The 57,671-nt window shown below is 39.8% G+C and carries 49 protein-coding genes, 1 tRNA gene, 1 rRNA gene and 1 pseudogene (1 of these 52 running past the window's edge); 21 read left to right on the plus strand and 31 right to left on the minus strand.

Annotated features, from left to right (window positions below):
- Positions 1 to 303: ribosomal RNA gene (locus tag ACRRSQ_RS19925) — 16S ribosomal RNA — on the minus strand; the annotation flags it as partial.
- Positions 304 to 1,056: 753 nt separating this feature from the next.
- Here ACRRSQ_RS19925 and ACRRSQ_RS19930 point away from each other — a divergent pair.
- Positions 1,057 to 1,800, plus strand: coding sequence for a hypothetical protein (locus ACRRSQ_RS19930; protein WP_440877533.1), 744 nt, complete (start codon positions 1,057 to 1,059; stop codon positions 1,798 to 1,800).
- A 106-nt stretch (positions 1,801 to 1,906) separates the two neighbouring features.
- On the opposite strand, the gene purD is transcribed toward ACRRSQ_RS19930, so the two are convergent.
- The 6 genes from purD to prmA all read right to left on the minus strand — a co-directional run bounded on the left by purD (position 1,907) and on the right by prmA (position 8,615).
- Positions 1,907 to 3,196 carry a phosphoribosylamine--glycine ligase gene (purD, locus tag ACRRSQ_RS19935; protein ID WP_440877534.1) on the minus strand — a complete coding sequence of 430 codons (1,290 nt, stop codon included), beginning with the start codon at positions 3,194 to 3,196 and terminating at the stop codon, positions 1,907 to 1,909.
- Between the two features lie 67 nt (positions 3,197 to 3,263).
- Entirely contained in the window at positions 3,264 to 4,070 is an 807-nt protein-coding gene (locus ACRRSQ_RS19940) for a class I SAM-dependent methyltransferase (protein WP_440877582.1), read from the minus strand.
- Between the two features lie 178 nt (positions 4,071 to 4,248).
- Positions 4,249 to 5,850 (minus strand): bifunctional phosphoribosylaminoimidazolecarboxamide formyltransferase/IMP cyclohydrolase, encoded by a 1,602-nt coding sequence (purH, locus tag ACRRSQ_RS19945; protein ID WP_440877535.1) that lies wholly within the window; start codon positions 5,848 to 5,850, stop codon positions 4,249 to 4,251.
- A gap of 429 nt (positions 5,851 to 6,279) precedes the next feature.
- On the minus strand, positions 6,280 to 6,567 hold the full coding sequence (fis, locus tag ACRRSQ_RS19950; RefSeq protein WP_044832893.1) for a DNA-binding transcriptional regulator Fis: 288 nt from the start codon (positions 6,565 to 6,567) through the stop codon (positions 6,280 to 6,282).
- A gap of 17 nt (positions 6,568 to 6,584) precedes the next feature.
- Positions 6,585 to 7,550, minus strand: coding sequence for a tRNA dihydrouridine synthase DusB (dusB, locus tag ACRRSQ_RS19955; RefSeq protein WP_440877536.1), 966 nt, complete (start codon positions 7,548 to 7,550; stop codon positions 6,585 to 6,587).
- A 183-nt stretch (positions 7,551 to 7,733) separates the two neighbouring features.
- Positions 7,734 to 8,615, minus strand: coding sequence for a 50S ribosomal protein L11 methyltransferase (gene prmA / locus ACRRSQ_RS19960; RefSeq protein ID WP_440877537.1), 882 nt, complete (start codon positions 8,613 to 8,615; stop codon positions 7,734 to 7,736).
- A 207-nt stretch (positions 8,616 to 8,822) separates the two neighbouring features.
- Here prmA and ACRRSQ_RS19965 point away from each other — a divergent pair, with 207 nt between their 5' ends.
- From ACRRSQ_RS19965 to ACRRSQ_RS19975, 3 genes and pseudogenes are all read left to right on the plus strand, one after another.
- Entirely contained in the window at positions 8,823 to 9,314 is a 492-nt protein-coding gene (locus ACRRSQ_RS19965; RefSeq protein ID WP_440877538.1) for a putative 4-hydroxy-4-methyl-2-oxoglutarate aldolase, read from the plus strand.
- 88 nt (positions 9,315 to 9,402) lie between these two features.
- Positions 9,403 to 10,368, plus strand: a complete 966-nt coding sequence (locus ACRRSQ_RS19970) for an NAD(P)-dependent oxidoreductase (protein ID WP_440877539.1) — start codon at positions 9,403 to 9,405, stop codon at positions 10,366 to 10,368.
- 117 nt (positions 10,369 to 10,485) lie between these two features.
- Positions 10,486 to 10,764 (plus strand): annotated as a pseudogene (locus tag ACRRSQ_RS19975) (HU family DNA-binding protein); the annotation flags it as partial.
- A gap of 542 nt (positions 10,765 to 11,306) precedes the next feature.
- Here the strand turns inward: ACRRSQ_RS19975 and ACRRSQ_RS19980 are convergent.
- The 3 genes from ACRRSQ_RS19980 to ccoG all read right to left on the minus strand — a co-directional run bounded on the left by ACRRSQ_RS19980 (position 11,307) and on the right by ccoG (position 14,537).
- Positions 11,307 to 11,939: a thiol:disulfide interchange protein DsbA/DsbL gene (locus ACRRSQ_RS19980; RefSeq protein WP_440877540.1), complete on the minus strand. Its 633-nt coding sequence runs from the start codon at positions 11,937 to 11,939 to the stop codon at positions 11,307 to 11,309.
- A gap of 41 nt (positions 11,940 to 11,980) precedes the next feature.
- A complete protein-coding gene (locus ACRRSQ_RS19985) occupies positions 11,981 to 12,958 on the minus strand; it encodes a serine/threonine protein kinase (RefSeq protein ID WP_440877541.1) in 978 nt (325 codons plus the stop codon).
- A gap of 139 nt (positions 12,959 to 13,097) precedes the next feature.
- Complete coding sequence (gene ccoG / locus ACRRSQ_RS19990; protein WP_440877542.1) at positions 13,098 to 14,537, minus strand: cytochrome c oxidase accessory protein CcoG; 1,440 nt, start codon at positions 14,535 to 14,537, stop codon at positions 13,098 to 13,100.
- 138 nt (positions 14,538 to 14,675) lie between these two features.
- Between ccoG and ACRRSQ_RS19995 the strand changes: the two genes are divergently transcribed.
- Positions 14,676 to 15,032, plus strand: a complete 357-nt coding sequence (locus ACRRSQ_RS19995) for a hypothetical protein (RefSeq protein ID WP_440877543.1) — start codon at positions 14,676 to 14,678, stop codon at positions 15,030 to 15,032.
- A gap of 38 nt (positions 15,033 to 15,070) precedes the next feature.
- Here the strand turns inward: ACRRSQ_RS19995 and ACRRSQ_RS20000 are convergent, their stop codons facing one another.
- Complete coding sequence (locus tag ACRRSQ_RS20000) at positions 15,071 to 16,432, minus strand: formimidoylglutamate deiminase (RefSeq protein WP_440877544.1); 1,362 nt, start codon at positions 16,430 to 16,432, stop codon at positions 15,071 to 15,073.
- Entirely contained in the window at positions 16,432 to 17,232 is an 801-nt protein-coding gene (hutG, locus tag ACRRSQ_RS20005; RefSeq protein WP_440877545.1) for an N-formylglutamate deformylase, read from the minus strand. The genes ACRRSQ_RS20000 and hutG overlap by 1 nt, the downstream gene beginning before the upstream one ends.
- 173 nt (positions 17,233 to 17,405) lie before the next feature.
- On the opposite strand from hutG, the gene ACRRSQ_RS20010 reads away from it, so the two are divergent.
- The 5 genes from ACRRSQ_RS20010 to ACRRSQ_RS20030 all read left to right on the plus strand — a co-directional run bounded on the left by ACRRSQ_RS20010 (position 17,406) and on the right by ACRRSQ_RS20030 (position 23,407).
- Positions 17,406 to 20,333, plus strand: coding sequence for an ATP-binding protein (locus tag ACRRSQ_RS20010; protein WP_440877546.1), 2,928 nt, complete (start codon positions 17,406 to 17,408; stop codon positions 20,331 to 20,333).
- A 192-nt stretch (positions 20,334 to 20,525) separates the two neighbouring features.
- Positions 20,526 to 21,254 (plus strand): glutathione peroxidase, encoded by a 729-nt coding sequence (locus ACRRSQ_RS20015; protein ID WP_440877547.1) that lies wholly within the window; start codon positions 20,526 to 20,528, stop codon positions 21,252 to 21,254.
- 168 nt (positions 21,255 to 21,422) lie between these two features.
- Positions 21,423 to 21,653, plus strand: coding sequence for a VF530 family DNA-binding protein (locus ACRRSQ_RS20020; protein WP_440877548.1), 231 nt, complete (start codon positions 21,423 to 21,425; stop codon positions 21,651 to 21,653).
- A gap of 130 nt (positions 21,654 to 21,783) precedes the next feature.
- Positions 21,784 to 22,644: a formyltetrahydrofolate deformylase gene (gene purU / locus ACRRSQ_RS20025; RefSeq protein ID WP_440877549.1), complete on the plus strand. Its 861-nt coding sequence runs from the start codon at positions 21,784 to 21,786 to the stop codon at positions 22,642 to 22,644.
- A gap of 232 nt (positions 22,645 to 22,876) precedes the next feature.
- Positions 22,877 to 23,407 (plus strand): VOC family protein, encoded by a 531-nt coding sequence (locus ACRRSQ_RS20030; protein WP_440877550.1) that lies wholly within the window; start codon positions 22,877 to 22,879, stop codon positions 23,405 to 23,407.
- 88 nt (positions 23,408 to 23,495) lie between these two features.
- On the opposite strand, the gene ACRRSQ_RS20035 is transcribed toward ACRRSQ_RS20030, so the two are convergent.
- Complete coding sequence (locus ACRRSQ_RS20035) at positions 23,496 to 23,975, minus strand: acyl-CoA thioesterase (protein WP_440877551.1); 480 nt, start codon at positions 23,973 to 23,975, stop codon at positions 23,496 to 23,498.
- A 162-nt stretch (positions 23,976 to 24,137) separates the two neighbouring features.
- Positions 24,138 to 25,022: a 1,4-dihydroxy-2-naphthoate polyprenyltransferase gene (locus ACRRSQ_RS20040; protein ID WP_440877552.1), complete on the minus strand. Its 885-nt coding sequence runs from the start codon at positions 25,020 to 25,022 to the stop codon at positions 24,138 to 24,140.
- A gap of 111 nt (positions 25,023 to 25,133) precedes the next feature.
- Between ACRRSQ_RS20040 and ACRRSQ_RS20045 the strand changes: the two genes are divergently transcribed.
- Positions 25,134 to 26,015 carry a bile acid:sodium symporter family protein gene (locus ACRRSQ_RS20045; RefSeq protein WP_440877553.1) on the plus strand — a complete coding sequence of 294 codons (882 nt, stop codon included), beginning with the start codon at positions 25,134 to 25,136 and terminating at the stop codon, positions 26,013 to 26,015.
- A gap of 324 nt (positions 26,016 to 26,339) precedes the next feature.
- Here the strand turns inward: ACRRSQ_RS20045 and ACRRSQ_RS20050 are convergent, their stop codons facing one another.
- Complete coding sequence (locus ACRRSQ_RS20050; RefSeq protein ID WP_440877554.1) at positions 26,340 to 26,897, minus strand: YfaZ family outer membrane protein; 558 nt, start codon at positions 26,895 to 26,897, stop codon at positions 26,340 to 26,342.
- Between the two features lie 292 nt (positions 26,898 to 27,189).
- Between ACRRSQ_RS20050 and ACRRSQ_RS20055 the strand changes: the two genes are divergently transcribed.
- The 3 genes from ACRRSQ_RS20055 to ACRRSQ_RS20065 all read left to right on the plus strand — a co-directional run bounded on the left by ACRRSQ_RS20055 (position 27,190) and on the right by ACRRSQ_RS20065 (position 31,402).
- A complete protein-coding gene (locus ACRRSQ_RS20055; RefSeq protein ID WP_440877555.1) occupies positions 27,190 to 28,968 on the plus strand; it encodes an ATP-binding protein in 1,779 nt (592 codons plus the stop codon).
- Between the two features lie 267 nt (positions 28,969 to 29,235).
- Positions 29,236 to 30,792 (plus strand): ammonia-forming cytochrome c nitrite reductase subunit c552, encoded by a 1,557-nt coding sequence (locus ACRRSQ_RS20060; RefSeq protein ID WP_440877556.1) that lies wholly within the window; start codon positions 29,236 to 29,238, stop codon positions 30,790 to 30,792.
- 79 nt (positions 30,793 to 30,871) lie between these two features.
- Entirely contained in the window at positions 30,872 to 31,402 is a 531-nt protein-coding gene (locus tag ACRRSQ_RS20065) for a cytochrome b (RefSeq protein ID WP_440877557.1), read from the plus strand.
- Between the two features lie 284 nt (positions 31,403 to 31,686).
- Here the strand turns inward: ACRRSQ_RS20065 and ACRRSQ_RS20070 are convergent, their stop codons facing one another.
- The 5 genes from ACRRSQ_RS20070 to ACRRSQ_RS20090 form a co-directional block, all read right to left on the minus strand.
- Positions 31,687 to 32,691 (minus strand): transposase, encoded by a 1,005-nt coding sequence (locus ACRRSQ_RS20070; RefSeq protein WP_440877558.1) that lies wholly within the window; start codon positions 32,689 to 32,691, stop codon positions 31,687 to 31,689.
- Positions 32,692 to 32,775: 84 nt separating this feature from the next.
- Positions 32,776 to 33,093, minus strand: a complete 318-nt coding sequence (locus ACRRSQ_RS20075; protein ID WP_440877559.1) for a hypothetical protein — start codon at positions 33,091 to 33,093, stop codon at positions 32,776 to 32,778.
- Between the two features lie 78 nt (positions 33,094 to 33,171).
- Entirely contained in the window at positions 33,172 to 33,447 is a 276-nt protein-coding gene (locus ACRRSQ_RS20080) for a hypothetical protein (RefSeq protein ID WP_440877560.1), read from the minus strand.
- Entirely contained in the window at positions 33,434 to 37,534 is a 4,101-nt protein-coding gene (locus ACRRSQ_RS20085; protein WP_440877561.1) for an RHS repeat-associated core domain-containing protein, read from the minus strand. The genes ACRRSQ_RS20080 and ACRRSQ_RS20085 overlap by 14 nt, the downstream gene beginning before the upstream one ends.
- Positions 37,534 to 41,628: a hypothetical protein gene (locus ACRRSQ_RS20090; protein WP_440877562.1), complete on the minus strand. Its 4,095-nt coding sequence runs from the start codon at positions 41,626 to 41,628 to the stop codon at positions 37,534 to 37,536. The genes ACRRSQ_RS20085 and ACRRSQ_RS20090 overlap by 1 nt, the downstream gene beginning before the upstream one ends.
- A 249-nt stretch (positions 41,629 to 41,877) precedes the next feature.
- Here ACRRSQ_RS20090 and yihI point away from each other — a divergent pair, with 249 nt between their 5' ends.
- From yihI to hemN, 4 genes are all read left to right on the plus strand, one after another.
- Complete coding sequence (gene yihI / locus ACRRSQ_RS20095; protein WP_440877563.1) at positions 41,878 to 42,453, plus strand: Der GTPase-activating protein YihI; 576 nt, start codon at positions 41,878 to 41,880, stop codon at positions 42,451 to 42,453.
- Positions 42,454 to 42,491: 38 nt separating this feature from the next.
- Complete coding sequence (locus ACRRSQ_RS20100; protein WP_440877564.1) at positions 42,492 to 42,980, plus strand: DUF2489 domain-containing protein; 489 nt, start codon at positions 42,492 to 42,494, stop codon at positions 42,978 to 42,980.
- A 64-nt stretch (positions 42,981 to 43,044) separates the two neighbouring features.
- Positions 43,045 to 43,356 carry a TraR/DksA family transcriptional regulator gene (locus tag ACRRSQ_RS20105; protein WP_440877565.1) on the plus strand — a complete coding sequence of 104 codons (312 nt, stop codon included), beginning with the start codon at positions 43,045 to 43,047 and terminating at the stop codon, positions 43,354 to 43,356.
- 143 nt (positions 43,357 to 43,499) lie between these two features.
- A complete protein-coding gene (gene hemN / locus ACRRSQ_RS20110) occupies positions 43,500 to 44,870 on the plus strand; it encodes an oxygen-independent coproporphyrinogen III oxidase (protein ID WP_440877566.1) in 1,371 nt (456 codons plus the stop codon).
- Between the two features lie 353 nt (positions 44,871 to 45,223).
- Here the strand turns inward: hemN and ACRRSQ_RS20115 are convergent, their stop codons facing one another.
- The 4 genes from ACRRSQ_RS20115 to ACRRSQ_RS20130 form a co-directional block, all read right to left on the minus strand.
- A complete protein-coding gene (locus ACRRSQ_RS20115; RefSeq protein ID WP_440877567.1) occupies positions 45,224 to 46,324 on the minus strand; it encodes an ABC transporter ATP-binding protein in 1,101 nt (366 codons plus the stop codon).
- Positions 46,321 to 47,949, minus strand: coding sequence for an ABC transporter permease (locus tag ACRRSQ_RS20120; RefSeq protein ID WP_440877568.1), 1,629 nt, complete (start codon positions 47,947 to 47,949; stop codon positions 46,321 to 46,323). Before ACRRSQ_RS20120 ends, ACRRSQ_RS20115 begins: the two co-directional genes overlap by 4 nt.
- Before the next feature lie 5 nt (positions 47,950 to 47,954).
- Positions 47,955 to 48,971: an extracellular solute-binding protein gene (locus tag ACRRSQ_RS20125; protein WP_440877569.1), complete on the minus strand. Its 1,017-nt coding sequence runs from the start codon at positions 48,969 to 48,971 to the stop codon at positions 47,955 to 47,957.
- Positions 48,972 to 49,118: 147 nt separating this feature from the next.
- A complete protein-coding gene (locus ACRRSQ_RS20130) occupies positions 49,119 to 49,664 on the minus strand; it encodes a DUF1285 domain-containing protein (protein WP_440877570.1) in 546 nt (181 codons plus the stop codon).
- A gap of 215 nt (positions 49,665 to 49,879) precedes the next feature.
- On the opposite strand from ACRRSQ_RS20130, the gene ACRRSQ_RS20135 reads away from it, so the two are divergent.
- The 3 genes from ACRRSQ_RS20135 (at position 49,880) to ACRRSQ_RS20145 (ending at position 52,561) form a co-directional block, all read left to right on the plus strand.
- On the plus strand, positions 49,880 to 51,865 hold the full coding sequence (locus tag ACRRSQ_RS20135) for a methyl-accepting chemotaxis protein (RefSeq protein WP_440877571.1): 1,986 nt from the start codon (positions 49,880 to 49,882) through the stop codon (positions 51,863 to 51,865).
- A 23-nt stretch (positions 51,866 to 51,888) separates the two neighbouring features.
- Entirely contained in the window at positions 51,889 to 52,311 is a 423-nt protein-coding gene (locus tag ACRRSQ_RS20140) for a bacteriohemerythrin (RefSeq protein ID WP_440877572.1), read from the plus strand.
- Positions 52,312 to 52,485: 174 nt separating this feature from the next.
- A tRNA-His gene (locus tag ACRRSQ_RS20145) sits at positions 52,486 to 52,561 on the plus strand.
- Positions 52,562 to 53,127: 566 nt separating this feature from the next.
- On the opposite strand, the gene ACRRSQ_RS20150 is transcribed toward ACRRSQ_RS20145, so the two are convergent.
- The 7 genes from ACRRSQ_RS20150 to ACRRSQ_RS20180 all read right to left on the minus strand — a co-directional run.
- Positions 53,128 to 53,775 (minus strand): TetR/AcrR family transcriptional regulator, encoded by a 648-nt coding sequence (locus ACRRSQ_RS20150; RefSeq protein ID WP_440877573.1) that lies wholly within the window; start codon positions 53,773 to 53,775, stop codon positions 53,128 to 53,130.
- A 56-nt stretch (positions 53,776 to 53,831) separates the two neighbouring features.
- Entirely contained in the window at positions 53,832 to 54,380 is a 549-nt protein-coding gene (locus tag ACRRSQ_RS20155; RefSeq protein ID WP_440877574.1) for a hypothetical protein, read from the minus strand.
- Positions 54,381 to 54,383: 3 nt separating this feature from the next.
- Complete coding sequence (locus tag ACRRSQ_RS20160; protein WP_440877575.1) at positions 54,384 to 55,400, minus strand: YHYH protein; 1,017 nt, start codon at positions 55,398 to 55,400, stop codon at positions 54,384 to 54,386.
- A 226-nt stretch (positions 55,401 to 55,626) separates the two neighbouring features.
- Positions 55,627 to 56,103: a hypothetical protein gene (locus tag ACRRSQ_RS20165; RefSeq protein ID WP_440877576.1), complete on the minus strand. Its 477-nt coding sequence runs from the start codon at positions 56,101 to 56,103 to the stop codon at positions 55,627 to 55,629.
- Positions 56,096 to 56,401 (minus strand): EF-hand domain-containing protein, encoded by a 306-nt coding sequence (locus tag ACRRSQ_RS20170; protein ID WP_440877577.1) that lies wholly within the window; start codon positions 56,399 to 56,401, stop codon positions 56,096 to 56,098. Before ACRRSQ_RS20170 ends, ACRRSQ_RS20165 begins: the two co-directional genes overlap by 8 nt.
- Before the next feature lie 98 nt (positions 56,402 to 56,499).
- The gene (locus ACRRSQ_RS20175; protein ID WP_440877578.1) at positions 56,500 to 57,165 is read right to left on the minus strand and encodes a response regulator; all 666 of its coding nucleotides are present in this window, start codon (positions 57,163 to 57,165) and stop codon (positions 56,500 to 56,502) included.
- Positions 57,166 to 57,259: 94 nt separating this feature from the next.
- On the minus strand, positions 57,260 to 57,671 hold the final stretch of the coding sequence (locus ACRRSQ_RS20180) for an ATP-binding protein (protein ID WP_440877579.1). It continues 1,094 nt past the right edge of the window; only the last 412 of its 1,506 coding nucleotides appear in the window; the start codon falls outside the window, past its right edge; the stop codon is at positions 57,260 to 57,262.

The following is a 57,671-nucleotide window of genomic DNA, read 5'->3' on the forward strand; positions in this document are numbered from 1 at the left end:
TCCTCTCAAACCAGCTAGAGATCGTCGCCTTGGTAAGCCATTACCTTACCAACTAGCTAATCTCACTTGGGCTAATCCATAGGCGAGAGGTCCGAAGATCCCCCCCTTTGGTCCGTAGACATTATGCGGTATTAGCAGTCGTTTCCAACTGTTGTCCCCCACCTAAAGGCATATTCCCAAGCATTACTCACCCGTCCGCCGCTCGACGCCGAAATAGCAAGCTATTCCTCGTTTCCGCTCGACTTGCATGTGTTAAGCCTGCCGCCAGCGTTCAATCTGAGCCATGATCAAACTCTTCAATTAAAAATCGTTTGTGTATCTTTCGATACTGCTCAATGAATTCTGTCGTGTTCCTAACCGAAGTTAGAAACTACATAAAACGTACTAATCATTCCTAAGAATGGTTAATACTTGTTTTGTGTGACATTCAACAATTAAGCTGTTTTACGTCTTCCTGATAAACAGGCCGACTATGTAAAATCAATCTTAATGTGAGTGCCCACACAAATTGCATGATAACTAATTGTTAAAGAACATATCTTCAAAGAAGATATCGGTAAGAATCTCATTCGTTCTATACCGTAAAGTAATTCGTTGCTGCAGGCCTTGCCTGAAGCGAGATGCGCATTCTACGCGTCTCAGTTTTGATGTCAACATTTTATTTTGATTTTTTTAATTCTTTTTGCAAAAAACTAAATCGTCGTTTTAAAATGTTTGGTTAGCCACTTTAGCCTTAAAGCGTAAGGGTTAACTTATCAAAACATACCTTTCGTCATCCTGACTCGGCTTAGTTCGTATTTCCTATACTTCCGTCTCTTGGGTTGCCCCTGGAAACTGGATGCGCATTTTAGACATTTTCATCTTGGCGTCAACTCTTTTTTAAGAAAAAACGTAATTTGACGTTTGTTTGCTTTTATATTGAACTAATCGTCGTTTAAACGCACTAATAAGACGATCTGAGTTGATCCGTGCTTAAGAAAAATAGCTGTGCAGTCGATATATGTTATCAATATAGTAAAAGATGATTCGGCTGAAAATATAATAAAAGGCGACAATATGAAGAAGAGTTTAGCTTTGTTGTTGCTGGGATGGTCAACATTTAGTGTTTTTGCAATGGACTTTGCAACGAGTAAACAGGAAAAGTTTATTGCTAAGTTACTCAACCAGCAAGTTAATCAACAAATATCTGTTAAAAAAAGTGTCAGTGGTTTATTAAAACGATCACCCGAGCAGGTGGAAACGATACTTTCAGCGGCATTAAATATGTACCCAGACGAATACGTTCAAATTATTCAAGGAGCAATTGAAGCAGAGCCCGCATTAACCTGTGATGTGATCCGAGCAGCCATGCATGCTGATATCGTAAGTTATGATGAAATTATACGCATTGCCATTGAAACTGAGCCTGCTTATGCCGCAGAAATCGTCCATACCGTCGCGCAAAGTAGACCTGAAGATATGGAAAACATCATTCGCGTTGCTATTACTACTGAACCTTTTGTGTCTGAGGATATTTTCGATCAAATCATGCACTACTCACCTGAACATATGATTGATGTATTAACCGGCGCAATTAAAGCAGTCCCCGAACAGGTAGAACATCTAGTGAAAGACGCATTAGCGTGGTTTCCAAACAGCGGAGAGGAAGTTGTTTCAACTGCAGTTAGCTCAAGCAAAGCCAATCAAGCACAAAACATAGTTGATGCTGCAATAGCGTCTGGATTAGATCAAGACAGCGCAATTGCTGCGGCAATATCTGCTGGGGCGAATAAAGCAACGTTTGCTGTTCAAGCCAATTAATACTAAGTGTATTAATTAATATAAGCGAGCGTCCGCAAAACGTAACCCAACAAAAAAGCCGCAAGCTAGTAAACTAGCTTGCGGCTTTTTTTAGTCAACGACTTAATTAGCTTTGTTCACGAGCAACTGCACGATATGCAATATCGGTACGGAAAGAAACGTCTTTCCAGCTAATTTCGTTTAATAGGGTATAAGCTGATTTTTGAGCTTCAGTAACACTGTTACCCAATGCGGTTGCACATAGCACGCGGCCACCGGCAGTAACAACGTCACCAGCTTCATTATTAGTAGTGCCTGCATGGAATGTTTTTGCATTCGGGTTAGTATTGGTCTCTAACCCTGAGATAACATCGCCTTTGTTGTAATCAGCCGGGTAGCCACCTGCTGCTAAAACAACGCCGACTGCTGCACGCGGATCAAATTCGGCAGTAGCTTTATCTAATTCGCCACGACAAGCCGTTAGACAAAGTTCAACCAGATCAGATTGCAAACGCATCATTATAGGTTGTGTTTCTGGATCACCAAAACGACAGTTATATTCAATCACTTTTGGTGTACCATCAGCATCAATCATTAAACCTGCATATAAGAAGCCAGTATAAGGTGCATCTTCTTTGGCCATGCCTTCAACCGTTGGCATGATCACTTCGTTCATAATGCGATTATGAATGTCAGGTGTTACTACAGGTGCAGGAGAATAAGCGCCCATACCACCTGTGTTAGGACCTTGATCACCATTTAAGGCACGTTTGTGATCTTGGCTGGTCGCCATCGCTAAGACATTCTTACCGTCAACCATAACAATGAAGCTTGCTTCTTCACCATCAAGAAATTCTTCAATCACGACGCGGTGGCCAGCATCGCCAAACGCATTACCCGCTAACATGTCTTTGACTGCAGCTTCAGCTTCTTCAACCGTCATCGCAACAATAACACCTTTACCTGCAGCTAAGCCGTCAGCTTTAACAACAATAGGAGCACCTTGCTCACGAACATAAGCTAACGCTGGTTCGATTTCAGTGAAGTTTTGGTAATAGCCGGTTGGAATATTATTACGTGCTAAGAAGTCTTTGGTAAAAGCTTTAGAACCTTCAAGTTGTGCTGCTTTTGCTGATGGACCAAAAATAGTTAAACCTTCAGCTTGAAAAGCATCAACAACACCATCAACAAGTGGTTGCTCTGGACCAACAATAGTCAAAGCGATGTTGTTTTCTTTGGCAAATGCTACAAGTGCTGGAATATCGCCAACAGAAATCGCAACATTTTCTAATTTATCTTCGGTAACTGTACCTGCATTACCTGGAGCAACAAAAACTTTTTCTACTTGTGTCGATTGCGCTGCTTTCCATGCCAATGCATGTTCACGACCACCGCCGCCAATAACCAAAACATTCATTTACTGAGTTTCCTAATATTAATAAAAACTATATAAGCGCAACGAGTGAACTCGTTGCGCTTTAGTTTTATTTTACAAATTTTAATGTCATGCGATCGCTTTCGCCGATCGCTAAATATTTTTCTTTATCTTTTTCGCCAAGTGCTAATACTGGTGGTAATGTCCACACACCTTTAGGATGATCAGCACTATCTTTTGCGTTTGCGTTAATATCGCTACTTGCGGCTAGTTTAAAACCTGCCGCTTGCGCATATTGAACAACTAAATCTTGCGGTACATAACCACTACGTTTGTTTTTGCCCCAATCTTGCGACGCTGGCATTCTATGTTCAACAATACCTAATACGCCACCTGATTTTAATGCACGATAAGCATCTTTAAAGACTTGCTGCATGCCTTCATCTTTCCAGTTATGTAAATTACGGAAAGTGAGCACTAAGTCAGCTGTGCCTGCAGGAGTATAGTCGTTTGATTTTTTTGGATCAAAATCGACTAATTCAACTTCGTTAAAGACTAAATTACTAGCTAGCTTTTTCTCTAACTTTTGACGTGAACGACTGTAATAGTCATCGCCACCTTTATCAGGATAATGTGCGCCAACAAGTTTACCTGAACCTCTTAACGCAGGAGCTAATATTTCAGTATACCAGCCGCCGCCAGGCGTTAACTCAACTACAGTCATTTTTGAATGAAAACCAAAAAACTCTAACGTTTCTTTTGGATGACGATATTGATCACGTGCTTTATTTTTATCAGCACGATGCTCGCTAGCTATCGCATTATCTAATTTGCTGTGATGGTTAGCATGAGCATTAGCAAGATTTGCCGTTAACATCGTTGTCGCAAGTACTGATGTTGTTAGTAAGGTTTTAATGAGCTTCATTGTTGTTATCCATTGCAATTGATTATTGTGTACAACAAGTTATAGCAAATTCACAAAAAGATACAGTGCCACTTGCCTTCATTCATCGAAGAAAAGTGACACTTAGACGTTATTTTATTATTTCACTAATGACACATTTTTAAATATTAATTTAAAAATGAAGCCGTTATTAGTGATAGAAGTGACGCATGCCAGTGAAGACCATAGCAATACCATGCTCATCTGCAGCAGCAATAACTTCATCATCACGCATTGAACCACCTGGCTGAATTACAGCAGTAATACCTGCAGCAGCCGCGGCGTCTAAACCGTCACGGAATGGGAAGAAAGCATCAGAAGCCATTACTGAACCTTTAACTTCTAAGTTTTCATCGGCAGCTTTAATACCGGCAATTTTAGCTGAGTAAACACGACTCATTTGACCTGCACCAACACCAATGGTGACGTTATTTTTTGCATATACGATGGCGTTTGATTTAACAAACTTAGCCACTTTCCATACAAACTTAAGGTCGCGCATTTCGTCTTCAGTTGGTTGACGTTTAGTCACGACTTTCAGATCTTCGTCAGCAACTTTACCTTGGTCACGATCTTGTACTAATAAACCGCCGTTAACACGCTTGAAGTTACAACCGGTTGTTTGAGTCGACCATTGACCACACGCTAATAAACGCACATTCGGCTTAGCAGCAACAATTTGTGCAGCTGCATCAGAAATGCTTGGCGCGATAATAACTTCAACAAACTGACGAGATACAATGGCTTCTGCCGTATCAGCATCTAATTCACGGTTAAAAGCAATAATGCCACCAAATGCCGATGTTGGATCAGTTGCATAAGCGCCTTCGTATGCAGCTAAGATATTGTCACCAATAGCAACACCACATGGGTTTGCATGCTTAACAATCACACACGCTGGCTCATCAAATTCTTTGACACACTCTAATGCAGCATCGGTATCAGCGATGTTGTTGTATGATAATGCTTTACCTTGAATTTGTTCAGCAGTTGATACTGATGCTTCTTCTGGTTCAGCTTCAACATAGAAAGCTGCGTCTTGATGAGAGTTTTCGCCGTAACGTAAGTCTTGTTTTTTAACAAACTGACTGTTGAACGTGCGTGGAAACTTCACTTTCTCGTCTAAATTAATTTCAGCTTCACTATCACCATAAGCTGGTAACATACGGCCAAAGTAGTTGGCGATCATGCCATCATATGCTGCAGTGTGCTCGTATGCTGCAATCGCTAAATCAAAACGAGTTTGATAAGTTAACGAATCGTTGTTGGCGTTCATTTCAGCAATAACGCGGTCATAATCGTGTGCGTTTACTACGATAGTGACATCTTTATGGTTTTTCGCCGCAGCGCGCACCATAGTTGGTCCGCCAATATCGATATTTTCGATAGCATCTTCTAGCGGACAATTTTCGTCAGCAACCGTTTTAGCAAATGGGTATAGGTTAACTACCACAAGGTCAATTGCGCTAATGTTGTTTTCAGCCATCACTGCTTCGTCCATGTCACGACGAGCTAAAATGCCACCGTGTACTTTTGGGTGAAGAGTTTTTACGCGGCCGTCCATAATCTCAGGATGACCAGTGTAATCAGAAACTTCTGTCACTTGGATGCCTTGCTCAGCAAGTAATTTTGCTGTGCCACCAGTTGATAAAATATCAACGCCTTTTTCAGCTAAGTGACGAGCAAAGTCAACAATACCGGTTTTATCTGAAACACTTAAAAGTGCGCGTTTGATTGGGCGTGGGGTATTCATTATGGTTTTGATACCTTTAAAAAGTTAAGCGAGTTAAATAGTAAATTTAGTTCACTGCACTGCCAGGCAATGCTTTGTGTTGTTATGTCGTCCATGGCTTTTGATAAATGAATTATCCCCTTAGATAACTCAACGACCAGTGTCGAATTTTTATCATTAAATTTTATACAACATCCATGTGCCGTCACTCTTTCGCATCCTGCGATGTGTGACATTGCCTACACGGATGTAGGCACTTAGGTTTTATCAGGAACAAAAAACCTGACTTACATCCATGTGCCGTCACTCTTTCGCATCCTGCGATCGTGACATACTTACATCCATGTAAGCCGCCACTCTTTTGCATCCTGCAACCGTGGCATACTTACGTCCATGTAAGCAAAAAGCACCCGAAGGTGCTTTTTAATTGCAGGTTCAACCTGCGAGTGATTAGTTCATGCCGTATTTTTTTAATTTCTTACGTAATGTACCGCGGTTAATACCTAGTAAGTTTGCAGCGCGGGTTTGGTTACCACGAGTATACTGCATAACTTCTTCAAGCATTGGCGCTTCAATTTCTGAAAGTACAAGGTCGTACATATCATCAACATCGTTACCATTTAATTGTGACAAGTAGTTTTTAATAGCTACTTTAGCTTGGGTACGTAAAGGCGATGCCTTTGTCTGAGTTTGTAGATCACCAGTGATGAATGGAGAGGAAATATTTTGTTCAAACATAAAGTTCAGACTCTTTCTTAAGTTAAATTATCAAATTGCATAGTTAATGCTTCAAGCTGTTCATTTACAGACTCTAAACCATTAAACACAGACCGAAACGTTTTATCTTGATCCCATGCTTGCATGTACCAAGAAACGTGTTTACGGGCAAATCTTACGCCCATAAAGTCGCCATAAAAGCGATGTAATTCCTTTACATGTTCAATAATAATTGAACCAACTTCATCCATAGTAGGAGCAGGTAAATGCTGCCCCGTGTTCAAGAAATGATTGATTTCTCGAAAAATCCAAGGTCGCCCTTGGGCACCGCGACCAACCATAACTGCGTCAGCTCCGGTAAAATCAAGTACTTGCTTTGCTTTTTCAGCACTGGTGATATCACCATTTGCAACTACAGGAATAGCAACACTGCTTTTAATTGCCTTAATGGTATTGTATTCCGCATCACCTTTGTAAAAGTCGTTGCGCGTACGACCATGAACAGCAAGTGACTGAATACCATTAGCTTCAGCAATTTTAGCGATTTCAACACCATTACGTGTGTCTTCACACCATCCGGTGCGTATCTTCAATGTTACTGGTACATCAACTGCATCAACTACTGACTTAACAATAGCTTCAACTAATGACGGATCTTTAAGTAACGCCGAACCCGCCAACTTTTTATTTACCTTTTTCGCCGGGCAGCCCATATTAATATCAATAATCTGCGCGCCTTTTTCAGCATTCATTTTTGCGGCAAAAGCCAACTCTGTTGGATCACAACCGGCAATTTGCACTGAACGAATACCAGCGTCGTCGCTATGCACCAATCTACGTTTAGATTTATTGGTATTCCATAACTTAGGGTTGGCCGATATCATTTCAGATACGGCAAGCCCTGCCCCCATTTGACAACACAATTGTCGAAAGGGTTGGTCAGTAATGCCTGCCATTGGTGCAAGCAAAACATTGCTAGTTAATGAATAAGAACCTATCTTCACACTGATGCTTTTTTGAGCTACTGGTCAAAAGGGCGCTAAGTTTACGTGTTTTTTTCGAGATTGAAAAGGATATAAATTGAACAAATATTGGTTTTTTTCGACTTTTATATATTGACTTTTTGCAAACTGTTGTTGTGAGCAGAAAATGTACAAAATTGTACAGTTTCTGCGGTAAAAATTACGCTATTTTCTACATCCAGATAAGCGTACCCATTCTTCTTGAACTTGCACTGCATCCATATCACACCATTGTCCATAGATAGATTGTAACGTTTGCGCTTGCTCTTCTAATACACCAGAAAGTGCAACGACACCATTTGGTGCAACAAATTCAATGATGGTCGGTGCTAATTCTCGAAGTGGTCCTGCTAATATATTAGCGACAACGACATCCGCTTTTAGACTCGGCTGATCTTTCGGCAAGAACAGTGATAAGCGATCTTGCACGCCATTTCGCTCGGCATTGGCTTTACTTGCTTGTAGTGCTTGTGGGTCGATATCTATGCCGATGACTTCTTTTGCACCTAGTTTTAAAGCTGCAAGCGATAAAATACCCGAGCCACAACCAAAGTCGACCACGGTTTTATCTTTAAGATCTAAGCCATCAAGCCAAGTTAAACATAACGCAGTAGTTGGGTGAGTTCCGGTACCAAAGGCAAGCCCGGGGTCAAGCATCACATTCACCGCATCAGGCTCAGGTACATCGCGCCAACTTGGGCAAATCCATAAACGTTGACCAAACTTCATTGGGTGGAAGTTATCCATCCACTCACGTTCCCAGTCTTTATCTTCTAATTGCTCTAACTTGTACTGCATGTCTTTTTTATCAGGATGAATGCTTTGCAGATAATTTAGTACTTTATCCATATCATGCGCCGCATCATATAAGCCCATAACAACTGTATTGTGCCAATAGGTAACTTCATCACCCGGCAAAGGCTCATAGATAGGGGTATCTTTTGCATCTATAAAAGTCACCGCTTGAGCGCCACAAGCACTTAACCAGTCACTGTATTTTTCTGCCGTTTCTTCGTCAGCACTTAATCTAAGCTGTATCCAAGGCATAAGTTTTCTCATCGATAAAAATATCGCGCTAGTTTAACACTGCTATTATAGCCAAGCTACTTGAAACTCGTGTCTGTATTGCGATTAGTCACTCACAAACAACCTACTATATATTAAAACTATAGTCATTATATGCGCTAGCAAAGCAATTGATGGATTGGATATACTCGAAGTACCTTAATAACACCCATTTGCAACGAGGCACTTATGTTAGATCTACTACCCGACTTATTTGACCTTTACCCAGAAAGGCTGCAACTTGCGGCACCTGTTTTTAACAATTACGGCGGTAAAACCATCTTTCAAGGAAAAATCGTAACGGTTGACTGCTTTAACGATAACTCGCGCGTTAAAGAGCTAGTTGCCACCGATGGGCATGGCAAAGTGATGGTTGTTAACGGCAAAGGGAGTATGACCAATGCTTTACTTGGCGACATGCTCGCCGAAAAAGCAGTAGCCAATGGCTGGCAAGGTATCGTAATTAATGGCTGTATTCGTGATGCTGGCACGATTGCCACATTACCTATAGGGGTAAAAGCCTTAGCTTGTTGCCCAATTAAAACTGAAAAGCTCGGTGTTGGGGACGTAAACACAGTCGTGAGCTTTGCAAACCTCACTTTTACTCCAAACGGGTATATTTATGGCGACGCAAACGGGCTTGCGATCAGTGAACAATTACTCGAATTACCAAAAAGCTAAGCTAAAACAAATTTTATTTGCTAATAACGTGTTATAAATAGAGCCATAATAACAATGTTATAACGCACTTATTGTCAGAGCTAAGCAAATGAAATATTTTCCTGTTTTCCTAGATGCGACCAAAATTGCTGCCATGGTTGTCGGCGGCGGCGACGTTGCTGCCCGTAAAATTGAATTATTATTAAAAACCACCACAAATATCACGGTGATGGCCAAAGCATTATCACCAAGTGTTGAACGTTTGGTGAATGTTCACCAATTGACATGGCTAAAACACAACTATCAAACCGGTCATTTAAGCAATATTAACCTTGTAATCGCGGCCACCGACGACAGTGAAGTTAATAAATCGGTATACGAAGAAGCAACGCCGTTGAACATTTTGACCAATGTCGTCGACCAACCAGAGTTATGTACTTATATAACACCCGCTATTATTGATCGCTCCCCGATGATCATTGCCATGTCTAGCTCAGGCAGTGCGCCAATATTACTGCGCATGTTACGTGAACAAATTGAGCGTATGCTACCTAGCGGTTATGGCAAACTAGCGGATTTTTCATTAAAGTTTAGAGACCATGTCAAAGCGCGCGTAAAAAGCATACGTAATCGCAGAACCTTTTGGGAAAACACATTACGAGGACCAATTGGTGAAGCTATTTTACAAGGCAAATCAACCCAAGCAGAGCAGCAACTAATTGCCAGCATTAAAGATAAAATTTCGCCACCTGAAGGTGAGATTGTTTTTATTCATACCTTAACGGGCGAGCCTGATCATTTAACCTTACAAGCCCATCGTGAAATGCAATTTGCTGATGCCGTGTTTTACGACCAAGACGTTAATGTTGACCTTATTGAATACGCAAGGCGTGATGCAGATAAATATCCGCAAGATATTCCTGCGAGCACCTTGGTGAACTTTCAACATGCTATCGAACTCGCAGAAAAGGGACAAAAAGTGATTTATTTATTGGCTGGTCATCAAGAGTTACCACACAACTCTGCACTATTAATGAGCAAAGTTAACAGCAAAGAGCTGGTAAATGGGGCTTAAGTGGATTGAATTGTCGCTATCTGGCGTACTTTTAAACAGAAATAAATATTTTTATTGATCCGACGGACATTCTCTTTTAGGATGATTTGAAATAACAATAATGCAACAAGGAACAAAAAAATGAATAAAAGTGAATTAATCGCAAAAATTTCTGAAGGCGCTGAAATTTCAAAGGCTTCTGCTGGTCGTGTTCTTGATAGCTTAATTGCTTCAGTAACCGAAGAATTAGCAAACGGTGGTGATGTTGCTTTAGTAGGTTTTGGTACTTACAAAGTTAGCGAACGTGCAGCACGCACAGGTCGTAACCCACAAACCGGTGCTGAGATCCAAATCGCAGCAGCTAAAGTACCTACTTTCAAAGCAGGTAAAGCATTAAAAGATGCTTGTAACGCTTAATTATATCAACATAATTAACGATAAAAGCCGCTTGTTAGCGGCTTTTTTATTGTCTTGATTTCTTGTCTTAATTTATGACTTTAGTTTCCACAAAGCATCGCCTACCGATAAACGCCCTGCAATTAGCTTAATAAAAATAAGCTAACTTTAAGCGGCTAGTTTTTAAAACGATTAGCCTTTAAAACCGTTTGCCCTTAAAACAAAAAAGGCCTTAGCACTACGCTAAAGCCTGTCGATAAAACAATAGAAGACACTAGAGCGTGTCGACCTTTACTGTATGTTTTTGCAGCGAATTTTTTACCCTTTATACAAGGCAGAGCGATTGTCGTGTAGTTATTCTACATAAATGAGTGATAAAGACTTTATGCTCCTGCAAAGTCACCTTACCCCACATCCATGTGGGGCAACGCAGTAGAAATGGTAAACAAACGCTGTCCGAAGGATCCATTTAAACGCTTCCTGCTCTTTATGCCTTCAAGTTAGTGCCGCGATCAGAAAGCGTTTAAATTGGACTAAATTCATACCACAAAGATCAACACGGTCTAATCTAATGTTAATAAGTGCTGTACTAAGTTATTTAAATCTTGCTCAACATTTTTTCTATCAAGTGCGCCATTGTTAATACGGTACTTACCATTAACAACAATGGTAGGAACACCGGTAATCGCACGTGTTTTGGTTAATTTTTCTTGGTGCCTTTTCATTGATTTTGCTTTGTTGTTAACACTAAAGCTCTTCATTAATTTATCAACTTCTTCACCGTCAGCGCCGTTTAAAACAAAAACGTTACGCAGGTCTTTTTCTGAAGTAATGCTGGCACGTTGTACTTGAATATAGTTAAACATTGCCGTCATTAACTTTTTCTCCATGCCTAGCTGTTGTGCTACAACTAAACCTTTTGATAAAAGCTGCTGAATTTGCGGCGAAGCGCCACGTAAAAAATCAACATGGTTATATTCAAATGTAACGCCTTCAGGCAACTGCTTTTTAACTTGAGCAACTAAAGGTTCAAAACTACGACAGTGTGGGCAATAAAATGAAAAGTATTCACGCACTTCTGGTTTTTTCGACTGAACTTCACTTACTTTTGTATATTGTTTGCCTTCGGTATACGGAGCGGCTTGGACAAACAAAGGCATCATCATGATAACCATTAAACTGATAAATTTTTTCATTTAACTTTTGTTCCTTTAATAAACGTCACTTAAGCCAATAATTAATTAGGCATTAAGCTCAGGGGAGGTTGCTGTAAAGCTGACATCTGTTCTTTTAACATAAGTATCTGCTGTTCCCAATATTTTTCGCTATCAAACCACGGAAAATTACGAGGAAATGCAGGATCTCGCCAACGCTTGCATAACCAAGCCATATAATTCACAAGACGCATCGTTCTTAATGATTCTATCAAAACTAACTGCTTGGGTTCAAATGTAAAAAATTCATCGTATCCCATCACTAAGGTATCAAGCTGTAAAAGTTGTTGCTCCCTGTCACCCGATAACATCATCCATAAATCTTGAACAGCAGGGCCTGTGCGACAATCATCCAGGTCAACAAAATGAGGCCCGTCGTCGGTCCACAAAATATTACCTGCATGGCAATCGCCATGTAAGCGAATTTCATTGCTTGGCTGATATTGCTCAATGGCAACTTGATTTACTTGGTCAAGAATGGTGAAAAAAGCGGTGTTTAAGCTTTGTGGCACAAAACCTGATTCGGCGATTGATTCTCTGGCTTGTAACAGCATTTCATCGGTATTAAAGCGTAAACGTGATTGAAACGGTTTTTTCGCTGCAACGGCATGAATGCGTCCGATAAATCGTCCCATCCATTCCAGCTGATCTAAATTGTCCACTTCAAAGATACGCCCGCCTCGACAAGGGTATACACAAAAATGATAACCTTGATACTCAAATAGCGACTTACCATCAATAACAATTGGCGCAACTAGCGGTAATTCCTGCTCAGCTAATTCTAAGGCAAAGTCATGTTCTTCTTGTAATTGTGCTAGCTGCCAACGCTGTGGTCGATAGAACTTAGTCACGTATTTAACCAGATTTTCATCATGAAACTGATAGACACGGTTCTCGTAGCTGTTCAGTGCAAGTAAGCCGCTGTCTACGGTAAAACCGACACTTTCTAATCCGTCTAAGATTAAATCGGGTGACAGTGAGGTAAAATCAAATACCGACATGTGCGTGTTTTATCCTTATTAACAATCTAGGCAAATAATTTTTATAAATACATAAAACGCCATATCTATAAAAAAGAAAAGTGCCACTAAGGGCACTTTTCACAATAAAACAAATGATAAACGAAAAGGCTTAATTGCCCTAACGTTTATTAAAGAAACGGCTCTTATGCTCTAACACAACTTCACCGTTACTACCCACTTCTTCAATAACAAAATAGATATCAGTCATGTAGCCTGATAAATCATAAGGGTCAACTGTTAAGCTCATTGGCAAGGTATAAACTGAAGCAGCTTCTACCGTAACTTCTTGCTCGCCGTTCCACTTCGTGTTTTCAATACCACGTACGGACAGTCGATAGACATTTTCTTTTTGTGACTTGTTAAGAATTTTTAAGGTGTAAACATTTTCAATTTCACCGTTTAAATTCTCTTGGGCAAGCTCGGTGCGGTCACGAATGATTTCAAGCGACATTGGCACACGATTAACAATATCTAGTACTAATAAGGTCACCATCACCACTAACACCACCGCATAACCGACCAGTTTAGAGCGAATAAAGTGCACTTTTTTACCTGACAATTCATGCTCGGTGGTATAACGAATGAGTCCTTTCGGGTAATTCATCCGCTCCATAACGCCATTACAGGCATCAATACATGAGGCGCAGTTAATGCACTCGTATTGCAAACCATTGCGAATATCAATGCCTGTTGGGCAAACTTGCACACATAAATCACAATCGATACAGTCGCCTAATCCCAATTCTTTCGGGTCTTGTTTACGTCCTCGAGGGCCACGTCCCTCACCTCGTCCTGCATCGTAAGCCACAGTAATGGTATCTTTATCGAACATCGCCGACTGAAAACGCGCATACGGACACATGTGCAAACACATGATTTCACGCATCCAACCCGCATTACCATAGGTACATAAGGTAAAAAACAATACGCTAGAAACCGCGGCAAAAGACGCATTAAAGGTGAAAAAATCGATAAATAGATCTTGGATCGGTGTGAAAAAGCCGGCAAAGGTTAATGCCGTCAGTAAAGACACCATTAACCAAGAGAAGTGCTTTAATGACTTACGCCAGAATTTATTAAAGCTCATTGGCAAGCTATCAAGCTTTTTACGTTGGTTGGCGGTACCTTCAATTTTTTCTTCGAACCAAATAAAAATAAAGGTCCAAACGGTTTGCGGACAAAGGTAACCACACCATACTCGACCAAGAAAGGTGGTCACAAAGAAGAGTAAAAATGCACCAACGATGAAGATCCACGCTAATAAGGTTAAGTCTTGCGGCCACAAGGTTAACGACCAAATGGTAAAACGTTGCTCGGTAATATCAAAAAGCAGTGCTTGGTGACCGTCGTATCTCAGCCAAGGTAAAGCGGCAAAAGCGACCATAAAAAATAAATTCATGTAACGGCGGACGCGGGTAAAGAAGCCTGTGATCTTTCGCACATAAATTGCGTCGCTAGGACTAAAGTTACGTGTTACTGGTTCAGCAGGTTGATGTACTTTAATATTTTTTACGGGAATTTTTGCAGAGGGTTTTCTCTGCTTTTCATCAGAGTTCACAGCTAATCCTTGATATATCAATAAAGCGATTAAATTATAATGAAATTACGAACGAATAGTTATTATTTTCTCAATGATAATGTATTGTTTAATAAAATTGATTATCCTAGTGCTATACGTCACATTATAAGACAAATTATGAAGAATTTATTGATCTTAATCGTCGCCATTGCTGTATTTTTGCACTTTAACCCACAGCCAGAGTTAGAAGGCAAATTTGAAGAGTATAAAGAAAAGATTTTAGCGACATTTTCAGATGCCACAGATACCAAAATAAAATTGAAAACCGATAAAATTTATCAAGATTTATCGGCCGATTTTAATCGTTTTTCAGATAAAGAAATCGAACAAATAAAACAGTTATCTGCTAACCGAACAGCTGTGAAAGATTTTTATAGTGAATATTGTTTTGCTGAAAAAGGGCATGCAGTTTTTCACTCAGCTAATTTGAAAAAAGTGTGTGAAACCATTAACAAATACCAAGCACTTTTATAACCACGCCCTTTAACCTTCACCAATCAACAAATAACAACTTATGCCGATAAGCGCGCAATTAATTGACTAAATTTTTGTGCGCTTTGTTTGGCAAGCGGGTGTTGCTGATTAATCACTTGCCATTGCCCGTTCACCATCACATCTTGCACATGGTTGCTTTGGCTCGCAAACACTAAACTATCAATTACGAATTTATCTTCTTTAGCAAACAAAGCCGTTTTTGTATTATCTAACACTAATAAATCAGCTTGTTTACCAACCGCCAACTCACCCACATTAGCACTGGTGCTTTGCGCGCCTCCTAAAGCAGCCTTGGTCCACAAATTCAAACCTACTGAGGCTTGTTCATTATTTGCCAATACTGCACGTTGCTGGCGAATAAGTCGCTGGCTGTATTCAAGCCAACGTAACTCTTCAATTGGATTGACTGAAATATGGCTGTCTGAACCTATGGCGATAACGCCTTGGTCTTGTAAAAATTCCGTGGTTGGAAAAATACCATCACCTAGATTCGCCTCAGTTGTTGGGCAAATACCGGCGACAGCTTGTGTTTTTGCAATCGCTTGGCGCTCTTGTTCATTAATATGAGTGGCGTGAATTAAACACCAATGTTTATCAAGTTCAACATGGTTATGTAACCACTGAACTGGGCGCTGACCATAATGCGCTAAACAATCATTAACTTCTTGTTGCTGTTCAGCAATATGAATATGAATAGGTGCTTTTCTGTCTAGTTGGCGAACAAAATTGACCACAGCGTGCAAACCTTGTTCATCTACTGCACGCAAAGAATGAGGGGCAATGCCGACATTCGTATTAGGGTATGTTTTACTTAAAGTAAAACATTGCTCAACCAGTTGGTTAAAGTCTTCGGTGGCATGGATAAAACGTTTTTGCCCATCTGTTGGCGGCTTAGCGCCAAAGCCACTGAATTGATAAAATACCGGTAATAAAGTTAGGCCTATGCCTGAATTTTGTGCCGCTGAAAAAATCGCTTTCGCCATTGCCGCATCATTTTTGCATTCGCCTTGCACGTTATGATGAAGATAATGAAATTCTGCCACGCGAGTATAACCTGCAGTTAGCATTTCAATATAAAGCTGTTCGGCGATCACTTGCACATCTTGTTCACTTAACTGATCAAGAAATTTATACATGATGTTACGCCAGGTCCAAAAACTGTCTTGCCCTTCACTGCCCTGCTCGCTAAAACCTGCAAATGCACGTTGAAAAGCGTGAGAATGACAATTAACCATGCCGGGGATCACCGGTCCTTGAGCAACTTCAGCGCCTGCAACAGAACCAGAGGCAATATCTGTAATAACCCCGTCTTCTATGGTAAGGGTTTGGTTACTATGCCAACCCGTTGATAACAATATTTTTTCAGCAAAAAGCTTCATTACGACACCTCTTTGTTTTGTGAAAAGGCAATTAAGCACTCAACTAATTGCTTTAATTTAGGTTTTACTTGTTGTGCGAGTTCTTCATCATACTGCAGCGTTTCTTCATCCATGTAGGTGCTTTGCGACAACTCTAATTGCAATGCATGAACATTCTCGTCAGGTTTACCGTAAGCACGGGTAATATAGCCACCTTTAAAACGACCATTAACCACTTGGCTATAAGGTGAAAAGTCTAATTGAGTAATCGCAGCAATAAGTGCGGCACTGCAGCTATTGCCATTGGCATTACCAAAATTAAAATCAGGCAATTTGCCATCGAAAAAACGTGGTACAGCCGATTTAATTGAGTGCGCCTCTAGCAGTACAGCTTGACCATAGTGAGCTTTGATTTCATCGAGTGTTTGCGCTAGCGCTTGATGATAAGGCTGCCAGTAAGTTTTTACCCGACGCTGCTGCTCCGTAATATCAGGGTTCATACCGTCAAGGTAAAGTGGCGCTAAATTAAATGCTGTGGTTGGGCATAGTTCAGTATTGTCAGCGCCAGGGTATAAATCGACGCCATTAGGATCACGATTTAGGTCAATCACATAACGGTTATAGTGCGGAATAATAATGTAGGCGCCCAATGCGTTGGCAAAATCATACAGCCTATCTTTATACCAATCAGTATCAACGACTGCCCTGCCTTGCTCGGTCATGGTTTTGGCAATATCGTCAGGCAGTGCCTGACCATTGTGGGGCATACTAATCAACAAAGGCACAGAGCCTTTTATCAAGGTATAGGTTGCAGTCATCATCACTCACTTTAATTGTATATACAAGTTGCGACTAATTTATCACGCCAGCACCACTGTCAGCAATGCAATTCAAGTTTTTTGCCTTGTTAAAACTGTAAAGTTAAAAAACTAATTGCCGCCTATGCTGCGATAGCATACTGTAAGTGTAAGCAATATTTTTCATCTAAACTCTTATGTTCAAACGCTCAATCAATTTTTCAGCTCGACTTCTGCAAGCACACCATTTAGTTAACGCTAAGGTGCGACAATATGCATATTTAGCTATATTAGTCGCGTTAAGTTTTGGCATAGCAATACCGACCCAAGCGGCTGAATCAACTAGCAATAACACACCACTTCGTATCGCCTTACCAGATGTGAGCGACTTTAAGCAGCCATCGTATGATAAGTTCTTATTGCTCAATGGCTTCTTAAAAGAGTATTGGCAAATATGGTCTATTGATAATAATCGTGCAGTAACCTTTAGTTACTTGAATAATCCGCAAGCCATTGATGCATTAAATGACAATAAAGTGGACGTACTTGCTATTTCAGTGCTCGCCAATGCTAATGAAAAAATATTACTCAGTATTCCTTTTTCAAAATATCAACAAAAAGTTTATCGAAAACTTCAAGCAGATACAGAAGGTGGGCTGAAAATTGCGTTACATGCCCCTAACCACCGTGAAACTTTTTTCGTCAACAAGAATGTCGAACCTAGTTATTTTCATACCCTAGACAATATGTTTGAAAGGTTGGATGATTTTGATGCCATTACTTCGACCACACCATGGCGATTAACCGAAAAGTTAACAGAGCAAGATATATTAAAAAACTACTATTTAAACAGTGAAGAATCGCCTGAGGTTTATTTACATTTTGCCACTAGAGCGAGCGATAGAGAGCTGCTTGCGACGATTAATGATGACCTTCGCGGTGTTTCACAACTTCAGGCTAAACTTTGGAGCACAAAATATTTAAGCAAGCTGCCAACGTTAAATTTAACACTAGGTAATTATCTGACCAATTTATCAGAGCAAGAAAAACAATATATTATCGATAATGTCTCGCTGTATTATCCGATAGATCAAATGGGCTATGCACCATTATTAATTAGCCAAGAATTTAACAACGTCACCGAGCGTGGTTTAAGTATTGATGTTGCAAATTTAATCACCCAAAAAACAGGTATTCTTTTTAAGCCTCAATACGTAGAAGATTACGCTGAGAACATTACCTTGTTAGAGCAAAATCGAGTAGACCTTGCTATTGTTGCTAAACTACCTAAAACCATTCAACACCAACTAAGTTATTCTCAGCCTTATTTAACGAGTAGATACAATGTCATTCATCGGGTCGATCAAGACCCTGCTACCGATTTTAAACAGCTAGACAACGAGATAATTGCAGTAGTGAAAGATAAAGCTACCACTCAAATTTTACAAAAACACATACCTAATGCGAAATACATTTTCTTTGCCAATGCCAATGCCGCCATTCTTGCTGTTGCCAAAGGTCAAGCAGATGTATTCATCGGTTCACCACTGCACAGTGGTTATATAATTAAGCAACAACAATTTCCAAATATTACTAGCAAACCGATCACTAATTTCCCTGAAAAAGAAGCGCTTAGCTTTGTTACCTCAAACGATAATACCGTATTAATGACGTTACTTAATCGCTCGCTTAGCACTATTAGCGATCAGCAATTAGCTGAAATTTATACACTATGGAGTAAAACCGCTTTCAACCAAAGCTACGACAAAGAAGAAGTTGCCATAGCCTATCGAAATATGAGCTATGTATTAGCAGCAACCATTATTACCTGTTTAGTGATTTTTTGGATTTATTACCGACAACTGCAAGTACGCAAAGCAGCACAACATAAAGTTGAGCAAGCACTAACCATTGCTGAAGCAGCGCGCTTAGAGGCCGAACGCTCAGCACAAGCTAAGGTTGCCTTTCTTGCGAGAATGAGTCATGAAATTAGAACGCCAATGAATGGTGTTTTAGGTATGGCTGAATCACTAGCTTTTACCCAGCTTAGCCAAAACCAACAAGAATTATTAGATACGCTTAAAATATCAGCCCGCAATTTACTTGCGTTGTTAAACGACGTTTTAGATTTTTCAAAAATGGAGGCAGGCAAACTTACTCTTGAGTCGGTACCGGTCAATATTATTTCACTGAGTGAAAACATAATTGCCGGCTTTAAACATTTACATATCGACACTGCCGATAAATCGTTAAGTGATATTGATATCGTATTTGTTATTGATGAGCGTATCACCCACCAATACTACACCGACCCAACCCGCTTAACCCAAGTACTGAATAACCTGCTGTCCAATGCCATTAAATTTACCCAACGTGGCACAATTACCGTTAGTATTTCACTTGAAAGTTCAAGACAAAATTTTAGTGATATTATCGATAGCGTGCATTTTTCAGTGAAAGACTCAGGCATTGGCATTGCTAAAGAAAAGCAAAAACGTTTATTTAGTCCTTTTGTACAGGCAGATAGCCACATTACTCGAAAATACGGTGGCACGGGCTTAGGTTTAAGCATTTGCCAAGAAATAGTAAAATCTATGGGCAGTGAAATTTTACTGGAGTCTGCGCAAAACCAAGGTAGCGAATTCCACTTTTATTTGCAGTTAAAACAAGCTACGCCCGTGATTAATATCGAAGATAGGCGTCGAAAAGACCGTATTACCAATGCGCCAGACGATGGTCGATTCAAAGGTTTGCGGGTTCTTATCGCTGAAGACAATAGTGTTAATCTGCTAGTGATTACTGCACAACTTGAACGATTAAATATCAACCCAGACGTTGCAGAAAACGGCGAACAAGCACTTACTATGTATCGTGAAAAACCCTACGACATTATTATTTCTGATTGCCATATGCCAATACTCGACGGTTTTGAACTCGCAACTATTTTGCAAAAAGAAAAATCACAACCATTATGGTTAATCGCAATGACCGCTGACGCACTAAGTGGCGCCGCAGAAAAATGCTTTCAAGCAGGCTTTGACGACTATATGGCGAAACCTTGTCCGCAAGAAGAAGTTACCAACAAGCTCAACAATGCTTATCGTCAATTAACCAAAGACAGTTAGCGCTGCCGATTGAGCTTACCGCTTACGCAAAACACCCAACTAGAAGTCGTGAGGTAAATCGCCAACAGATAACTAACAGAAAGTGTAGTTCTAATAAATTGAACATACTCTTCTATTTAATTGAATTTATTTGATGGTTAAATTGGGTAATAATGACTACATTCAATAAGAGATCACTTATCAGGAGCAATTATGTTTGCAAACAAAGAAGGCCAAAACGTACCCGCAGTTACTTTTCCAATAATCGAGGGCAATCAGTGGACATCGCGCTCTAGTGACGAAATTTTTTCAAATAAAACCGTGGTGGTATTTTCATTGCCAGGCGCTTTTACCCCAACATGTTCATCGTCGCATTTACCTCGTTATAACGAGCTTGCGCCAACATTTTTTGCTAACGGTGTTGATGAAATAGTGTGTGTGTCTGTTAACGATACCTTTGTTATGAATGCTTGGGCAGCAGATCAACATGCCGACAACATTAGCTTTATTCCTGATGGTAATGGTGATTTCACCGAAGCAATGGGCTTATTAGTGGATAAAAGTGAAATCGGATTTGGCAAGCGCAGCTGGCGCTACGCCATGGTAGTTAAAAACGGTGTAATCGACAAAATGTTCATCGAACGTGATTTACCCGGTGACCCGTTTGAAGTATCAGACGCTGACACTATGCTTGCCTATTTAAACCCAGAAATCGTGCAGAAAAACATTACCGTTTTTTCTAAGCCAGATTGTCCTTACTGTAAAAAAGCAAAAGCGCTATTAACAGAGAAAGGCCTTCAATTTGAAGAAATTACTGTTGGCAAAGACATTAGTATTGCCGGTTTACGTGCGGTAAGTAACGCCGATACCGTGCCGCAAATATTCATTGATGGTAGCTTAATTGGCGGTAGTGATGATTTAGCCGCGCACTTTGCCGAGTAGTAATACAAGTAAAGCAAGATTAAGCATAGTGAAGTAAAACTAAGCACAGTTAAGTAATATTACACTTCAAGCGCACAATAGCTGATACACTATCAGTTATTGTGCGTTTATTTACGTATTCATTTATTAGTCACCTATTCGTCATCAACTTTGCAATGAAGATTTTTCATGGACAACCAACCTTATAACCCACTACACGGCATCACCTTAAAAGCTATCGTTACTGAATTAGTTGACCATTTTGGTTTTGATGCTTTAGGGCAAGAAATTGCTATTCGCTGTTTTACTCATGATCCAAGCATAAAATCGAGCTTAAAGTTTTTACGAAAAACTCCGTGGGCGCGTGAAAAGGTTGAGCAATTTTATATAAAAAATAAAAGCCAGCTTAAAAGCGAATAGTCACAAAGCAATTTGTTGAAATAAAAACCACTTTTTTCGCTAAAATCGCCAAGCAATGCTAGCTCTAGGGCAATAAGTATGTGATTATTTGTGTAAGTTTACTACACACTTGCAATTACCACAGAAGACTATGAGCGAAACTAACCATTACATTTTAACTTGGCAATGCCCTGATACTTCAGGTGTCTTAGCAAAAGTGACTCAAAGCTTATTTGAGCACCACGCCTTTATCACTGAAACATCACAATATTCAGACCCTTACACAGAAACGTTTTTCTCACGTATTGCTTTTGATGATCGTAATTTTACCGCGACCATTGAAGAATTTACCCATGCACTCGATGCGTTATCAAAAACACTGAATATGGAATACCGACTACACCTAAAAAATGATTTCCCGAATGTAGTGATTGCCGTGTCAAAAGACGATCACTGCTTAGTGTCGTTATTAACTAAGCAAAAAGCTGGGGTATTACCGGTCAATATCGTTGCTGTTATTTCTAATCACACCGACTGCCAAGCATTAAGCCAGTGGCATCAAGTGCCTTTTTATCATTTGCCGGTATCAAAAGAAAATAAGTCCGAGCAAGAGGCACAAATGCTGAATATTTTTAATCAGCACGACGGCGACTTATTGGTATTAGCAAGGTATATGCAAATTTTGTCTGACGATATGTGTGAAAAACTTCGCGGTAAAGCGATCAATATTCATCATTCATTTTTGCCGAGCTTTAAAGGCGCAAAACCTTACCATCAAGCGCATAAACGTGGCGTTAAAGTGATTGGTGCAACTGCGCACTATGTTACCGCTGACCTTGATGAAGGCCCTATCATCATGCAAGAAGTCAAACCGATTAACCATACTTTTACCATTAAAAAAATGGTGCATTTAGGCCATGATCTTGAAGCTACGGCGCTAAGCCATGCAGTACAAATGCATGCCGAACAACGCATTTGTTTAAATGGCGATAAAACCGTAATACTGGCTTAACCTCAAAACTCAGCAATAAAAAAGTAAGTAATCACTACGACCAAGAACACTTAATAATCTTGGTCGTAATCTTTTATATACAGTTGTAGTAATATACTGACACCCGCTGTAACACTATCTTTGCTTGAAATTAGCCGCACTGTAATCGCTATGATAAAACTATCATCATAATAGCCAACCAATAAAACACTATAATTAACATTGGCTAGCTTATTCAAACAAGTGGGTAGTTATGATCAAGATAGAAAAAATTCATCATGTTGCTTATCGCTGCAACGACGCAAAAGAAACCGCACAGTGGTATCAAGACAAGTTAAACATGAAGCTGGTTTTAGCCATTGCAGAAGACGAAGTACCGTCAACCAAAGCGCCCGATCCTTACATGCATATATTTTTAGATGCGGGTATGGGCAATGTACTAGCATTTTTTGAATTGCCAAATTCGCCAACTATGGACAGAGATCAAAATACGCCTCAGTGGGTACAACATTTTGCGATGCAAGTAGAAAATGTTGACGCGTTAGTTGCCGCCAAAGCGTCATTAGAAGCAAAAGGTGTCAGTGTACTTGGGCCAACACATCATGGTGTCTTTAAATCGATTTACTTTTTTGATCCTAATGGCCACCGCTTAGAATTAGCGGCCAATATTGGTACAACCGAGCAGTATCAACAATTGCATTCAGTTGCCCAAGACATGGTCGATGAATGGGCCGAAACTAAAAAAGCGCCACGCCATGCAGCCTGGTTGCACGAGCAAAGCTAATTTACCAGCAACCATATTCATCAGAATAATTTATGCACTAACAAACTGGTGCAAGCGTTATAAAATAGGAGCAAGTATGCTCCTATTATTATTTCCAGCCTAAGGTTTCTGCAAAATCAGTATCGAGCTTCAAGGCAAAATCTTTGGCATGAGTTGCCACTACCGCGAGTTTTTTCTCTTCATCTGTTTCAGGCGTAAATTCAGGCACTTTTACGTGAAAGCCGGTTTCATCAAGTGCCATAAAGGTAATAAAACAGCGATTAGTCACCACGGCTTTGCTTTCTTTTAAGTGGCTAGCACGTACCACAACGTATATATGCATACTGGTTTTTCCCGTATAAACAATACGCGCAGTTACCGAGATCATCTGACCGACCAAAATGGGGCGAATAAAGCGAATACCATTGGCCGAAACGGTAACGCAGTAGCGTTTACTCCACTGAGCGGCACAAGCATAAGAGGCTTGATCTATCCATTTCATCACCATGCCGCCATGCACTTTGCCACCAAAATTTACATCGGTAGGCTCCGCTAAAAACTGAAATTCAACGATATGTTTTTTATCCATAAGTGTATCCAATGTAAAGCTCAATTATATGAAGCGTTACCTAAACTATAGACAAAAAAATAAATTACCCCTCAAAATCAACAATAAACAGTAAGGTAATATTCAAGGGGGCGAGATAATAGCGATTTAACAGAAAGACAAACACAGTGAGCTGAATACGCTTTATAAGATTTGTTCTACGTTTAGCAATACCAATGAGGTAACAACACAATAGCTTAATAGCAGCTGCGCACTGCGCGCTAATAACACATTAAACTGCTGCACAGGCTGAGATAACACCTGCTTAGCCAACCACAGTGAAGGGAGCGCGCACAATAACACCGGCATCAAGGCCAACCAAATGTTGATTTGGCTAGGCATCGCATAAACATGTAATGCCATCGCGCTTGTTAATAAAAGCATATATAGAAAGCGTGCTTTGCTATCCCCTAAACGAACAGCCAAGGTTTTTTTGCCCGCTTTAGCATCGGTAACCCGATCGCGAATATTATTCACCAGCATAATCGCTGCGCTATAACAGCCACAAATCATGCCAAACAGTAGTGCGGTAAGGGAAAGCTCTTGGGCAAAAATATAATAACTGCCGCCAACCGCCAGCATGCCAAAAAACACAAATACCGTCACTTCACCTAAGCTGTGCGAGGCAAGTGGCCAAGGTCCTCCGCTATAGGCAAACACCGCCATTAACGACAATGCGCCAGCAATCAGTAAACGCCAATCACTTTGCCACACTAAAAACAGCCCTAAGCACATAGCAACTAAGCTAAAAAAACATGTCGCGTAAAATACCGATGACGAAGCAATTAATTGGCTTTGTGTGACTCTTATTGGTCCTAAGCGCTCTTCGGTATCCACGCCAGACTTGGCATCAAAATAATCATTAGCTAAGTTAACCGCTATTTGTAGGCAAACAGCGCAGCTAAGTACAACAATAAATAACAAAAAATCGAAGTGTTGTTGATTAACAGCCAAGGCACTTGCTAATAAAATAGGGCTAACCGAAGCAGGTAACGTTTTTGGACGAAGTGCGTAAACCCAAGGACTCATGTAAGCTAGCAAAGTAATATTGAATAATGCATTATATCATAACCATCATCCCCATTTATGGGTAGACTTAGCACAATAATTAACAAAGTAACTCAATAAAGAAGCGTCACTATGCAGTCAATCATTTCACAACTCGCCTTACCGCTAGTATTAGCATTCGTGATGTTAGGTATGGGCTTAGGGTTAAAACTTGATGATTTTAAAAAGATTTATTCAGCTCCAAAGGCGGCAATAACAGGACTTATACTGCAATTATGTTTTTTACCGCTTATGGCTTTGCTTGTTATTGCACTTTTTTCGCTACCACCGGTAGCTGCCGCTGGATTATTTCTGGTATCACTTTGCCCTGGCGGCGCTACTTCTAATTTATTTTCTTACCTTGCCAAAGGCAACGTTGCCTTAAGTGTTTCGATGACCGCAATAGTGAGCATGCTTTCGCCCGTGCTGTTACCTATTATTTTTGTCTTCTACCTAACGTTTAGTGATTTTTCAGCGGTTGAAAATTTTAGCTTGCCTTTGTTACCCGCAATAGCACAGCTTGCAGCGGTGACGATAGTGCCGACCATAATTGGCATGTCTATTCGTGCATTTTTGCCTAAGATTGCCTTAGCAATATTGCCTTATATGAAAAAAATATCCATGCTAGCAATGTTATTCATTATCGTTGCACTTGTTATCAACAATCCAAAAATCCTGTCTGCGATGTTATCTATACAAGCACTTGCAGTGCTCGCTTTATCAAGCTTTAGTCTTATGCTTGCATTTTTAATCGCTAAACACGTTAAACTTAATTTTACCGAACAAAAAACCATCGCCATCGAAGTGGGTGTTCAAAATGCAGGAACGGCGATGATGGTCGCTTTAAGCATTATGGGGCAAGCCAACCTGGCAACTGTGCCGCTAATTTACGGATTATTGATGAATATTCCGGCCTTTACTTTTGTTGCTTGGTCGTTAAGAAAAACCGCGAGCCAAGTTGAAGCACGCCAATAAATATCAATCAATAAATAACCTGAGTTCGGTTTAACAAATATTTCTCTAGCAGCTACTTTTACTTACTTCCGCGTTAAATCCACTTGCAATACGCCCACATGGAAGTGGAAGGTAGAGCGACGTACGAACCAAAGCCGTGACCAGCTATTGACGCGTAAATTTGCCTTGAATTAAGCAAAACTAACAAGCTAGATGTTAACATGAAAAATAGAATTCTATATTTCAACGGGTTAAACATCTCTTAAACCGAACTCAGGTTAAATAACAAAAAAGGAGCAACAATGCTCCTTTTCTTTTTTCTAAAATCGCCGGCTAACCTGCTGATTAAAATCGCATGGTTAAAGCGACAAATAGATTGTCTTGCATGTATTGACTACCACCATACTCTAATTTAGCTTTAGCATAACGATAACCTAACGAAATACTGGCTTCGGGAATAACGTCGTAGCCGATGCGTACTTCAAAGTCACGATAGTTTTCAATATCATTAAATGTGGTCACTTCAGGAGAATAGTAAATATGGCCCTTTAAGTATACACGCGATGATAAGGTAAACTCACCTTCTGCCCCTAGCGCTAAACCATAACCGTCAGAACCTTGGTCATTATCAAGGTTAAGGTAAAACATTTTACCGCCGATCAAAAATTTACTTTTTTCACTGACATCACCAACAAGCAACGACATATCAAACGCATCGCCACCATTTTCACGATGAAAGTACGACGTTTTGATCATGCTTTTATTGGTCGCCCCATTAATATTCTCATAGCTAATGTGCGCTGTTTTATCACTAAGCGCTAAATCTAAAGCGTCAGCTTGGGCATTGGTTATTACACCCATAGATGCTGCACAAACAATTGCAGCTAATGTTAACTTGTTCATATTATTCACTAAGGTAATAGAAGATTTATTAAGGAAATGTTCACTTAATTATATTGAAAAAAAACGGCGCTCAGTATGCCTGAATAAGTCGAATAATCAATCAATATAGCGCGATGATAACGATAGATAACATTTAGTTAGTTATTCATATATGTAATTGCTAGCGACATTTTACTTGGAAATATTAACCCAATAACAATAAATTGCTTAAAAAAGCGGGAAAAACAAACGCAATGAAAATTCTTTATTATACTGTTTTATTATGGAATAACGTTACGACCACGGTGGGCAAATGAATAGTGATATAAACAACCTACAACTAAAAACCATTCATTATTTACTTGAGGATGCGCGTCAAGCATATGCTCAGTCTGCCTACTTTGAACAGGCGCTTAGCTGTTTATCACAACTACTCGATAGCTCATTACTTATTCATACCAGCATATACAAAGATAAAAATAACCTAGAGTACCAACTAACCAATCACCTTTATTCCACCGACAAAAAAAGTGAACCTTGCAAACATTCATTGGCAAGCTTCGAACAAGCGAATAAACCTGAAGTTATTCAAACCTTGTATCAACAAAAAAGCGAAATTCTTGTGCAAAAAAGTCAATTAATGCACAGTTTTTTTTACCCTCAAAATGCGCCAACATCCAATTTAGGAGACGAGTATGCATTAGTGGTTATTCCATTTTTTTATCAAGACGACCTGGTCGGTATTTTATCTTATAAAAGTGAACAGACAACTCAAGTGACAGCAAGGTATCCTGCGGTTTTTAGCACCATTCACGCCATTTTTGAAAATTCGAATAAGGAAAAATCATCGGAAATCGAAAGTGCCACCTACCAAATGGTACTCGATTTAATGCCGCAACGTGTATTTTGGAAAAACCGTCAGTCTGTTTATTTGGGGTGTAATAAAGCCTTTGCTGATGATGCCTCAGTTGACGGACCTGACAATATTATTGGCCTAACTGATTACGACTTTTTCCCAGAACAAGCTAATTTATACCGTTCAGACGATGCTAATACCATGGAAACACTAGAGCATTTAGTTGCATCAGAAGAGCCGCAAACACACGCGAACGGTGAAACCATTTGGCTGCGCACCTCAAAACGTCCAATTATCGATCAGCAAGATAATGTTATTGGCGTCGTTGGCACCTACGACGACATTACCCAATTAAAAGGCATTCAACACGAATTACAAAAAGCAAAAAGCACGTTAGAAAATAGAGTAAACGAGCGGACTAAAGAATTATCGCGATCTAATCAAAAACTAGAGTCAGCCATCGTTGAGCTAAAAACTACACAAAACCAACTCATTGAAAATGAAAAAATGGCTGCGCTTGGTAGTTTAGTAGCAGGCATTGCCCACGAAATTAATACACCATTAGGTGTTGCTGTCACTAGCGCTAGTCATTTAGAACATGTTGCTAAATTTCTCAACACATCCGTTGCCAGCGGCACGCTCAGTAAAAACGATTTTATCACAAAATGTGATGAAATTATTGACAGTAGCGACCTGATACTTCGCAACCTTGAACGCGCTTCTGAACTGGTTCGCAGTTTTAAAATGATCGCGGTAGATCAAAGTAATGACGAAATTCGCGATTTATTTATCTATAAATATTTAGGCGAAGTTGTGCACGCGCTTAGCCCTAAAGCCAGTAAAAAAAATATTCGTATTTTCCTTAATGGCGATGAAAATCTGCAAATTAAAACTTACCCGGGCGCTATTTCACAACTTGCGACAAACCTTCTCGACAACGCATTTATTCACGCATTCGACAATATTTATAATGGCGAGATAAAAATATCTTTTAAAGTCATTGGTGATCAGCTTGAACTTAAGTTCCAAGACAATGGCCAAGGCATGGACGAAGAAACCACCAAACAAATATTTGACCCATTTTACACTACACAGCGTGGTAAAGGTGGTACCGGGCTTGGGTTAAGTATCGTGTATAACCTAGTCACCCAAAAACTCAATGGCTCAATCACCTGCCAAAGCAAACATGATGAATGGACACGCTTTACCTTAGTTATTCCACTCAATATTGTTTAGGTTTATTGACTATTTAACGACAAGCAACACCGTTCGCACTAAAACTAATGTACGTATACATTACCAACAACTATTGCTGTTAAATTATGCAATAGCACCGCTGTATTTACCCGCCAACACAACCAGGTAACACAATCACACAATAAAAGCGCACTATGTCACAACTCCGATGACTGGGCTCTTTTATCATACGCACCTCACAATAATTGTTGTAATTTCTAATGATTACATCGCTTTTTACACCCAGTGTAACCTGGAGCTTGGTCCATGAAACTAACCACACTTGTCCTTTTCACCTCAACCTTGCTGATTTCAGCCTGTGTTTTTGCACATGGTGATGCACATCAACACAATGAAAACCAGCCTGTTGCAGCGCCACGTAGCGACGCAAATCCCACTCTTGAAGCGTGGAGTAAGGAATATCCTGAACATTTAAGCATGTACATGGAAATGAAAAACACCAGCAAACCAACCGAGTTCGGTGGTAATACGCCCTACAGTAAGCTGATCCGATTTCCACAATTGACCGAACTATGGGCTGGCTATGCCTTTGCCGTTGATTTTAATGAAGAGCGCAGTCACTACTACACTCAAATCGATCAATACGAAACTAAGCGCAATGACAAAGAATTTTTAAATAGTCATGGCTTTGCCAAATTCAAAGGTCAACCTGGTGCATGCATGAACTGTCACAGTGGTTGGGTACCTGAATTAGTACGTGAGATGGGGTGGGAGAATTTCAATCGAACACCTTACTGGGACACAGTGAAAAAACTGAAAGAAGAACACGGCGGTGGTATTCACGGTGCAGAAATGGGCAGCACCTGTGCTGACTGTCATACCGCTGACGATATGAGCTTACGCGTAACTCGCCCTGCTTATATTAATGCCATGGTAGATCGCGGTTACGAGAAAGATGAAAAGCTTGGTTTAAAAGCCAGCCAAGAAGAAATGCGTACGCATGTTTGTCAACAATGTCATGTTGAATACTACTTTCAAGGTAAAGATAAAGTATTAACCTTCCCTTGGTCTGAATGGCCTAAAGATGAGCCACTAAAAGTAGAAATGATTGAAGAGTACTACGACAAAGCACGCGACGCAGGTACGTTCACCCAAGACTGGACCCACAAAACCACGCGCGCAGCAATGTTGAAAATGCAGCATCCTGAAGCGGAAATGAGCTCCAGTGGTCGTCATACTCGCGATGGTATTTCATGTGTTGATTGTCATATGCCAGTTACGACACGTAATGGTGAAGAAGTGACCGATCATAACTTAGACTCGCCATTAAACGATGTCACCGTTTGTCAAAGTTGTCATGCTCACAGCAAGCAAACCACCGAACAAGTGGAAAAAATGGCACAAGATGTTCAACGTCATACCGCCAATGAATTGCACCAAGCTGAATATGCAATTTTAGCATTGATTAACGACATTAAAGAGGTGCGCGAACAGCTTGCTAAGCATCAAGACTTTAAAAACATCACCGATAGTCAAGCACAAGAAAAAGCAATATCAGCAGCCATTGCACCTGCACTAGAAATGCACCGTCGCGCAAGTCTACGCTGGGATTTTGTTGGTGCTGAAAACTCAACTGGTATTCATAGCCCGCGTGAAGCATGGCGTGTACTTGACGATGCCGAAGCAATGGCGCGACAAGGCCAAGAAAAGCTGCAAACCGCTGCGGCTAAATACGGCATTACTGTTGAGCTAACCGACAAAGGTCCGATCCCTGTGCCACCACCTGTGATTAACCTAAACGACATTGTTGGCTCTATGCCGCCAGCAATTACCGGTAAAGCTGACGATATGTGTCAACAATAGTCACCGTCATTAGCAACAAGCATTACTCTCGTATTCAACTATCCCACGCGGTAAACGCGCGGCATATAAAGGTTTAAAAATGAAAACTTGGATCCCTGTTAAAGAATTCAGTCAAGCAAACCGCTTAGTTCACCATATTTCTGCGGTATTTTTTATCGGTGCATTATTACTAATGGGCTACGACAAACTATTTGGCTCGTCAGATGCTATGTACTTACACCAATCTTTTGGCGTAATTGTTTTTGTACTTTACTTTAGCCGCGTATTATTAATGTCGTGGTTTGGTAAACCAGAAGCACTTGGCACACAAGTGGAAAAATTTGCGGCGCACATGGCACACTTTGCCTTGTACAGCATCTTAATTTTCATGCCATTAAGCGGCTTACTTGTTAACGCAACCCGCGCTAGAGAAACCGTTGTATTTGGTATTTTCAGCATCCCTGGTTTTGCTGAGCGCCATATGGATATGTACCTACTAGCATTAGATTTGCACAGCGCGCTGCAATGGGTATGTTACCTATTATTGGCAGCTCATGTTGGCGCCTCGTTATTCCACCACTTTGTATTAAAAGATGAAACATTAAGCCGTATGTGGGGTAAAACAAACTAATACTTAGCTAATGTTTCACGATAAAAAAGGAGCTATTATCAGCTCCTTTTTTATTGAAATTGTGGTTGCCCTGCAAACAAATTAACTACAGCACCGACTTACCTTAACTCAGGGGAGAAATTTTTTATGGAAACGTTTTGCTATTTTTATCATCTAATTCGGCTATGAATCTATCATAACATCCGCTAATTAGGTGGCCAAAACATGTATCACTAAAACTTTAAACAATGGAAATATAGCGCTGTAAAAGCATATTTAGAACACATAAACCTTGGTGGGTTTGCTTAGCAGTATTCCGCATTTTTATACAACTTCAACGTTCGGTGAGTAGCACACCATTTACGATTTGTACAAACAGCCCATTTAGTCATGTTTTCTGGGCTACCCGCCGCATCAATAAAATGCCGATTGAACTGCTTTATTGTTTCAAGCCAATCTTGCTCATTCACATGAAAGCGTTCAAATAAAGGTTTTATATGAGCAGGAATAGCACCTCGTTTATCTTCTCGAATACATCGCCCTGTCCATTCAACTAATTTAAAATAATCAATTAGCTTAAATGGCAAACCTTTCTGTACTTTGCTATGTGGTTGGTATCCCATAAATGGCAATAGCTTATTTGGCTGAGCTTTCTGATTGTGTTTTGCTTTGGCTAGGGTGTTCAAGCGCGCTTGAATGCTGGTAAAATCAGAGTTTTCGGGTGCATCACTAATTGCAGCACGAATCGGGTTTAAATCAACATAGGCCATACAGGCTAATAGTGCGGTTTCATCAAGTAATGCCTGAGACTTAAAGCGACCTTCCCAAAAACGCCCTTTGCAGTTGTCTTCTTTATTCGCTTGCACGGCAATTGATTCATTCAAACAGCGCATATACCAACCTAAATCGTATAACCGTGCTCGCCATACTTGAATCATTTCAAGCGCTTTATCTTTTTCAGCTTGGCTAGTGACTTTATCAGTCAACCACCTATCAACCATAGTATGGCCATTAAAAAACTGTTTCCAGCGTAATGCCACATCATAGTCACTGAGTATTTCGACTTCTTCTTTACTAACTTTTAATACAAGGTGATAGTGATTACTCATAACCGCATAAGCGCAAACTTCAATGGCAAATACAGAAGATAGCTCAGTAATTTTATCAACTACCCACTGTTTTCTATGGTCAAAGTTTTGCCCTGAAAATTTATCGTCACCACATAAAAACGCCCGACGTACACAGCGAAAAATGCAGTGATAGTAAGGCGTTGCTTCTAAACAGACTTGTTCTTTACGGGCTCGGGTCATGGCTTAACCTATTGATGAATAATTACACAAAAATTTAAGCCTAGTTGATGGTTTATAATAAATCCAATTTATGGGTGTCTCTTCTTATTTATCGACATTAAAACCTTGCTGATCACGCCAATAAGACAATAACCCGGTTAAGTCACCTTCTAACTTTTTAATAGCCGATGACAAATTGCCAGCGACTGTTTCAGGAGCATAAACCTGATAATAAATACCGTCTTTATCGATAAAACCATCGTTTTTTCTATCGCCTATTTGCCTTTGTGGTTTAACTTTTTTAAAGCCTGAGTTTGATGCTCGCATTATGTCGCAAAATAAGTTTTCAAATGCATTACCATTTGATTCATGCTCTCTCAACTTAAACGCTTTACGTACACCTAGTTTTTGTTGAACATCCATTAAGATTTCCTACTAAATAACCTTAATTAATATAAAGGAGGGTATAAGCCCCGACTAGCGAGGCTTTGGATTCAAAAATTATTGAGCTGGCTCAACGTCTTTAATATTACAAGTTTTAGGATAACTAAGGCATTTAGTACGTGCATAATCCATCCAAACAATTTTATAGGGATTAGAGTCATCTAATGAATTAAAAAAGCCCTTATAAAATTCAGTAATAGCTCTTGCGATACTAGGCCTTCCTTGTTGCTCCAAATATATTGGAAAAACAATATAAGGTGTAATAGTAAACAGGGTTAGAAAAGCAAAAAGCAAAACTAAGCTTCTTTTATAAACTAGCCTAAGGTTTATCATTAATTTGATCCTTAAAGGCTTCATTTATATTTTTCTGAAAACCTGGGTCGTAAAAGATATAACCATCAATAAGTCCTTTGAAGCCCTCTGTTTCAATAATGAATGGGGACATTGCCCCTGAAACAGTCACCATATGCCCTCCAGCCATAGTCGTATTGTAGGCGTACCCATAACAAATATCTCCGCCAGAGGTACTACTTGAACTTCCTTTAATACCTGATTTTGTGACGCCACCAGATGTACATGTATAAGAGCAAACTTTTTGCCCATCCTCATACCCACAACCACCTGTACTTTCTGGTTGGCAACTAGCTTCAATTAACCCTAATGGGTCAATTTTAGTTATAGGGTTCCCACTAACATAAGTGTAAGTATTCATGCCACCAAGTAAGCCAATCGGATCAGATTGCGTATAGCGCCCCGTCTCTGGGTCGTAATAACGATTGATGTTGTACCAAAGTCCAGATTCACTATCGAAGTATTGACCAGGGTAACCGATATTAAAGCCACCAATATTATCAAGCAACGGTTCACTAAAAAAAGCAAAGTTACCAGTACGCCATTGCTCATTGCCATTAGAGTCGGTAATAGACACTGGTCGACCTACTTGGTCATTATGTACATAATACACTTGGCCGTTATCAATAAAGCCAATAACTTGGCCTGCCATGTAAATATAATCGCGATAATTGTTGCTAGTCTCTTCCTGCTCAGTAAATAGAACGCTGCCAGGTCCGTAAATAAAACGCTTACGCGTATCACCAATAACATCTTCTTTATAGATCCGCTGGCCAAAGTTGTTGTATGCATATTTGCCAACTTGCTCTCCATCTATAATTACAGATACTTTTTGCTTTAGTGCATTGAAAGAATAAGACCTTTGAGTTAGTGGGATGCCACCAGGCGATACTGTTATTCTATTTCCAATATCATCATACCTATATTCATAACTATAACGATCATCATCAACTAAAGCATGAGTTAATCGAAACTGCTCATCATAAATATACTGTTGACTTAATTCACTATGGTAATTATTAGTCAAAAATTCAACGGTATTGTTATCGTCGTAATAATCTAAATCTAAACTTAGTATGCCAGTAGTATTAATAGTATCTATGCGATAATCAGTATCATATTGATTATTCTGAGTTAAATTATTACCGTATAGCCACGACGTTGGTGGTCCAAAAGGCTTGTAATCAATATTACTAACCAAATTTTCATTATTAACTTGTACAGAAGAAGGGCGGTTAGCATTATCGTACTCATAACTTACTACATTGCCACTAGGGTAAACAATTGATTTGAGTAAACCATTATCGTGATATTGGTAACTAACATTAAACAACCTGTCTATTGCATAATCATTCTGTTCGGCTAATTGACCAATAGCATTATATTCGTAACTACTACAATTATTATATTGTACTGCTCCTGTAAGCTTACCAGCACCAAAATCACCTTCATCGTATTGCCAAGACTGCATTTCCAAACCAGCTACTTTTATTGTTAAACGATTGAGTGCATCGTATTTATAACGGGCAGTTCCTTCTGCTCCTTTTTTATAAATAAGGTTGCCAGCAACATCATATTTAAACGTTGTTTTACCTGTATCAGGGCTATCTAATTGAATAACTTCACCAAAATTATTATAGGTATAGCTTGTTGTTCTTCCTATAGCATCGGTTATTGATTCGATAAAACCCATGGTATTATATTCAAACGTTGTTACGCTAGTATCAGGCTCCGTAATGGTATGCACTTTACCATTAGGATGGTAAGTATAGCTTACCTTATTTTCCACGGTTTCATCACAATTACTACTCGTTAAACATTCATATTGTATGGAGCCATTCGCATTATATTGGTAAGAAACAGCTTGCCCATTTTGTCCCTCCTGTAAACGAATGCGACCAAGCTCATCATATTTAACTAAAGCCACAAACTCAGGCGAAGCTTCTTGATTAGCCTTGAAAGATAATGACTCCAAATTACCTAGAGCATCTCTAGTATTTACTGTTTTGAACTCATTTTCACCGTTATAGCTATAAAGCAACTTGTATGTATCAGAATAAACGTTACCGCTTACATTACCATTAGAATCAATAACTTTTTTCAATTGTCCTAATGGCGTATATTCAAAAGTTGTTGTTTGATTATTTATAGTACTCGTATGTAGCCTTCCGCCAGGATAGTAGGAATAAGTAATCGCTTGCCCACTTGGAGATATTTCTTCAAGCACCCTGCCAACACTGTCAAATTTAGTATATTGAACCTGATAATAGTTGGCATAGTTAATTAACGTAGTATTACCTAAATTATCAAACTCAAAGAATGTAAGATCGTTAACTTCACGAGAACCGTCAATAGTCATTTCACTTAACATGCCATTAGCATGTAATTTATAATTATACGTAACTTTACGTTCAACAGGATCAGTACCATCAGTACCAAACATATCTGTGAAAGTAACCTCTGAAATTCTAGAAGTTAAATAGTCATATTTATAATGGCGTTTCAGTTTAGTACCTGCCGTACCAATACGATATTCCTCTATTCGCCCAGGATGGTGCTCAGCATAGTCCACATAAGTGCGCTCACTACCGGGACGCTGTAACCATTCCAAAACTCCATTTTCACTATAATGGTACTCTGTTTTGTTACCTTCAAAATCATATTTGGCTTCGAGGTGGCCATTTTCATCGTAATCAATTTCACGAGTAGTAGAACCACAGTATGCAGAAGCTTCACCAACTACTTTAACAAGTTGCCTTTTTTGAATACCCTGTGATTTAACATAATGATATTTAGTTACTTTACCCAAAGGGTTTGTTATTTTCACAGTATAATTTGGTTTATAAAAATAACTTCGATAGCCATAATCATCTATAGCTTCACCCGCACCATTATAAACTCCGTCATCTATTTTCCCGTCATGGTTAGCATCACCAAAATAGTTAAATTCAAATTGAAAATGGTCCTCTAAATTATTTTTATCAACACCGTGTCCATTAGAAATAGAATGGCCTAATCCATCATAGGAAAAATGACCATAGTTTTTACCATTAATTAATGTACGAGTTAATGCATAAGGGTGGCGAGTATCATCATATTTATATTCAAAATAATCACCATTTGGCATAATAACTTTTGACAATAAATTGTTAGATATGTGGTATAGATAACTTTCATCCGCAGAGTTAGTTATTGTTAAAACATTATTATTTTTGCTAAAAGTTAACGTACGACCATTACTGTGTGTAATGGTAGATAACTCCCCACTTTCATAACTATAGTTATGTGAAATCCCTTCAACACTCGTTATTTTGGTTACTTGACCCTGTATATTGTAACGTTCAGTATTCCCGCCTTTAAAAAGCAAAGAAAAGCTTTCTGTAGTGGCATCATATGTTGCCGTATAGGCCTGCCCACTTGAAAATTGATAACCAGAGGTTCGTTTTAACAATACCTTTTCTCCACCCGGCCTATACGCTAAAATATCACTTTGTCCCGGTTCAAAATTGTTGCTAAAACATTGTGGGTCATATACCCCGCGTGAGTCTGGAAATTCGCATGAAGCAGACTTAAATCTTAAATAACTTCCAAAGCTTGTCAGCCATTTGTTTCCTAAAGAGCTTTCTTGATCTGAGTAATGGCTATAAACTCTAGCAATTGTAAGAGGAAACTCCTCAGTTCCTTTAAAGTCGATATACTCTTCTATTTTATTGCCAGTTCTCATATTAGTTGGGTTACCACATTTTTCTTCTGTGGAAGCTGGCCCGCCTTCATCTACCATTGACTGTCCAGGGTATGAATCGTCTAGGTATCTACTCAATTGCTGTAGTATTGCCCTCACCTCGTCATCCCCAGCCCATACTTGCTTACCAGGTTTAAGGTTAAGTTTCGAACCACGTGTTATTATTCTCTCAGTTTCACCTTCCTTTTCTTCATTAAACATTGTGTACCTTGGCCCTGACAAAGAATTTATCGAGCCCGTAATAGAAGACTGAGAAACAGCTAAGCTGTCAAAAATGCATGCATTAACTAAGCAAAAAAATAATATAAATACTGGTAACTTTTTCATTACAAACTGCCTTCTTCTTGAGGGACTGGACAGAAATCAATTGGTTCAACTATTTCAACTTCAATTACTTGACTGGGTTGGCATTGTCCATATGCACAGCCTCTAATGGCCACTTGATATTTACCTGGGAATAATGTGTCGTAAGCTACTGAAACTTTGTCGGAACCGGGAGTTAAAGTTAATTCAAGAGTATCTAACTCAACAACAGACACTGGTTCGCTATTCCCTTCAAAGTCATAATTCTCATTTGTAATCTCACTAAAAACAACTTCATAGAGTTGAAGGCTATGATCAGCTAGCCATTCAGCCTCAAAGCCACCCGTGCCAGCAACACTATAAACATCAATATCGCCAGTTTGAAGATTTACCATTACTTCATTAGAGTCAGAGCCAGAAAATATACACTGCTCTCCTTCAAAACAGCTTAAAATTTTAAACTTATAAGCTCCTTCCTCTTCAGGCAACATTTTGTATCCTGGGTAAAATAGAGAGTCATTTAAAAGCTCAAAGGCCCCCCCATTTATGCTAACCGCGACTTTATAATAATCCGCATTATCTGAACTAGGCCAAAGAACATCAATATAAGAATAACTAGGGTCATATTCTGCGATTACATCTTCTGAGCGTGCAAGTGGTACGCCAGTGGCACAATAAACTGGTACGCTAATATTGACTTGCTCAGTAACTTCACCTTGGTTCGTATACTTTATAAAAGCTTTAAAATTTGTTTGATGGTTACCTTGCCCATATAAAGAACAAACAGATTTTTTTGCTATAAAACAAGTTCGCCCATAAATTCCTGCGCTCTCATCAAACCTTACTATTGGGTATCCAAGGTCATTAGCATCTGGTGTAACAAAGTACGTATTTTGCTCTGTACTACCTCCCATTAAACACATGCGGGATCCTGGCACAAACCCCCCGCCAGCTGCTGTTGTTAAATCAGTTTCAAGTATATGTTCGTGATCGAAAGGAGGAAATATTCCTTTCCCTACGTGAATATTGAAGTCTCTAGTATCAATACCTCCTGTGCTATCAAGAGCAAGAATCCTCACTTTAATTTCATCAAAAGCACTAGCCCCCGCCTTTGCCGTTATATTCAAGATACAGTCACGCTTTGAAGAAGTATCACCATAGCAAAACGATTCAAACTCCAAAGTTGAAATAGCGCTGATAGGCTCCATCACTCGTACATCAAAAGAAGGGTTAACAATCGTTGCACCACTTTCATTTTCAATATTAAAAGGAATAGACATCATAGAGCGATCCCCAAATAAATGTACATTGTTTGGAGGAAGATGAGAGATAGGGATATTAGGATCGTTTATATTTCCTATTGTATATCCAGTGGCAAAGTTAGCAATGCCTGTTCCTTTCCTAAAGACTCTTGAAATGCCAGGGGAAGTACAACCAAAATCAAAGCATGCCTTTACTTTAAAACGCGTAGAAACGCCATATGTCGTTGATGGGGTAAAACTCACTAATTGGTCATTTGCAGCAACCGTATTCCATTCACCCCAAGAATACCCGCCATCTTCAGACTGCGCTATTAAATAATACTCTGCAGCCTCGATAGGTGCCCATGTTACAGTTAAGTCACCTAGAAGAAAGCTATCATAGAAATGCACCTCTTTTGACAGCACCACTATAGGCGTCGTCTCGGCTGCATTGACAATAACTAAAAAATCACCAGAGTAAGTATTCTCCCCTATTTGGGCTTGTACTGTAATTGTTGAATAACCTGATTGAAAATCATTAGGTTTAACTTCAATATGATAGATGCCGTCGTTATCAAAAATAGTGACGTTTTGTGGAAGGACCAAGCTAGTATTACTTGACGCAACAGTAAAATTGGCCTCATCGGTTGTTTCAACAAGCAAGTTTAGTTGTTTTAAACTCGAGGTTGAATTCTCCATTAGACTCATATCGTCAACAATAATGTACTCGTTGAGAAGTACCTCTATAGAGTGAGTATCATATGTCTTACAACGCTGGAAGTTACATAAACGAAAACGATACCGATATATATCATTTTCTGTTTTATGGTATAGGATATTTGGAACAGCACTATAGTCTTCATATTCACCAACGACACCATTAACTATTTCAGCAATTTCAACACTATAATGCGTAGAACCTTCTCTATTCCAATTTATCTGATAATAACCATCAGCATTGTAATACTTACTATGACTTCGTACAGTGCCTGTAATGTTATAATCTAAATCTTGAAATGCGGGCTCTGATAGGTGAAGCTCTTGAGTAACCATAGGTTCAGAACAAATATTACCATTACATGCTCGAATATTTATAATATAAGTACCAACAGTTAATTGGTCAAAAGCAATCCGGTCTACCGCACCAATATTCTGCCATTCACCTTCAACGCCATTTTTATCCAAACGAAGTTCGAAGTGTGTCACACCCTCAGGAATACCAACATATTCATTATCATGGTTGTAGCCCCAACTTAAAATAACTTCTCCTTCAAGAGGCTGTTCATATGCCGAATTTATTAGGGTTTCATCAGTTGAAGTATAATTTACTACAATTCGATTCGAAGAAGTTTCAGGCAATCTAGGTTCTTCTGATATAAAAATATTATCAACATAAGCTAGGCTTTTTGCATCCTCAACACCTAAAACATTGAGCTTGATAATGAGTAATTTGGTTTGTGAAGAAGAGGGGACTTCAAAGGTTTTATCTTCCCAGTTTCTTCCTCCAGAGACAGTTTCAAGTATGGTCCAAGAAACATTATCATATGAGTAACTTAAAACAACACGTTGTCCCAAGTTAAGATTTTCTGTAGAACGAGAGTATCGTATGCGTAAAGTTGAACTGCTATTTGTTTCAACCTTCTTAATAATTGGAGACCATCTTTTTAGGCTGGCGCCAAAGTTACATTCTTTAGCTGCCGACTGTACTACCTTATTATCATGACCAGTATTATCCCATTCAGGCTTAAACAAACCTAATTCAAAATTATCTCCAAACAAAAGGTTTTTTTCTTGTGTGCCCCCAACACATGCATAGGCATATGGTTCACTAATGGCGTGTTGAGGACAAGCTTGGTAACCAAGATACTCAACGCAAGTTTCGATATAATACTTATATTTCCCAACAGGTCCTGATAAATTAACACTTGTATCGATTCCTTGATAAATAACATCAAAATCTTCTCCATCAATTGAACGATATAACTTATATTCTGGAGAGCGCCCCCCCTGATCTTTTGTCCAACTTATTTTTTGATTACCATCGTAACTCACTGTAGGCACAATTGATGTTAGTTGCGGTTGTGAAGGTCCTATTTCTGAAACAGTAGCCGAACCTATTATACTACATGCATCATGCGTACATGCAGCAACTCTGTATTGATGTAAACCAGATGGGCGGTTTTCAAGCTGAACACTATTATTGGTATATGAAACGATAGGAATATACGGCCAAGAATCATAATCTGTATTGAAAGAGTTATTATGCATAGCTTGAACTTTATAACTAATTATGTTTTCTCTAGTGTCAAGCTGGAGATTATGCTTACCATTAAAACTAATGTTTGGGGTACTCACACCAAAAGAACTTGGGTTAGTGGTCATCGTGATATCATTAACTAAAGCATAAGCATTACTACTATCTTTACTTCTAACCATAAAGCGTATAAACACTTTATAATTACGCCAAGTTGGCACAATAAAGCTTGACACTCCCCAAATATTATTCTTTCTAGAAACGTCAACAAATATCCAGTTTTTACCATCTAGCGAATATTGAGTGAGCAAATGACCATCACTTGTGAAACCATAGCCTTTACTCTTAAAGCTAATTTCTACTTGTTCAGCACCGTTAATAATAACCTCTTTAGAAAAGCTAGCTCCATCATACAGCTTAACAAAAGCACCGCTAGCTTCTTTATAATTACCAGAACTATGCTTAAGCCAACCTTTAAAGCCGATAGTATTATCTGAGTTATATACAACTTGGTCACTAATAGCTGTAGAAGCTAATAGTTGTGGACTAATCGATAGGTATAACCCTAAAACTGTTATTAGTTTTACCAGTACTATCAATGGGACTATTTTCAAACGAATCATACTATCTTGGCTCCAAGATATTCATATTGCTTAAACCTTTTAATCAAATCAAAACAAATGACATATTTATATTATATTTAATACAAATATTAACAAATAGTTACAAAGTGACGCAATACGAAGTGAATGAAGGAATTGTTATCAACTTGTACAGATAGAGTTTTACTTATTTAAAAAACAACAAAACTAACAGTTATGCTGATAATGTCGTAAAATAGCGTCATTATTGTTATATGAAGAAATACAAGCATGTCTCGAACCAAAAAATCTCGTAAGCCATCTGAGAGCTTCCCGACCTTATCTAAGGTAGAAAAGCAGAAACTGGCTGAATTAAAAGAAACTCGCATTCGTAAAAAGAAAGGTAAAAAACCGGGTAACCGTCAGCAAGAAGCAGTGAAAAAGAAAACATCAGGCGGTCAGCAAACCACAGCTAAAGATCCAAGAATTGGCAGTAAAAAGCCGATTGATTTAGGTATTGCTGTGAAAACCGCACCGGCGAAAAAGGTTAAGAAAAAACCAGAGCCAATTGCCGCTATTCGCACTATTGAAGTTGCCGAGCCAGATAACTCGCTTGAAGAGCAACTGTATGCCATTGAACAAGACCCACGTTTACTGGCCATTTTAGACAAGCAAGAAGATGACGTTGAATTAACGGAAGCTGAAGTTAGCTTGTATAACGAATTAATGGAACGTCATCAAGACATTCGCGCTCAACTCGGTTTGGACGACGACGAAGATGAAGTCGACGCTAGCGACAGCCAAGACAATTCAGAAGATGACTTATGGGACAAACTCGACAGCAGCGATTTGTCTAAATTCGAATAAATTTTCCCCGTATTAAGCCGCATTAAGGAATGATAATAATGTCTGATTTTTGGTTCTATGCCAGCGTTGTTGGCATAGTCGTGATTATTGCATTAGCAAGTTATGCGACCAAACTGCTACTTAAGTTAAAAAAGCAAAACGAAAGCCAACAGCTTGCGCAGCAAGCCAAACAAGCGTCTTTGGCAAAACATGATAAAAAGATTCTCGACAGCGTGGTGATTATTGTTCGCGCCATGAAAGAAGAGCAATGTGATGTTGCTGAAGGTTGTTGGCGATTAAGTGTATTGCTTGACTCATTAAAGCTAAGTTCAGCGCTAGATCAGCAATTTACTGCTATATTTGAATTATATAATCGCATAAAACACATGCCTATTTTAGAAGAGCGCAAGAAGCTCGATAAAAAAGCGCGCATGAAATTAGATTATCAGCGCATGCAAATTGAAGCTGAACTTACCGAGCAAGTAAAAAGCGATGTTGAACAACTTCACCAATACGCAAACGAACGTATCAGCGTTTTGTCTGCTTAACTCTTAGTGTCGTCAAGCTCGCTTTTTTCACTCCGTCGGTAATGTATTCCCCAAGGAGTAGACTATGAGCGAGCAATTAAAATCTGAATTTACCCAACGTATAGTTGAGCTACAAAAACGGGTTGACTCTATTCACCAAGACTTTGCCAATGGGCGCAATGCCGACTGGTCAGAACAAGCGCGCGAGCGTGAAAATGACGAAGTATTAAACGCTTTAGAATCAGAAGCAAAAGTCGAAATTCAACAACTCTCAAATGCCATCACCTTAATAGAGTCAGGTCATTATGGCATTTGCCAAACTTGCGGTGAAGCCATTGCCAAACAGCGCTTAGCGGTGCAACCTGCGGCAATTAAGTGCATTAATTGCGCCGACTAGCGATAGTTTATTACCGACTGCAACAAGTATTCAAGTGGTTAAATTGCGCTATTTTCTGTTAATAGCTTGCGTATGATCAATGATATTTGTCACATTCCCCGTATAATTACGGCTAATAATTTTCATGGCAAAACGTGATCAAGATGCAAGTAAGTCAATTTTTCGACCCGCAATTACTCAATAAATACAATACCAGTGGCCCAAGATATACATCTTACCCTACTGCGTTAGAATTCCATGATCAGTTTAGTCATGGCGATTTTGTCAAAGCGGTCGAAAACTCGCCTAATCGCGAATTATCTTTGTACGTGCATATTCCGTTTTGTCACACCCTTTGTTACTACTGTGGCTGTAATAAGGTGATCACTCGCCATCGTGATAAAGCCGATATTTATCTTGAATATTTAGCCAAAGAAATTGCCTTACAAGCGCCAGCGTTTAAAGACTATAAAGTGAAACAATTGCACTGGGGCGGCGGCACACCTAGCTTTTTAACGCATGAGCAAATCACTAAACTGGTAGCGCTTCTAAAAGAAAAATTCGATTTCTCTGACGATTTGGAAATGAGCATTGAAATCGACCCACGCGAAATTGAAATGGGCTTAGCTGAGCATTTATTTAGCTTAGGTTTTAACCGTTTAAGTTTAGGTGTGCAAGACTTAGATCATAAAGTGCAAGAAGCGATTAACCGCGTGCAATCAACCGAGTTTATTGGCGATTTTATCAAACACGCTAAAGCGGTAGGTTTTCAATCGGTTAATATCGATTTAATTTATGGCTTGCCACATCAAACCATTGAGACTTTCACCTATACCTTAGACAAGGCTCATGAGTGGGACGTTGAGCGTATTTCATTGTTTAGCTATGCCCATTTGCCAAGCCGCTTTGCTGCGCAGCGCAAACTGCGTGATGAATGGTTGCCAAGTGTTGAAGAAAAGTTTGCCTTAATGAAACTGGCCATCGAAAAGCTGTGCGGATACGGCTACGACTTTATCGGCATGGACCATTTTGCTAAACCAGACGATGAATTATCGATTGCGCAAAAGAATGGTACCTTACACCGTAACTTCCAAGGTTATACCACCAAAGGCAGCTGCGATTTATTAGGGTTAGGGGTTTCATCCATCAGCAGCATTGGCCGCTCGTTTGGCCAAAACATTAAAGAGCTAAAGGCTTATTATAAAGCGATTGATGAACAGCAACATGCGCTAGAGCGTGGTGTCAGTTTAAACGACGACGATATTCTACGTGGTGAAGTTATTCGCGAATTAATGTGTAACTTGTATCTTGATAAAACGCTAATCAATAAAAAATACAACATTAATTTTGATGAATATTTTGCAGAAGATTTACCGCTGCTTGATACCTTTATTGAAGACGGTTTAGTTGAAAACAACGCAGGTGAAATTAAAGTTAATCAAAAAGCGCGCTTGCTAATTCGCATTATTTGCATGAGCTTCGACGCTTACATGAAACAGCATATTAACCAACAACGTTTTTCTCGCGTAATTTAATCGCAAACATTCGCTTTAAATAAACGAGCTAAAAGCATTATCAAAAAAGCGCTTAGCAGCAGGACTGTTAAGCGCTTTTTTTTTGAATTACCTAACCTGAACTCGGTTTAAGAGATATTTAACGAGTTGAAATATAACATCATATTTTTCATGTTAACCTCTAGCTTGCTGGTTTTGCTTACTTCAAGGCAAATTTACGCGTCAATAGCTGGTCACGGCTTTGGTTCGTACGTCGCTCTACCTTCCACATCCATGTGGGCGTATTGCAAGTGAATTTAACGCGGAAGTTAGTAAAAGTAGCGGCTAGAGAAGTATTTATTAAGCCGAGCTCAGGTTACCAACCTGCAATCAGGTTAGCCATTAAACATCATCACATGATGCGGCGATACAGTAAGTGAAAGTTCTTGCCCTTGTTGATACAAGGTTTCACTGTAAAAGCTCAGCTGCTTAAAAGCCAAGTCTGTATCAGGGCTAACTGCCGTTAAATAATAATGATAGCCAAGCTCTTTTACTGTTACATGGCTGACTTTGGCATTGGCACTACCTTGTGGGTTGACCGATAAATAATGCGGTTTGATTAATATCTGCCACGACTGCGCTGGCACTTGTTCTGCTTGCGCTAATTGTTGTATCAAAACAGGGTGATTTAACGCGCTTATCGCACCAAGTGCTGACTGAATGTCAACGTTTGAAGCGTCGCTATCGCTTGTCTTAAGCCGAATTGGCAAGCAACTACCTAATTGTAAAAAGTCTGCTACTTGCAAACTATTTGGTGCACGACAAACATCGGCTGGGCTGCCCGTTTGTAAAATTTCTCCTTGCTGCATCACGGCGATTTTGTCGGCAAAGGTGAACACTTCATCTTTATTATGAGTGACAAAAATTGCCGTCATATTTTCGCTTTTTAGTAGCTGACGCATTTCTAACATCAGCTCGTTTCTTAATCGAGCATCAATATTCGAAAAAGGCTCATCGAGCAATAACAAACTTGGCTGTGGGGCAAGCGCTCTAGCAATAGCCACCCGTTGCTGCTGACCACCTGAAAGTTGATGCGGAAAACGCTCTGCCAAACCATCAAGCTTTAACAAGGCTAACAATTCATTAAGCCGTGTTTGCTGCTCTGATTTTGATAACTTAGCAATGCCAAAACAAATATTGTTAGCCACAGTTAAATGCGGAAATAACGCATAATCTTGAAAAATCATACCGATTTGACGTTGCTCGCTTGGCAGTTGTTTACTTGCTGATGCGATCAACTCATCATTAATGTGTATTTCGCCTTCAGCGATAACATGAAAACCTGCCAAGGTATTTAGCAAGGTGGTTTTGCCACAACCACTTGGTCCCACGAGCCCAAGAATATCGCCAGCCGCTAAAGTTAAACTCACTTCAGATAAAATGCGTTGTTGTTGTAATTCTACCGATACATTATTTAGCGCTAACAAGTGACTCACGTTTCTTCCTTATATCGATTTAACCAAATAATGGGCACTAAACCTAACAGCACAATAAATATCGCGCCAATGGCACCTTGCTCCAACATTTCATCTGACAATAACTGATAAATTTGCGTACTTAAGGTTTCAAAATTAAACGGTCTTAATAACAATACCGCGGGCAGTTCTTTCATCGCTTCGACAAAAACCAATAACCAAGCGACCCAAAGAGAGGTTTTTAATAACGGCAAATGCACTTTCACTAAGGTACCTTTTAAGGACACACCCAGTGTTGCTGGGGCAAAATCTAGCGAGCTGGGAATATGTTTAATACCGCTATTAATCGTGCCATTAGCTATCGCGCAAAAGCGCACCACATAGGCAAAAATAATCGCAAAAATCGAGCCCGACAATATCAAGCCCGGTGCTGAAAAACCTAAAAATTGCGCAACTGCATTAATGAAATGATCAACCGGTGCAAACGTCGACATTATTGCCATGGCAAGTACTGTGCCTGGAATCGCGTAGCCTGAGCCTGAAATATTCATTGGCCATGCGCTGGTACTGGTGTTAGCAAATCGATGATAAAGAGTGAACATCAGCGCCAATACCACAGTTATTGTGGCAGCCCAACAAGCCACCACAAAACTATTCATCGCACTCGGTAATAGCTGCTGAATTTGGCTAATGGAGGTATATTCAAGCGCCATCACAATCAGTAAAACAAAGGGTAAAATAAAACCGCCAATCACTAATAGCCAGCAAAATAAGCTCGCACCAACTTGCTGCAGCACCGTTAATTGAATAATTTGATGATTTTTATTGGGTCGACTGGTTTGGTTTACTCGCCCTGCCCGCGCTTTATATTCGAGCAAAATCACCATGAAAATAAATAACATTAATACGCTGGCTAAACTGTTTGCCGCCGCTAAATCACCATAACCTAACCAAGTATCGTAAATGGCTGTAGTTAAGGTATTAACGGCAAAATATTGCACCGTGGCAAAGTCGGCTAAGGTTTCCATTAATACCAGACTTGCAGCAATTGCAATCGCAGGACGTGCAAGTGGCAGCGACATCTTAAAAAAGCTTTGTCTGGCGGTATAACCTAATAAGCGACTGGCTTTAAGCAAGTTATGATCTTGCTGCTCAAACGCGGTTCTCGTTAGCATATAAACATAAGGAAATAAGACTAAAGCAATAACAACACTGGCCCCTTCAAGGCTGCGCAGATCAAAAAACCAATAATCGTTTGGCGATTGCCAATGAAAAAACTGACGCAAGGCACGCTGAACTGGGCCAGCAAAGTCAAACAGATCAGTATAAACATAGGCAACCAAATAAGCAGGCATTGCCAAAGGCAGCATTAACAGCCAGCGTAAGTACTGTTTACCCAATACATTGGTATGTACAATTAAGGCAGCGCTAGTTACGCCAAAGATAATGGCCAGCAGGCTAACCGCTAGCCCTAAAATTAAGGTGTTTTGTAGATAATTTGGTAAAACCGTTTGCCATAAATGACCAAAAAGTTCGGTCGAAGCGCCAATGCCGGCAAACAGCATCAGCAATACTGGCAAAACCAGTACTGCTGCAATAACTAAATTAGTATTTCGCCAAAAGGGCAATTGTGCAATACGATTCACTTAGGTTATAAGTCAAACTTTGCTTGGTCGATAAGTTTCAAAGCGGCCGCTCTGTGTTTCGCAATGTCAGTTAACGCAACAGCATCTGCCTTAAATTCGCCCCATGACGCCACTAATGTTGACGGCTTAACATCAGCTCTAACTGGGTATTCCATATTCGTTTCGGCATAAAGTTGCTGTGCAGGTTTTGATACTAAAAACTTCATCAACGCTTTTGCGTTATCGGCATTGGGTGCATGTTTTGCCATTGCCATGCCTGAAATATTAACGTGTGCACCGCGATTGTTCTGATTCGGAAAGGTAATATTAACGGCATCAGCCCATACTTTTTGCTTTTCATCGCTAAGCATTTTGCCAAAATAGTAACTGTTACCTAAAGACACATCGCATAAATTTTGGTGAATAGCTTGCACTTGACCACGGTCATTACCTTGTGGTTTTCTCGCTAAATTCGCTTTTACAGCCGTTAACCAAGTTAAGGTTTTTGCTTCACCATGTTCAGCAATAAGCGAGGCAACTAAGGCAACATTGTAAGGATGTTTACCGCTGCGCGTACAAATACGCCCTTGGTATTCTTTGTTGGCTAAATCTTCATAATTAACCGCGATATCACCCAAACGTTTTGCTGTATAAATGTTTCTTACTCTTAAGGTAAGGCCAAACCAAGTATCGTCTTCGGCGCGATATTGCGCAGGTACTGCAGTATTTATTGCGCTGTCAGTATACGATTGCAGTAAGCTTTTATCTTGCAATTCAATCAAGCGACTAATGTCTGTGGTCAGTAATAGATCTGCGGGGCTGTATTTACCTTCTCGCGCTAAACGCTCGGCCATGCCTTTTTTAGCAAAAACCACATTCACTTTAATGCCGGTTTGTTCGGTAAATTGGTCAAATAGCGGCTTGACTAAAAAGGGTTGACGATAGGAATAAACATTCACTTCCGCCGCTTGTGCACTAACAAAAAGGCTTTGCATGATTAAAATAAAAAGTGGAACTAGGAGTCGTTTAGTAATAGTTAACATCAGTACATCCAACCAGTAAGTAATAAATATCAGTTTTGATTAACCGAGCAAGAATAAGTGAAAAGCCATAGCCCGTCAATGCAAATGATAATAATTTGCATTTGAAAGGATTTACCTCTCGCAATAATTATGTTTATTCAATTAAACCTATGCGATTGACCCTAAACTAAATAATAAGCCTGCACTTTCAAAAACTAGCTCAACACCGTTAGCCGTTTGTTGTTCTTTGGCTAAATCGACCCACTGATAATAAACATTACGATGGACTTTTGCAGTTAAATTATGCCTAACGGTAACGTATAGGCTGCCATCTTCGGCAATTTCAAGCGGGTGTTCGCTATTGAGTAAAAACTGATTGTCTAAATGCGTACTCACCACCATCGTCTGTGGTTCTTGCTCGTGCCATTGCCACTGCGTTAAAACAAAAGGCGCATCTTCAACACGAATTTTTATTTTCTCAACCGGTGTTACTAAAAAATAGTCATCACCTTCTTTTTTAAGCACCGATGCCAGTAATTTCACTAATGCAATACGTTTAAAAACCGTGCCGTTGTAATACCAGCTACCGTCTGCTTTTATTTCTATGTCTATCTCGCCACAATAAGGCGGATCCCATAGTTCCACCGGCGGTATTTTTTGCTCACCGCTTTCACTGTACGTACTTAGTTGCGCTGAAATTTTTTCTAATGACATGTTACACCTTGATAAAAACCTGACATAAGTGTCGATTTTTTGAGCTTAAACAATATTCCTTTTTAGTAAACCAGTAAAATCATCCAGCTTAAAGGAATGAAAGTGTGGTTATTGTTGAGTTTACACTAACCGCTTTCAGTTTCGCCAATGATTACAAAATAATGACGACGTAACATTATTATTACCAAGGGCTCATCGAGTATCAGCACACTATTATGAATTTACTCAACAATTTAAAGTTTAAGAAAAAACTGATTTTGCTTATTTTATTTCCATTAATTGCCAGCTTGTATTTTAGCCTACTGAACTTGGGGCAATTAACGGAAAAACGTGGGCGATTAACGCAAATTCAAGCACTAACCAGTGTTACTGTTGCCAATAATGCCTTAGTACACGAGCTACAAAAAGAGCGTGGAGCGACCGCAGTATTTATTGGTAGCCAAGGGAAAAAATTCACTACTGAGTTGGCAAACCAACGCGCAGATACCGACATTGCTGTTGCCAACCTTAACCAACAACTATTGCAATTTGAGTCTGACAATAGCGAAGTTAATCGCATTATTGCTGATGTTGAATCTAGTTTGGCAAAACTCAACGATATTAGACATCGAGCTGATAATTTTTCAATTAAAATGAGTGATGCAATTAGTTATTACACCAATCAAAACAAGTCCATGCTGAGCTTAACTGGCTTTTTTTCGTCAATTAGCCCGACTGAAACGGTTAAAAACGTACTGGCCTATTTTAACTTTTTAAAAGCTAAAGAATTAGCCGGTATTGAACGTGCCGTTGCCAGTGGAAATTTTGCCAAAGGTAAGTTTAGCCAAGCAGCATTTCAAAAATTTATTGCCTTAATTGCTTTGCAATCGAGTTATTTAGAGCAGTTTGAAATGAATGCATCGCCAGCTGCGGCGCAAGCATTCAACAATACCCTTAACGATCCGGCAGTTCTGAATGTTAAAAAGATGCGTCAAGTGGCCATTAGCGTTGGTCAACATGGCCCTTTTAATATCGATGCAGCCGACTGGTTTAAAAACGCGACTTTGCGGATCAATTTATTAAAAGAAGTAGAATCATTTCAAGCGAACGAGTTTGTTGATGCCGTTAATCAATTAACCAGTGCCGCCAATACGGCTGTAATGATAAACCTTGCTATTATCTCCACGTCTTTTTTAGTCACCATTTTTATTGTTTTCACCATTTTAACGAACTTACTTAAACAATTACGTGAACTTTCAACAACAATGGATAAGGTGACTCAAGATCATAACTTAACTATTCAAGCACAAGTATTTAGCCAAGACGAACTTGGCGAAGTTGCGGTGAATTTAAATAAAACGCTCACAACGTTTTCTTTGGCAATTGCTGAAATTAATAACAGCAGCAATTCATTGGCAGCTTCAGCAGAGCAGTCGTCTATTGCCATAAATTCAAGTGTTGAAAGCCTTTTACAACAACGCGACGAAACTGCGCAAGTTGCTACCGCGATCGAAGAAATGTCGTCAACCGTGCAAGAAGTATCAAGACACGCCAACGAAGCGATGAGTTCAACTCATCAAGTAAATGATCGCGCCATTGAAAGCCAAACCATTGTTGGTAACTCATTAGCGACCATCAATAATTTAGCGACAGAAGTGACCGAAATAGGCGCGCTAATTTCAGGGCTGCATAGTACAAGCGCCGCGATCACCAACGTGATTGATGTAATAAAAAGCATTGCCGAACAAACCAACCTATTAGCACTAAACGCGGCAATAGAAGCGGCACGAGCGGGCGAACAAGGCCGAGGTTTTGCCGTTGTCGCGGATGAAGTTCGAACGTTAGCGCAGCGCACTCAACATTCCACCATCGAAATAGAAGACATCATTAATAAACTGCAAAGCGAAGCAGATATTGCCAATTCGAAAGTTGCCGGCACACAACAGCAAGCTGACAACAGTATTGAAGGTGCGCAACAAATAGAACTGTCTCTAACCAGCATTGTCACTTCCGTTTCTGATGTGAATATGATGATTGAGCAAATCGCAACAGCAGCAAAAGAGCAGGTGTATGTCACCGAAGAAATTAATCAAAAGGTCAACGATATTGATATTAAAGCCACCGAGATCACAGCCGATGCACAAAACGTCTCGAATGCCGCAACAGAACAAGTCAATATTGCCAATAATTTAAAGCAGTTATCTGCCAAATTTACTGTTTAATCTGAGCTTTTAACACAATGTCTATGCCACTAATAACTTGGAACCAAAAGCGTTATGGCATTGGCGTTGAATCAATTGACCAACAGCATCAGCAGTTGGTCAATTACATTAATATTTTAGCCGAAGCAATAAATGCGCAGCAAAGCAATGAGATAATCGAGCCACTGTTTCAGCAACTTTATGATTACACCTTGCATCACTTTAAAGAAGAAGAGCAGTACTTTTATCGTTTAAGTAAAAATGATCGTCTACTGCATAAACTGCAACATAAACACTTTATTGAAGAGTTAACCCGCATTAAACAGCTAAGTAGGCAGTTAATTTCAAACGATTTACTCTTTTTTCTAACCGACTGGTTTATTAATCATATCCTTGGTGAAGATCAAAAATTTATCCAATGCTCCTGCCCAGTGATGAGTCATCCACCAATAAAACAACGAGCATAAACAGCTTATCATCGGAGGAAAATACAAAGACAACAGAAAATAATAAGAGAAAACGATTCACGCAAAGCCAATAATTAGAAAATATCACTTAAAACCAAAATATTGCTTGAATGTTTAGGGCAAAATACACTACAATCCTCGCGCCTTAAAGAGGCACCTCAAGCAGTATCAGTGGTGGCTATAGCTCAGTTGGTAGAGCCCCGGATTGTGATTCCGGTTGTCGTGGGTTCAAGTCCCATTAGCCACCCCATTCTTTCCTACTCAGTTTTCCTAGATTCTATATTTACATTTCCTGTGAAATTAATTCTGCTCGATAAGTAATTTATTGCCACGACCGTTATCACGGGTGATTCCGCATTTCTAAGTTCGCGTGAGTTCAAGTCCCATAAGCCACCCCATTCTTTCCTACTCAGTTTTCCTAGATTCTATATTTACATTTCCTGTGAAATTAATTCTGCTCGATAAGTAATTTATTGCCACGACCGTTATCACGGGTGATTCCGCATTTCTAAGTTCGCGTGAGTTCAAGTCCCATTAGCCACCCCATTCTTCTTTATTCTATTTTTCAAAAATCAATACGTTAAATATTGCCACGACCGTCATCACGGGTGATTCCGCATTACCAAGTTAGCGTGGGTTCAAGCCCCATTAGCCACCCCATTCTTTCCTACTCAGTTTTCCTAAATTCTATATTTACATTTCCTGTGAAATTAATTCTGCTCGATAAGTAATTTATTGCCACGACCGTCATCACGGGTGATTCCGCATTGCCAAGTTCGCGTGGGTTCAAGTCCCATAACTCTTTATAAGCCGCCACTAATCTAGAGCTGAATATTTTAACCTGATGCCGCTTAGCATATTATCGATTGCATGTTCGAGTTCACTTACGCTAAAGCCTGATCTTGCCATCGACGCAGTGCCTTTTAACAAGGTATATAAACTTAACGCGATGGCGTTGGCATGTGTATTTAAGCCAAGCGTTATCGCTTCTGCGTCATGTTGAAATAAGTCTGACAGTGCATTTTTGGGTGCTTGGTTTATGCTGGTTAAAAACATTGTGGCTTGCTCAGGTATGTCGCCACCGGCTAATTCAGATTGGCACAATGCGAGAAAACAGCCTTTCGGTTGTTCAGGGTCACATTGCATTGCCACAATCGTCATCATGTAATTTTTCAAACGCGTAAATAATGGCACTGTCGGCTCTAATAATATTACGCTACAAGCTTGCATTTTTGTCGCTAAATAATGCTCGGCGGCACGAATAAACAAGGCTTCTTTGTTGCCAAAGGCGCTGTACATGCTCGGTTTATTGATGCCCATGCTTTGGGTAAGATCGGTTAGCGATGCGCCAACATAACCTTTTTGCCAAAAAACATGCATTGCAGCTTCTATCGCTGTTGTTTCATCAAATTCTCGTTTACGACCGCTAGCCAATTTTAGATAACCTTTTGAGGACTTTTCCATACTTTACCAGTCGGTACAAATAAGAACAAGTTCACCTAGATAAGTTGATGCTGTGGCTACACGTCTTTATGAAATAACATAGCAGATGTTACTTTTGGGTTTAATGAGAATATTCGCTTACCACCATTATTTCGTCGCGTGGCGGTAATTTTAATTTCTTGTTCACCATGAAACTTCCCGAATAAGTTAACGTGGTAAGCAAGTGGTAGCTCAGTATTTTCAATGATAAATTTTCCCATTATCACCACTTGGCTTACTGGCTCGTTAGGGGCATGATGATCAGCAACCGGCGAGATCATTAAGCCTTTTAACGGTAATAATCCGTTAGCATTAGTTAACCTGACATGCTTTTTAACTTGCTGACCTATGCGAAAGCGATGTTGATTAAACTCTTCAAGTGAAAGTTTACCGTCGAGATCATTGTCGATGCCGTTAAAGCCTGAAACAGGCAGCGATAACACCATAAAAGCCCCATCTTCCACTAAGTTTAACGTGCCATGTTGTGCCACCATCACATGGGCATTTACGTGTGCAGTAAAAAATAGCGCCATTGTCAGTGTCAGCGATAAACGGTAATAGCTTGTTAATCGATATAGATAGGCCATTGGTTATAACTCCCCTTTTACACAACGTTGGAAATACGGGTAGCTGTCGGTAGCATAATAATGATAGATGCCTTCTGGAAATTCAGGAGTGACACCAAATCTGCCATTACATTCGTCTAAGTCGCCCGCTCCTTCAACATATTGCCAGTCTTGCGCGAACGTGCCTAATGGGTATACAGAAACGTCGGGTCTTGAGCTACTCACCTCAGCAATTAATTGATAACTACCGGTGATATTTTTTAACGCTGAGCTTGCATCGGTTGCCGTGCTATAACCATAGCGCGCATAAATGGGGAAACCGTCGGCAGCCCAACCAATTAGTGTCATTTTTGTGCTGTCACCACCACGCAAACTAATAAAACCTTCTGGCATGCCATGGTAATGATACGAGCCGTCAGGCTGAACATGCGCATTGTTATCGTCAGTACCAAAGTTAAAACTGGTTTGCCCTAACGCTTCAATACTCCAAGAGCCAGTATTGCCAACCAAACTACAACTGTTACCTGAATCGTCGCAGCTGCCAGCAGTATTGGCGTCTATTTTCACACCATTAAGTACATAACCGGTTGCGCCACGAGGGCCACCTAAAGTGGTCGATGTGTTTGCTGAAGCTGGCTCGAGTGTATAACTAACCGCAACGATTTGCTCTGAAATAATGTTCGGGTTATGAGCATTGGGAAATTGCCCGACAGCGTGATCGGGAATACCATTTGCCGTTAATACTCTGTTTGAATCTGTACAGCTCCACTGCGACGTGCTGTAAGCTAAAATTGAACTTGAATCGTTGAAGGTATCGTTATTGTAATCGCAAAATACATCGCCAGTACCTACGGTTTCGTCTGTGCCTGCATCGCTACCGGTATTTGAATCGCTACCAGTCGTGGTATTGTCATCTGCCGCTTGTTCGGTGCTGGTCGTTGCTTCGCTATCACTACCGCCGCAAGCAACAAGTGAGCTTGTGAGTAAACATGCTATTAGCAACTGAGTTGGGATCTTTTTATCGTAGGTTAACTGGCTCATGGTTATTACTTCCTCAAACTTATAATAATCGCAGGTGTCTTTGCACTTGCTTTAATTACTTATCCTAGAAAAATAATGTGCAGCAAATGTGCAAATAATGTGGAAACAGTGAAAAAACAATGAAAAAAATTAGGCTGATCGTTTAGATCAGCTTAATTGTTTGAAGTGGAATGGGTGTTGATAATTAAATAGGTAGTTAACAAATACACATTAAAAGTAAGTCATATTAAGCGGTTGTATTAATAATTGATTCACTACGTTCAATATCAAACTTGTCAAACACCTGCACCAAAATAGCCTCTTTATCGGCATCAGTTAAACCACTTGTGCTATTTTCCGCTAGCTTTTCTTCCACTAATTCTGACAAATACTCCACCATAGACGTAATTTCTTCACTACTTTGCTTTGGTGGTGGTGGTCGATGGCCAGCGTCAACATTTGCCAAGTCACCATTTGCCAGGTCACCAATGGCTTTGGCATCAAAACCTAATTCGTCCATGGCAGTGGCGAGCACTTTGCTTGGTTCAATGCCCGCTTGTGCAAATGCTTCAACAATGCTTGCGGCATCGGCTTGGGTTAAATTGTCACCATCGAATTGCGCCAATGTTTCTTCAATTAAGGTTTTCTGATCTGCCGATAAACTTTGCTCTGCTCGTTGTGTCGGCATTGCTGCACTCATAGTCGTGCCAATAGCATTAATCACTACGTCGCTCCTCTCCTCTTCGTCCACGAGGCGGCTTATGGTTAGCTAATTCACTTTCACTAATAATGCCATCACCATCGCTGTCGATATCATCAAAAACGGTTTGATGATCGCCATGTGGCAGCTCTAGGGCTGAAAATTCATCAAAATCAATGGTGCTATCACCATTGCTATCGATAGTTGCAAAATCTGGACGTTGCGGCTTGCCTTGACCTTTGTCTTTTTCGCCCGCCTGCGCCTGATTATACACAGACACAAGCAATGCGCTTATCACTAACGCCTTAACATAATTGTTCATAGACTTTCCTGTTACTTTGCCGAATTCACGAATGAGGTTAACAACAGAATTTGCAAACAATGTGCAAGAAAAGAGGAAATGAATACTTTATGAAGAAACTATATGACTAATCGGTAGCCGCTGCCGTAAACCGCTTGGATCCAATCTTTACCATCGCTAATATCGGCCAGTTTTTTACGTAGTTTTTTAATGTGACTGTCAATGGTGCGATGATTAACAATGCGATGATCTGAATACATATCTTGCATTAATTGGTCGCGAGTAAAGATACGCTCTGGTTGATTGGCTAACGGTTTAAGCAACTGAAATTCAACCGCTGTTAAACTGACTTCTTGTTGACCAAAACTTACGCTTAAACGAAGCTCATTTAATTGCAAACAGTCGATATGGTTATTAATTGTTTGTGTGCGGCGCAGCACTGCTTTTACGCGCGCAACAACTTCTCGTGGGCTAAAAGGCTTGCAAATGTAGTCATCTGCACCGAGTTCCAAACCGAGTAGTCGATCAATTTCTTCCACTTTGGCGGTGACCATTAAAATCGGAACATTGGAGAATTGGCGAATCTCTTTACATAACTCAATACCGTTTTTACCTGGCAGCATAATATCAAGTAAAATAGCATCAGGCTGATTGGCTTTTACCCATGCGATCACTTCATCACCATGATGAATGATATGCGGTTGATAGTCAGTTAACTTAAAATAGTCTGCCAGCAAAGTTGCCAATTTCACTTCATCTTCAACAATTAGTACCGATTTCGACATAAAAATTCTCTTGTTAACTTTTCCATCTTTAAGTTATTTTACTTTTAACTCGTTCGCTAAAAAATGCTTAACTAGCAATTAAGCGACCACCAAGTTAATGCGCCACAGGCAATGTTATAAGAATAGCCAAACCACCCGACTCTGCCTGCTTTGCTGATATTTCACCTTGATGAGCGTGAACAATATGGCGACATATCGACAAACCTAAACCGGAGCCGCCAGTTTTACGATTACGGGAGTCTTCAACACGATATAAGTGCTCAAATAGGTGGTTTAAATGATGAGGTTCAACACCAATACCATTGTCGTAAAATTCCATTGTTACTTGCGGTTGATTGTCTTGGCTTGCCAAGCTTATGTTAATTGTTAATACCGTGGCTTGTGAGTACTTGACGCAATTATTAATAATGTTTTCAAATAACTGGCACAATCTGGTTTTATCGGCGTAAAGCTCTATATTTTGCTCTAGCCCTTGTAAGTTTAAATAAATATCTGCATCGGCAAGG

Origin of the sequence: Thalassotalea sp. PLHSN55 (assembly GCF_052030545.1) — a bacterium.
Classification (GTDB): domain Bacteria; phylum Pseudomonadota; class Gammaproteobacteria; order Enterobacterales; family Alteromonadaceae; genus CANMXU01.

Bases quoted from the DNA above. Each gene is read 5' to 3' on its own strand.
- ACRRSQ_RS19930 (WP_440877533.1), top strand. From the start codon at position 1,057: ATGAAGAAGAGTTTAGCTTTGTTGTTGCTGGGATGGTCAACATTTAGT.
- purD (WP_440877534.1), bottom strand. From the start codon at position 3,196: ATGAATGTTTTGGTTATTGGCGGCGGTGGTCGTGAACATGCATTGGCA.
- purH (WP_440877535.1), bottom strand. From the start codon at position 5,850: ATGAATACCCCACGCCCAATCAAACGCGCACTTTTAAGTGTTTCAGAT.
- fis (WP_044832893.1), bottom strand. From the start codon at position 6,567: ATGTTTGAACAAAATATTTCCTCTCCATTCATCACTGGTGATCTACAA.
- prmA (WP_440877537.1), bottom strand. From the start codon at position 8,615: ATGCCTTGGATACAGCTTAGATTAAGTGCTGACGAAGAAACGGCAGAA.
- ACRRSQ_RS19965 (WP_440877538.1), top strand. From the start codon at position 8,823: ATGTTAGATCTACTACCCGACTTATTTGACCTTTACCCAGAAAGGCTG.
- ACRRSQ_RS19970 (WP_440877539.1), top strand. From the start codon at position 9,403: ATGAAATATTTTCCTGTTTTCCTAGATGCGACCAAAATTGCTGCCATG.
- ACRRSQ_RS19980 (WP_440877540.1), bottom strand. From the start codon at position 11,939: ATGAAAAAATTTATCAGTTTAATGGTTATCATGATGATGCCTTTGTTT.
- ACRRSQ_RS19985 (WP_440877541.1), bottom strand. From the start codon at position 12,958: ATGTCGGTATTTGATTTTACCTCACTGTCACCCGATTTAATCTTAGAC.
- ACRRSQ_RS19995 (WP_440877543.1), top strand. From the start codon at position 14,676: ATGAAGAATTTATTGATCTTAATCGTCGCCATTGCTGTATTTTTGCAC.
- ACRRSQ_RS20000 (WP_440877544.1), bottom strand. From the start codon at position 16,432: ATGAAGCTTTTTGCTGAAAAAATATTGTTATCAACGGGTTGGCATAGT.
- hutG (WP_440877545.1), bottom strand. From the start codon at position 17,232: ATGATGACTGCAACCTATACCTTGATAAAAGGCTCTGTGCCTTTGTTG.
- ACRRSQ_RS20010 (WP_440877546.1), top strand. From the start codon at position 17,406: ATGTTCAAACGCTCAATCAATTTTTCAGCTCGACTTCTGCAAGCACAC.
- ACRRSQ_RS20015 (WP_440877547.1), top strand. From the start codon at position 20,526: ATGTTTGCAAACAAAGAAGGCCAAAACGTACCCGCAGTTACTTTTCCA.
- ACRRSQ_RS20020 (WP_440877548.1), top strand. From the start codon at position 21,423: ATGGACAACCAACCTTATAACCCACTACACGGCATCACCTTAAAAGCT.
- purU (WP_440877549.1), top strand. From the start codon at position 21,784: ATGAGCGAAACTAACCATTACATTTTAACTTGGCAATGCCCTGATACT.
- ACRRSQ_RS20030 (WP_440877550.1), top strand. From the start codon at position 22,877: ATGATCAAGATAGAAAAAATTCATCATGTTGCTTATCGCTGCAACGAC.
- ACRRSQ_RS20035 (WP_440877551.1), bottom strand. From the start codon at position 23,975: ATGGATAAAAAACATATCGTTGAATTTCAGTTTTTAGCGGAGCCTACC.
- ACRRSQ_RS20040 (WP_440877552.1), bottom strand. From the start codon at position 25,022: ATGAGTCCTTGGGTTTACGCACTTCGTCCAAAAACGTTACCTGCTTCG.
- ACRRSQ_RS20045 (WP_440877553.1), top strand. From the start codon at position 25,134: ATGCAGTCAATCATTTCACAACTCGCCTTACCGCTAGTATTAGCATTC.
- ACRRSQ_RS20050 (WP_440877554.1), bottom strand. From the start codon at position 26,897: ATGAACAAGTTAACATTAGCTGCAATTGTTTGTGCAGCATCTATGGGT.
- ACRRSQ_RS20055 (WP_440877555.1), top strand. From the start codon at position 27,190: ATGAATAGTGATATAAACAACCTACAACTAAAAACCATTCATTATTTA.
- ACRRSQ_RS20060 (WP_440877556.1), top strand. From the start codon at position 29,236: ATGAAACTAACCACACTTGTCCTTTTCACCTCAACCTTGCTGATTTCA.
- ACRRSQ_RS20065 (WP_440877557.1), top strand. From the start codon at position 30,872: ATGAAAACTTGGATCCCTGTTAAAGAATTCAGTCAAGCAAACCGCTTA.
- ACRRSQ_RS20070 (WP_440877558.1), bottom strand. From the start codon at position 32,691: ATGACCCGAGCCCGTAAAGAACAAGTCTGTTTAGAAGCAACGCCTTAC.
- ACRRSQ_RS20075 (WP_440877559.1), bottom strand. From the start codon at position 33,093: ATGGATGTTCAACAAAAACTAGGTGTACGTAAAGCGTTTAAGTTGAGA.
- ACRRSQ_RS20080 (WP_440877560.1), bottom strand. From the start codon at position 33,447: ATGATAAACCTTAGGCTAGTTTATAAAAGAAGCTTAGTTTTGCTTTTT.
- ACRRSQ_RS20085 (WP_440877561.1), bottom strand. From the start codon at position 37,534: ATGAAAAAGTTACCAGTATTTATATTATTTTTTTGCTTAGTTAATGCA.
- ACRRSQ_RS20090 (WP_440877562.1), bottom strand. From the start codon at position 41,628: ATGATTCGTTTGAAAATAGTCCCATTGATAGTACTGGTAAAACTAATA.
- yihI (WP_440877563.1), top strand. From the start codon at position 41,878: ATGTCTCGAACCAAAAAATCTCGTAAGCCATCTGAGAGCTTCCCGACC.
- ACRRSQ_RS20100 (WP_440877564.1), top strand. From the start codon at position 42,492: ATGTCTGATTTTTGGTTCTATGCCAGCGTTGTTGGCATAGTCGTGATT.
- ACRRSQ_RS20105 (WP_440877565.1), top strand. From the start codon at position 43,045: ATGAGCGAGCAATTAAAATCTGAATTTACCCAACGTATAGTTGAGCTA.
- hemN (WP_440877566.1), top strand. From the start codon at position 43,500: ATGCAAGTAAGTCAATTTTTCGACCCGCAATTACTCAATAAATACAAT.
- ACRRSQ_RS20125 (WP_440877569.1), bottom strand. From the start codon at position 48,971: ATGTTAACTATTACTAAACGACTCCTAGTTCCACTTTTTATTTTAATC.
- ACRRSQ_RS20130 (WP_440877570.1), bottom strand. From the start codon at position 49,664: ATGTCATTAGAAAAAATTTCAGCGCAACTAAGTACGTACAGTGAAAGC.
- ACRRSQ_RS20135 (WP_440877571.1), top strand. From the start codon at position 49,880: ATGAATTTACTCAACAATTTAAAGTTTAAGAAAAAACTGATTTTGCTT.
- ACRRSQ_RS20140 (WP_440877572.1), top strand. From the start codon at position 51,889: ATGCCACTAATAACTTGGAACCAAAAGCGTTATGGCATTGGCGTTGAA.
- ACRRSQ_RS20150 (WP_440877573.1), bottom strand. From the start codon at position 53,775: ATGGAAAAGTCCTCAAAAGGTTATCTAAAATTGGCTAGCGGTCGTAAA.
- ACRRSQ_RS20155 (WP_440877574.1), bottom strand. From the start codon at position 54,380: ATGGCCTATCTATATCGATTAACAAGCTATTACCGTTTATCGCTGACA.
- ACRRSQ_RS20160 (WP_440877575.1), bottom strand. From the start codon at position 55,400: ATGAGCCAGTTAACCTACGATAAAAAGATCCCAACTCAGTTGCTAATA.
- ACRRSQ_RS20170 (WP_440877577.1), bottom strand. From the start codon at position 56,401: ATGAACAATTATGTTAAGGCGTTAGTGATAAGCGCATTGCTTGTGTCT.
- ACRRSQ_RS20175 (WP_440877578.1), bottom strand. From the start codon at position 57,165: ATGTCGAAATCGGTACTAATTGTTGAAGATGAAGTGAAATTGGCAACT.